56 protein-coding genes and 1 tRNA gene (2 of these 57 cut by a window edge) are annotated in these 55,685 nt (G+C 64.1%); 50 read left to right on the top strand and 7 right to left on the bottom strand.

What is annotated here, in order from left to right; translation table 11 throughout:
• Window positions 1-260: the 3' portion of a nitrite reductase small subunit NirD gene (gene nirD / locus CK489_RS32135; RefSeq protein WP_095735120.1), read on the top strand. The gene continues 70 nt to the left of window position 1, outside the view; only the last 260 of its 330 coding nucleotides appear in the window; its start codon lies beyond the left edge, outside the window; the stop codon is at window positions 258-260.
• A 10-nt stretch (window positions 261-270) separates the two neighbouring features.
• Complete coding sequence (locus CK489_RS32130; protein WP_095735119.1) at window positions 271-2,937, top strand: nitrate reductase; 2,667 nt, start codon at window positions 271-273, stop codon at window positions 2,935-2,937.
• 22 nt (window positions 2,938-2,959) lie between these two features.
• Here the strand turns inward: CK489_RS32130 and CK489_RS32125 are convergent, their stop codons facing one another.
• Window positions 2,960-3,199, bottom strand: coding sequence for a hypothetical protein (locus CK489_RS32125; protein WP_095735118.1), 240 nt, complete (start codon window positions 3,197-3,199; stop codon window positions 2,960-2,962).
• Window positions 3,200-3,483: 284 nt separating this feature from the next.
• Between CK489_RS32125 and CK489_RS32120 the strand changes: the two genes are divergently transcribed.
• Window positions 3,484-4,710, top strand: coding sequence for a CaiB/BaiF CoA transferase family protein (locus CK489_RS32120; protein ID WP_095735117.1), 1,227 nt, complete (start codon window positions 3,484-3,486; stop codon window positions 4,708-4,710).
• A gap of 272 nt (window positions 4,711-4,982) precedes the next feature.
• Complete coding sequence (locus CK489_RS32115; protein WP_095735116.1) at window positions 4,983-5,378, top strand: RidA family protein; 396 nt, start codon at window positions 4,983-4,985, stop codon at window positions 5,376-5,378.
• A 134-nt stretch (window positions 5,379-5,512) separates the two neighbouring features.
• Here CK489_RS32115 and CK489_RS32110 read toward each other — a convergent pair whose 3' ends face one another.
• Window positions 5,513-6,202 (bottom strand): TetR/AcrR family transcriptional regulator, encoded by a 690-nt coding sequence (locus CK489_RS32110; RefSeq protein WP_095735115.1) that lies wholly within the window; start codon window positions 6,200-6,202, stop codon window positions 5,513-5,515.
• A gap of 276 nt (window positions 6,203-6,478) precedes the next feature.
• On the opposite strand from CK489_RS32110, the gene CK489_RS32105 reads away from it, so the two are divergent.
• The 3 genes from CK489_RS32105 (at window position 6,479) to CK489_RS32095 (ending at window position 9,972) form a co-directional block, all read left to right on the top strand.
• Complete coding sequence (locus CK489_RS32105) at window positions 6,479-7,711, top strand: acyl-CoA dehydrogenase family protein (RefSeq protein WP_050625719.1); 1,233 nt, start codon at window positions 6,479-6,481, stop codon at window positions 7,709-7,711.
• A gap of 133 nt (window positions 7,712-7,844) precedes the next feature.
• Window positions 7,845-8,903, top strand: coding sequence for a phosphotransferase family protein (locus CK489_RS32100; RefSeq protein WP_095735114.1), 1,059 nt, complete (start codon window positions 7,845-7,847; stop codon window positions 8,901-8,903).
• Window positions 8,904-9,057: 154 nt separating this feature from the next.
• Window positions 9,058-9,972, top strand: coding sequence for a DMT family transporter (locus CK489_RS32095; RefSeq protein WP_095735113.1), 915 nt, complete (start codon window positions 9,058-9,060; stop codon window positions 9,970-9,972).
• Between the two features lie 91 nt (window positions 9,973-10,063).
• Here the strand turns inward: CK489_RS32095 and argE are convergent, their stop codons facing one another.
• Together argE and CK489_RS32085 are read right to left on the bottom strand one after the other, a co-directional pair.
• The gene (gene argE / locus CK489_RS32090) at window positions 10,064-11,233 is read right to left on the bottom strand and encodes an acetylornithine deacetylase (protein WP_095735112.1); all 1,170 of its coding nucleotides are present in this window, start codon (window positions 11,231-11,233) and stop codon (window positions 10,064-10,066) included.
• 607 nt (window positions 11,234-11,840) lie between these two features.
• Complete coding sequence (locus tag CK489_RS32085; protein ID WP_095735111.1) at window positions 11,841-12,626, bottom strand: SDR family NAD(P)-dependent oxidoreductase; 786 nt, start codon at window positions 12,624-12,626, stop codon at window positions 11,841-11,843.
• Window positions 12,627-12,765: 139 nt separating this feature from the next.
• Here CK489_RS32085 and CK489_RS32080 point away from each other — a divergent pair, with 139 nt between their 5' ends.
• Window positions 12,766-13,473, top strand: coding sequence for a histidine phosphatase family protein (locus CK489_RS32080; RefSeq protein WP_095735110.1), 708 nt, complete (start codon window positions 12,766-12,768; stop codon window positions 13,471-13,473).
• A 74-nt stretch (window positions 13,474-13,547) separates the two neighbouring features.
• Window positions 13,548-14,315 carry an SDR family NAD(P)-dependent oxidoreductase gene (locus CK489_RS32075; protein WP_050625725.1) on the top strand — a complete coding sequence of 256 codons (768 nt, stop codon included), beginning with the start codon at window positions 13,548-13,550 and terminating at the stop codon, window positions 14,313-14,315.
• A gap of 170 nt (window positions 14,316-14,485) precedes the next feature.
• Here the strand turns inward: CK489_RS32075 and CK489_RS32070 are convergent, their stop codons facing one another.
• The gene (locus tag CK489_RS32070; RefSeq protein ID WP_158226526.1) at window positions 14,486-15,709 is read right to left on the bottom strand and encodes a serine hydrolase domain-containing protein; all 1,224 of its coding nucleotides are present in this window, start codon (window positions 15,707-15,709) and stop codon (window positions 14,486-14,488) included.
• Window positions 15,710-15,889: 180 nt separating this feature from the next.
• Between CK489_RS32070 and CK489_RS32065 the strand changes: the two genes are divergently transcribed.
• Window positions 15,890-15,965, top strand: a tRNA-Trp gene (locus tag CK489_RS32065).
• A 75-nt stretch (window positions 15,966-16,040) separates the two neighbouring features.
• On the opposite strand, the gene CK489_RS32060 is transcribed toward CK489_RS32065, so the two are convergent.
• Window positions 16,041-17,246: an ABC transporter substrate-binding protein gene (locus tag CK489_RS32060; RefSeq protein WP_095735108.1), complete on the bottom strand. Its 1,206-nt coding sequence runs from the start codon at window positions 17,244-17,246 to the stop codon at window positions 16,041-16,043.
• A gap of 174 nt (window positions 17,247-17,420) precedes the next feature.
• On the opposite strand from CK489_RS32060, the gene CK489_RS32055 reads away from it, so the two are divergent.
• The 13 genes from CK489_RS32055 to CK489_RS31990 all read left to right on the top strand — a co-directional run bounded on the left by CK489_RS32055 (window position 17,421) and on the right by CK489_RS31990 (window position 38,270).
• Entirely contained in the window at window positions 17,421-18,185 is a 765-nt protein-coding gene (locus tag CK489_RS32055; RefSeq protein WP_095735107.1) for a FadR/GntR family transcriptional regulator, read from the top strand.
• 54 nt (window positions 18,186-18,239) lie between these two features.
• Window positions 18,240-19,853, top strand: coding sequence for an acyl-CoA synthetase (locus CK489_RS32050; RefSeq protein ID WP_095735106.1), 1,614 nt, complete (start codon window positions 18,240-18,242; stop codon window positions 19,851-19,853).
• Between the two features lie 330 nt (window positions 19,854-20,183).
• Window positions 20,184-20,375: a preprotein translocase subunit SecE gene (gene secE / locus CK489_RS32045; protein WP_016840554.1), complete on the top strand. Its 192-nt coding sequence runs from the start codon at window positions 20,184-20,186 to the stop codon at window positions 20,373-20,375.
• A 20-nt stretch (window positions 20,376-20,395) separates the two neighbouring features.
• Complete coding sequence (gene nusG / locus CK489_RS32040) at window positions 20,396-20,929, top strand: transcription termination/antitermination protein NusG (protein WP_050625731.1); 534 nt, start codon at window positions 20,396-20,398, stop codon at window positions 20,927-20,929.
• 130 nt (window positions 20,930-21,059) lie between these two features.
• Window positions 21,060-21,488: a 50S ribosomal protein L11 gene (gene rplK, locus CK489_RS32035; protein WP_011088164.1), complete on the top strand. Its 429-nt coding sequence runs from the start codon at window positions 21,060-21,062 to the stop codon at window positions 21,486-21,488.
• 6 nt (window positions 21,489-21,494) lie between these two features.
• Window positions 21,495-22,187: a 50S ribosomal protein L1 gene (rplA, locus tag CK489_RS32030; protein ID WP_050625732.1), complete on the top strand. Its 693-nt coding sequence runs from the start codon at window positions 21,495-21,497 to the stop codon at window positions 22,185-22,187.
• 178 nt (window positions 22,188-22,365) lie between these two features.
• Window positions 22,366-23,319, top strand: a complete 954-nt coding sequence (locus tag CK489_RS32025; protein ID WP_095735105.1) for a 2-hydroxyacid dehydrogenase — start codon at window positions 22,366-22,368, stop codon at window positions 23,317-23,319.
• Between the two features lie 581 nt (window positions 23,320-23,900).
• A complete protein-coding gene (gene rplJ / locus CK489_RS32020) occupies window positions 23,901-24,419 on the top strand; it encodes a 50S ribosomal protein L10 (protein WP_028335452.1) in 519 nt (172 codons plus the stop codon).
• A 52-nt stretch (window positions 24,420-24,471) separates the two neighbouring features.
• Complete coding sequence (gene rplL / locus CK489_RS32015; protein ID WP_050420389.1) at window positions 24,472-24,849, top strand: 50S ribosomal protein L7/L12; 378 nt, start codon at window positions 24,472-24,474, stop codon at window positions 24,847-24,849.
• 441 nt (window positions 24,850-25,290) lie between these two features.
• Window positions 25,291-29,409 carry a DNA-directed RNA polymerase subunit beta gene (rpoB, locus tag CK489_RS32010; RefSeq protein WP_095735104.1) on the top strand — a complete coding sequence of 1,373 codons (4,119 nt, stop codon included), beginning with the start codon at window positions 25,291-25,293 and terminating at the stop codon, window positions 29,407-29,409.
• A gap of 127 nt (window positions 29,410-29,536) precedes the next feature.
• Window positions 29,537-33,739, top strand: a complete 4,203-nt coding sequence (rpoC, locus tag CK489_RS32005) for a DNA-directed RNA polymerase subunit beta' (RefSeq protein ID WP_095735103.1) — start codon at window positions 29,537-29,539, stop codon at window positions 33,737-33,739.
• A 180-nt stretch (window positions 33,740-33,919) separates the two neighbouring features.
• Window positions 33,920-35,980 (top strand): FAD-dependent oxidoreductase, encoded by a 2,061-nt coding sequence (locus tag CK489_RS32000; RefSeq protein WP_050625736.1) that lies wholly within the window; start codon window positions 33,920-33,922, stop codon window positions 35,978-35,980.
• 226 nt (window positions 35,981-36,206) lie between these two features.
• Window positions 36,207-38,270, top strand: a complete 2,064-nt coding sequence (locus tag CK489_RS31990) for an ABC transporter ATP-binding protein (protein ID WP_095735102.1) — start codon at window positions 36,207-36,209, stop codon at window positions 38,268-38,270.
• A 33-nt stretch (window positions 38,271-38,303) separates the two neighbouring features.
• Here the strand turns inward: CK489_RS31990 and CK489_RS31985 are convergent, their stop codons facing one another.
• A complete protein-coding gene (locus CK489_RS31985) occupies window positions 38,304-39,512 on the bottom strand; it encodes an FAD-dependent oxidoreductase (protein ID WP_095735101.1) in 1,209 nt (402 codons plus the stop codon).
• A 698-nt stretch (window positions 39,513-40,210) separates the two neighbouring features.
• Between CK489_RS31985 and rpsL the strand changes: the two genes are divergently transcribed.
• The 27 genes from rpsL to CK489_RS31850 all read left to right on the top strand — a co-directional run.
• The gene (gene rpsL / locus CK489_RS31980; protein WP_028168167.1) at window positions 40,211-40,582 is read left to right on the top strand and encodes a 30S ribosomal protein S12; all 372 of its coding nucleotides are present in this window, start codon (window positions 40,211-40,213) and stop codon (window positions 40,580-40,582) included.
• A gap of 15 nt (window positions 40,583-40,597) precedes the next feature.
• Complete coding sequence (gene rpsG / locus CK489_RS31975) at window positions 40,598-41,068, top strand: 30S ribosomal protein S7 (RefSeq protein ID WP_050625739.1); 471 nt, start codon at window positions 40,598-40,600, stop codon at window positions 41,066-41,068.
• Between the two features lie 30 nt (window positions 41,069-41,098).
• Window positions 41,099-43,171 (top strand): elongation factor G, encoded by a 2,073-nt coding sequence (fusA, locus tag CK489_RS31970; protein WP_050625740.1) that lies wholly within the window; start codon window positions 41,099-41,101, stop codon window positions 43,169-43,171.
• Window positions 43,172-43,210: 39 nt separating this feature from the next.
• Window positions 43,211-44,401, top strand: coding sequence for an elongation factor Tu (gene tuf / locus CK489_RS31965; protein ID WP_021081658.1), 1,191 nt, complete (start codon window positions 43,211-43,213; stop codon window positions 44,399-44,401).
• Between the two features lie 83 nt (window positions 44,402-44,484).
• Window positions 44,485-44,793, top strand: coding sequence for a 30S ribosomal protein S10 (gene rpsJ / locus CK489_RS31960; protein ID WP_002712302.1), 309 nt, complete (start codon window positions 44,485-44,487; stop codon window positions 44,791-44,793).
• Between the two features lie 54 nt (window positions 44,794-44,847).
• The gene (gene rplC, locus CK489_RS31955; protein ID WP_050625741.1) at window positions 44,848-45,567 is read left to right on the top strand and encodes a 50S ribosomal protein L3; all 720 of its coding nucleotides are present in this window, start codon (window positions 44,848-44,850) and stop codon (window positions 45,565-45,567) included.
• Window position 45,568: 1 nt separating this feature from the next.
• Window positions 45,569-46,189 (top strand): 50S ribosomal protein L4, encoded by a 621-nt coding sequence (rplD, locus tag CK489_RS31950; protein ID WP_050625843.1) that lies wholly within the window; start codon window positions 45,569-45,571, stop codon window positions 46,187-46,189.
• Window positions 46,186-46,485 (top strand): 50S ribosomal protein L23, encoded by a 300-nt coding sequence (locus CK489_RS31945; protein ID WP_016843746.1) that lies wholly within the window; start codon window positions 46,186-46,188, stop codon window positions 46,483-46,485. The genes rplD and CK489_RS31945 overlap by 4 nt, the downstream gene beginning before the upstream one ends.
• A gap of 12 nt (window positions 46,486-46,497) precedes the next feature.
• On the top strand, window positions 46,498-47,331 hold the full coding sequence (rplB, locus tag CK489_RS31940; RefSeq protein WP_024578573.1) for a 50S ribosomal protein L2: 834 nt from the start codon (window positions 46,498-46,500) through the stop codon (window positions 47,329-47,331).
• Between the two features lie 12 nt (window positions 47,332-47,343).
• Complete coding sequence (gene rpsS, locus CK489_RS31935; RefSeq protein WP_018272137.1) at window positions 47,344-47,622, top strand: 30S ribosomal protein S19; 279 nt, start codon at window positions 47,344-47,346, stop codon at window positions 47,620-47,622.
• A gap of 10 nt (window positions 47,623-47,632) precedes the next feature.
• Complete coding sequence (gene rplV, locus CK489_RS31930; RefSeq protein WP_018272136.1) at window positions 47,633-48,019, top strand: 50S ribosomal protein L22; 387 nt, start codon at window positions 47,633-47,635, stop codon at window positions 48,017-48,019.
• A 20-nt stretch (window positions 48,020-48,039) separates the two neighbouring features.
• Window positions 48,040-48,741, top strand: coding sequence for a 30S ribosomal protein S3 (gene rpsC / locus CK489_RS31925; protein WP_018272135.1), 702 nt, complete (start codon window positions 48,040-48,042; stop codon window positions 48,739-48,741).
• A gap of 30 nt (window positions 48,742-48,771) precedes the next feature.
• Window positions 48,772-49,185 carry a 50S ribosomal protein L16 gene (gene rplP, locus CK489_RS31920; RefSeq protein WP_016843752.1) on the top strand — a complete coding sequence of 138 codons (414 nt, stop codon included), beginning with the start codon at window positions 48,772-48,774 and terminating at the stop codon, window positions 49,183-49,185.
• Window positions 49,186-49,190: 5 nt separating this feature from the next.
• Window positions 49,191-49,397 carry a 50S ribosomal protein L29 gene (rpmC, locus tag CK489_RS31915; RefSeq protein WP_021081654.1) on the top strand — a complete coding sequence of 69 codons (207 nt, stop codon included), beginning with the start codon at window positions 49,191-49,193 and terminating at the stop codon, window positions 49,395-49,397.
• A 10-nt stretch (window positions 49,398-49,407) separates the two neighbouring features.
• Complete coding sequence (gene rpsQ / locus CK489_RS31910) at window positions 49,408-49,656, top strand: 30S ribosomal protein S17 (protein WP_016843754.1); 249 nt, start codon at window positions 49,408-49,410, stop codon at window positions 49,654-49,656.
• 75 nt (window positions 49,657-49,731) lie between these two features.
• Window positions 49,732-50,100, top strand: coding sequence for a 50S ribosomal protein L14 (rplN, locus tag CK489_RS31905; RefSeq protein ID WP_011473865.1), 369 nt, complete (start codon window positions 49,732-49,734; stop codon window positions 50,098-50,100).
• Complete coding sequence (gene rplX / locus CK489_RS31900) at window positions 50,100-50,414, top strand: 50S ribosomal protein L24 (protein ID WP_050625742.1); 315 nt, start codon at window positions 50,100-50,102, stop codon at window positions 50,412-50,414. Before rplN ends, rplX begins: the two co-directional genes overlap by 1 nt.
• A complete protein-coding gene (gene rplE, locus CK489_RS31895; RefSeq protein WP_050420398.1) occupies window positions 50,407-50,964 on the top strand; it encodes a 50S ribosomal protein L5 in 558 nt (185 codons plus the stop codon). The genes rplX and rplE overlap by 8 nt, the downstream gene beginning before the upstream one ends.
• Window positions 50,965-51,010: 46 nt before the next feature.
• Entirely contained in the window at window positions 51,011-51,316 is a 306-nt protein-coding gene (gene rpsN, locus CK489_RS31890) for a 30S ribosomal protein S14 (protein ID WP_016843757.1), read from the top strand.
• Between the two features lie 16 nt (window positions 51,317-51,332).
• On the top strand, window positions 51,333-51,731 hold the full coding sequence (gene rpsH / locus CK489_RS31885) for a 30S ribosomal protein S8 (protein WP_021081651.1): 399 nt from the start codon (window positions 51,333-51,335) through the stop codon (window positions 51,729-51,731).
• A 14-nt stretch (window positions 51,732-51,745) separates the two neighbouring features.
• Window positions 51,746-52,279: a 50S ribosomal protein L6 gene (rplF, locus tag CK489_RS31880; protein ID WP_050625743.1), complete on the top strand. Its 534-nt coding sequence runs from the start codon at window positions 51,746-51,748 to the stop codon at window positions 52,277-52,279.
• Window positions 52,280-52,290: 11 nt separating this feature from the next.
• A complete protein-coding gene (gene rplR, locus CK489_RS31875) occupies window positions 52,291-52,650 on the top strand; it encodes a 50S ribosomal protein L18 (RefSeq protein ID WP_016843760.1) in 360 nt (119 codons plus the stop codon).
• Window positions 52,651-52,708: 58 nt separating this feature from the next.
• Window positions 52,709-53,284: a 30S ribosomal protein S5 gene (gene rpsE, locus CK489_RS31870; RefSeq protein WP_021081649.1), complete on the top strand. Its 576-nt coding sequence runs from the start codon at window positions 52,709-52,711 to the stop codon at window positions 53,282-53,284.
• A gap of 35 nt (window positions 53,285-53,319) precedes the next feature.
• Window positions 53,320-53,511 carry a 50S ribosomal protein L30 gene (gene rpmD, locus CK489_RS31865; protein WP_024578582.1) on the top strand — a complete coding sequence of 64 codons (192 nt, stop codon included), beginning with the start codon at window positions 53,320-53,322 and terminating at the stop codon, window positions 53,509-53,511.
• A 21-nt stretch (window positions 53,512-53,532) separates the two neighbouring features.
• A complete protein-coding gene (gene rplO, locus CK489_RS31860; protein ID WP_095735100.1) occupies window positions 53,533-54,018 on the top strand; it encodes a 50S ribosomal protein L15 in 486 nt (161 codons plus the stop codon).
• A gap of 157 nt (window positions 54,019-54,175) precedes the next feature.
• Complete coding sequence (gene secY, locus CK489_RS31855; RefSeq protein ID WP_021081647.1) at window positions 54,176-55,510, top strand: preprotein translocase subunit SecY; 1,335 nt, start codon at window positions 54,176-54,178, stop codon at window positions 55,508-55,510.
• Window positions 55,511-55,581: 71 nt separating this feature from the next.
• Window positions 55,582-55,685 carry the 5' portion of an adenylate kinase gene (locus tag CK489_RS31850; protein ID WP_050625746.1) on the top strand. It continues 787 nt past the right edge of the window, so the window shows 104 of its 891 coding nt (coding positions 1-104); the start codon lies at window positions 55,582-55,584; its stop codon lies off the right edge, out of view.

Here is a 55,685-nt window from a genome sequence, read left to right as displayed (position 1 = left end):
CTAGCGGCAACATCGCGGTGTTCCGGACCGAGAGCGACGAGGTGTTCGCGCTCGACGACCGCTGCCCGCACAAGGGCGGGCCGCTGTCGCAGGGCATCGTGCACAACAAGCGCGTCACCTGTCCGCTGCATAATTTCGTCATCGAGCTCGCGAGCGGGCAGGCGGTCGCGCCCGACGAGGGCTGCACCCATACCCATCCGGCCAAGGTCGAGAACGGCATTGTCTGGTTGTCGGTGCGGCAGGCGGCCGCGGTGAGCTGAGCGTCAGGCAATGCCGGTCAAGACCACGTGTCCTTATTGCGGTGTCGGTTGCGGCGTCATCGCGTCCAGGGACGACGCGGGCAACGTCCAGGTCGAAGGCGACAAGCAGCATCCGGCCAATTTCGGCCGGCTCTGCAGCAAGGGCTCGGCGCTCGCCGAGACCATCGATCTCGACGGGCGTGTGCTCGAGCCGGTCGTCGACGGCGAGCCGGCTGCGTGGGACGACGCGCTCGATCGCGTCGCCGACGGCTTTAGCCGGATCATCCGGGAGCACGGGCCTGACGCGGTCGCGTTCTATGTCTCCGGCCAGCTCCTGACCGAGGACTATTACGTCATCAACAAGCTCGCCAAGGGCTTCGTCGGCACCGCCAATATCGACACCAATTCGCGGCTGTGCATGGCCTCCAGCGTGGCCGGGCACAAGCGCGCGTTCGGCAGCGATACCGTGCCGGGCTGCTACGAGGATCTCGAGCAGGCGGATTTGCTGGTGCTGGTCGGCTCCAACGCCGCCTGGTGCCATCCGATCCTGCACCAGCGCATGCTGGCGGCAAAGGAGAAGAACCCGGCCTGCAAGATCGTGGTGATCGATCCGCGCCGCACCGCGACCTGTGAGGGCGCGGATCTGCATCTGCCGCTGCGCTCGGGCAGCGACTCCGTGCTGTTCAACGGGCTGTTCGCATTCCTCGCCGGAAGCAATGCGGTCGATCGCGGCTTTGTCGGCAATTGCACGACCGGCGTCGTCGACGCGCTCAAGCAGGTCGGCGGCCAGAGTCTGGCGCAGACGGCTGCGACCTGCGGCCTGACCGAAGGCGCGGTCGGATTGTTCTTTGACTGGTTCACGAAGACCGAGCGCGTCGTCACGCTGTACTCGCAAGGCATCAACCAGTCGTCGAGTGGCGTCGACAAGGTCAACGCCATTATCAATTGCCATTTGTTGACCGGGCGCATCGGCCGTCCCGGCATGGGGCCGTTCTCGCTGACTGGCCAGCCCAACGCGATGGGCGGCCGCGAGGTCGGCGGGCTCGCCAACCAGCTTGCCGCGCATATGGAGATCGAAAACCCCGCGCATCGCGAGCTGGTGCAGCGGTTCTGGCGCGCGCCGGTCATTGCGGAGAAGGCCGGGCTGAAGGCGGTCGACATGTTCGATGCGATCGCCGACGGCCGCATAAAGGCGGTGTGGATCATCTCGACCAATCCGGTGGTGAGCCTGCCCGATGCCGATCGCGCGCGGGCCGCGCTCGACGCCTGCGAGCTCGTCGTGGTGACGGACTGCATGCGCGACACCGACACCACGCGCCATGCCGACGTGCTGTTGCCGGCGCTGGCGTGGGGCGAGAAGGACGGCACCGTCACCAATTCCGAGCGCCGGATCTCGCGGCAGCGGCCATTCCTCGGAGCGCCGGGCGAGGCGCGCGCCGACTGGCGGATCATCTGCGACGTCGCCACCCGGATGGGATACAGCGGCTTCGACTACGCGTCGGCCGCGGAGGTGTTCCGCGAGCACGCCGAATTGTCGGGCTTCGAGAACCAGGGCCAGCGCGACTTCGATATCTCGGCGCTGGCTGCGCTCGACGACCGTGGTTATGACGCGCTGGCGCCGGTGCAGTGGCCGGTGACGTCCGAGCATCCCGCCGGCACGCCGCGGATGTTCGAGAGCCAGACCTTCTTCACGCCCGACCGCAAGGCGCGCTTCGTGCCGGTCATGCCGCGTGCGGCACGCAACGCGACCAGCCGAGACTTTCCGCTGGTGCTCAACACCGGTCGTGTCAGAGATCAGTGGCACACCATGACCCGGACCGGGAAGACCGGCCGGCTGCTGTCGCATGCCTTCGAGCCCTATGCCGAATTCCATCCCGAGGATGTGCGGCAGGCCGGACTGCAAAACGAAGGACTGGTGCGGCTGACCTCTGGCTGGGGCGAGATGATCGCGCGGGTCGTAATCACCGCCGACCAGCGCCGCGGCTGCGTGTTCGTGCCGATGCACTGGAATGAGGAGTTCGCCGGTGAGGGCCGCGTCAACGCGCTGGTCAATCCGGCGGTCGATCCGCTATCCGGCCAGCCGGAGTCCAAGCACACGCCGGTCAAGGCCGATCCCTACGCGCCGAAATGGCACGCCTTCATCCTGAGCCGCGATGCGATCAAGCGTCCGGCGTCGGGCTATTGGGTCTACGGCAAGGCCGGCGATGGCACCCGGCTGGAGCTCGCGCTCGATACCCGCCCCGAGAGCTGGCGCGACTGGGCGAGGGCGCAGCTCGGCCTCGAAGGCGTCGAGATCGAATGGATCGCCTATCGCGATCCGGCGGCGGGCCGCTTCCGCTACGCGGCGGTGCGCGAGGGCCGGCTCGAAGGCTGCGTGTTCATCGCGCCGGATCACACGCTGCCGTCGCGGGCCTGGCTGACCGGGCTGTTCGCCGAGCAGCAATTGTCGGCCAATGCGCGGATGTCGCTGCTCGCAGGACGGCCGTTCGGCGGCGGCGAGGATGTCGGCCCGATCGTCTGCTCCTGCTTCAGCATCGGGCGGCACCAGATCACTGCCGAGATCAGGAAGGGCGCCGACAGCGTCGATGCGATCGGCCGCTGCCTGAAGGCCGGGACCAATTGCGGCGGCTGCAAGCCCGAGATCGGCAAGCTGATCGGCGCCACCGCGCAGCCGCGGCAGGCGGCGATCGCGTCCTGATTTGCGTTATTCCCTCGCGTGACTAGCAACCCCGGCAGATGCTCTTCAGCTTGGTGTTGAGCAGGCGGTCCTCCTCGTCGGAGGCCGCCTTGGTGTAGGCGTCGTCGCCGTGCCGCTTGTCGGAGGCCAGTCCGCCGCCGCGATGTGCCGCGCCGGCATGTATGCCGTGCAAGCCGCCATGGCCGTGGCCGCGCGCATCTGCCGGCGGCGGGGCGGCCGCAAACAGCATCAGCAGCAGCCCGACCGTCGTGATCGTCCGCATAGTTTCCTCCTCGTCGCGGTAAAATACCGCCGGTGCTGAGGCAAATCGGGGTCAGGCCTCTTCACAATTTCGCGTGGCGGCAATCGGCCGATGCCGCCGCGGGTTCCCCGGAGAGCTCGTCCGGTGCGCCGCACATAGGCCGCCCGCGGATGGCTTCATGCCGACAATGCAGTGCTCGCGGCAGCAAAATGGTGTATCGGCAAGCTCTGGCGCCGATAGACATCGCTGGGACGCGGTCCGGCGCCGGATAATCAAGATTTAGCAAGATATCGGAGGAATGCTTCATGTCGGCTCTGCCACTCTCGGGCATCAAGATTCTCGACCTGACGCGGGTGCTCGCGGGCCCGCTGTCGGCCCAGATGCTGGCGGATCTCGGCGCCGAGGTAATCAAGATCGAGCGGCCCGGCGGCGGCGACGACGCCCGCGCCTTTGGCCCGCCCTATCTCAGTGATCCCGAAGGCAAGGCGAACAACAACAACTCGTTCTATCTCTGCGCCAACCGCAACAAGAAGTCCGTCACCGTCAACATCGCCAAGCCGGAAGGGCAGGCGATCATCCGCGAGCTCGCCAAGTCGGTCGACGTGATGATGGAGAACTACAAGGTCGGCGATCTCAAGCGCTACGGCCTCGACTACGAGACCATCAAGGAGCTCAATCCCGGCATCATCTATTGCTCGGTCACCGGCTTCGGCCAGACCGGCCCGTACGCCACGCGCGCCGGCTATGATGCCATCCTGCAGGCGATGGGCGGCCTGATGAGCGTGACCGGCCATATCGACGGCGAGCCCGGTGCGGGCCCGATGAAGGTCGGCCCCTCGATCGTCGACTACATGACCGGCATGAACACCTCGATCGGTATTTTGTCGGCGCTGTACCATCGCGACGCCAACAACGGGGAAGGGCAGCATGTCGACGTCTGCCTGTTCGACACGGTGATCGCCTCGCTGTCGCACTGGCTGCAGATCTACCTCGTTAACGGCACCATGCCGCCGCGCCGCGGCACCTGGGGCAATGGCGGTATGCCGGCCGGCGTATTCCGCTGCACCGACGGCGAACTGATGCTGGTGGTCGGCAATGACGGCCAGTTCCAGCGCACCTGCGCCGTGCTCGGCGAACCCGAACTCGCGAACGACAAGCGCTTCGTCAAGAACAACGACCGCGTCGTGCACGGCAAGGAGATCATGGCGATCTTCGCCGGCCTGTTCCTGAAGAAGCCAGTCGCCTACTGGCTGGAGAAGTTGGAGGAAGCCGGCGTACCCTCGGGCCCGATCAACAATTTCGAGCAGGTGTTCAGCGATCCGCACGTGCAGTCGCGCGGCATGCGGGTCAAGGTCGATCATCCCTTCGAGCCGAACCTGTCGCTGATCCGCAACGCGCTGACCTTCTCGGGCACCCCGATCACCGACTACCGCGCGCCGCCGCTACTGGGCGCCGACACCAAGGACGTGCTGGCGACCATCGGCTATGACGAGGCCAAGGTCGAAGGCCTGAAGGCGCAGGGGATTCTGTAGGGGTGCTCGAGGCGGCCGATTGCGGTCTGCCGCCCCGTCATCCCCGCGCAAAGGCTTCGCCTTTGTCGCTGGAGGTGCGAGCTCCTGCGAGCCTCGAAGGACGCAAGGCCCGGCCGGTGGCCGTCGATCCTTCGAGACGGCCGCTGCGCGGCCTCCTCAGGATGACGGTGATAGAGTGCGTCGGTGACGACAACACTTCGATCTGTATCGAGGCATCATTGACACCGGCCTGCTAGTTTGGCGCCATCGATCCCTCATCGAAGGTGCCAATCATGAAACGGGAAGTGATCCGCGTCGAACCGATCTCCAGCTGGCTGGAGCGCTGGAAGGCGCCGGCATCGGCGGTCACCCGCGCCGGCAACATGGTCTTCGTCTCCGGCCTGCCGCCGTTCGATCCGGCAACCGGCGAGATCGCCGCCGGGGCCTCGATCGAGCGGCAGAGCGAGCTCGTGATGGAGCAGCTCAGGCAGTGCCTGGAAGCCGCCGGCGCGTCGTTCGACAACGTGATGAAGTGCAACATCTTCTGCACCTCGGCCAAGCACTTCGCGACCTTCAATACAATCTACCGAAAATATTTCGCAGATGACCTGCCGGCGCGGATCTTCGTCTGCATCCCGGAGTGGACCGGACCATTCGATATCGAGATCGACTGCATCGCGATGGTGTGAGCATGATCCGGAAAGGTACGAAGCGGGTTTCCCTCGCGACGAGCGCAAGGCGCTAGCGCGGGGATCATGCTCAAACCATGAGCTAGAGCGCGACGGCGGTTCAGCCCAATCGCATCGCGTTTAGGGACGGGTCCCTACAGATCCTGCCGCGTCAGCCGGCCGTGCACCAGGACCGGCCGCGCGGCGGGCTTACTCGGCACGTCGCCCATCGTCAGCGCCATCACCGAGACCGTGACCACGCGATCGATGATGGCGTGGACGTCGTCGAGGTCGCATTTGCCTTCCGACAGCCGCAGCAGGCGTTCCTTCTCGCGGATGGTGTGGTGCGCCATCGCTAGCGCGAAGTGCAGCCCCCAATACAGCTCGGTGTCGTCACGGCCGGGCATCGCGCGGCGCATCGCGGCAGCGAATTTGCGTAAGTGATCGACCTCGCGGTTCTTGATGCGGCGGATCGGCGGCACGGATTCGATCGACGCGCGGATCATGAAGCGCGCGGCGGTCGAGCCCTCGCGATCGGGCCCGAGGCAGCCGCGCAGGGTGGGGCCGACGAGGGCGCGCATGATGTCCTCGATCGCGGCGCGGCCGCCGCCGGCTTCCTCCGCCGCCTTCAATTCATTGAGACGTTCGCGGTTGGTCTGGATGCTGCGGGTGACGAACAGCTCCGCGATCAATTCGTCCTTGGAGCCGAAATGATAGTTCACCGCCGCGAGGTTGACGTTCGCTTCCGCGACGATGTCGCGCAGCGTGACGTCGCCGAAACCGCGGTCGGCATAGAGCCGCTCGGCGGCGGCGAGAATGGCGGATCGGGTCTGGTCGCTGGCCATGGTTGAGAGCCTTTCCGTTATTCCGCGGCGCGCCGGGGAATGACGAAGACGACAGGGAGTTGCATTTCAAACATTTGTATGAAACTATCGTTTGAAGAGCCGGAAATGTCAATCCGCTGATCGCGGGGCGGCGCTCTGGCACACCACCGCCGCCAGTTCCGCGAACGCCCTTGCGAGCCGCGGAGGCGGGGTCAACAATGCGGCCCAAAAGGCCAAGGTGCCAAACGGCAAGGCCCACAAAGGCAAAGCCCAAGTCTAGGAAACGAGGAGCGTCCCATGGATTTCACGATGTCGCCGAAGCAGAAGGAGTGGCTGGAGCGCGTTCAGGCTTTCATGAAAACGCATGTTCGCCCGGCGGTGCCGGTCTATGAGAAGCAGGACGCCGAAGGCCCGCGCTGGAAGGTGATCCCGGTCCTCGAGGACCTGAAGAAGAAGGCGAAGGCCGAAGGCCTCTGGAACATGTTCATGCCGCCGTCCTCGCATGAGGATGACGAGTTCCACGGCGCGGGATTGACCAATCTCGAATACGCGCTGCTGTCGGAGGAGATGGGTCACATCTCCTGGGCGTCGGAAGTGTTCAATTGCTCCGCTCCCGATACCGGCAACATGGAAGTGTTCATCCGCTACGGCACCAAGGAACAGAAGCGCAAATGGCTGCGCCCGCTGATGGACGGCGAGATCCGCTCCGCCTTCCTGATGACCGAGCCGGCGGTGGCTTCCTCTGACGCCACCAACATCGAGACCCGCATCGAGAAGGACGGCGATCACTACGTCATCAACGGCCGCAAATGGTGGTCGTCCGGCGTCGGCGACCCGCGCTGCAAGGTCGCGATCCTGATGGGCAAGACCGACTTCAACGCCGCCAAGCATCAGCAGCAGTCGCAGATCCTGGTGCCGCTCGACACCCCCGGCATCAAGGTCGAGAAGATGCTGCCGGTGTTCGGCTTCGACGATGCGCCGCACGGCCATGCCCAGGTGCTGCTCGAAAACGTTCGTGTGCCGAAGGAAAACATCCTGCTCGGCGAAGGCCGCGGCTTCGAGATCGCACAGGGCCGTCTCGGCCCGGGCCGCATCCATCACTGCATGCGCACCATCGGCCAGGCCGAGGAGGCGCTCGAGAAGATGGTGAAGCGGCTCGCCTCGCGCACCGCGTTCGGCAAGAAGATCATCGAGCATTCGGTCTGGGAGCAGCGCATCGGCGAGGCCCGCACCGACATCGAGATGAATCGTCTCTTGTGCCTCAAGGCCGCCGACATGATGGACAAGGTCGGCAACAAGACCGCGCAGGCCGAGATCGCAATGATCAAGGTCGCAGCGCCCAACATGGCGCTGAAGATCATCGACCAGGCGATCCAGGCGTTCGGTGGCGGCGGTGTCTCCGACGATGCCGGGCTCGCGAAGGCCTATGCCCATATCCGCACGCTTCGTCTCGCCGACGGTCCGGACGAGGTGCACAATCGCGCCATTGCAAGGCTCGAAGTTCGGAAGTATGCAAACACGTCGCACTGAGCATGATGCGGAACGCATGGCGTTCGCGCGCACATCGTGCTCAGAATGAAAAGCGAGATCAGGCTGGTGCGCCAGCCTGATTGAGGGAGCGTCGCACGGCGCTCCATAAAAACTGAGTTGAGGGAGCGTCATCGTGGCGGACGGCGTCAGGAAAGACGAAGAATTTTCCGGAACACGGGAAGTCGAGGAGCGTCATCGCGTCAATGAGGCGAGCCTCGATGCCTGGATGAAGCAACACGTCGAGGGCTATCAGGGTCCGCTCAAGGTCCTGCAGTTCAAGGGTGGCCAGTCCAACCCGACCTATAAGCTCGAAACCCCCGGCCGCAACTACGTGATGCGCCGCCGGCCGTTCGGTAAGCTGTTGCCGTCGGCTCATGCGGTCGATCGCGAGTTCCGCGTCATCGCGGCGCTCGGCAAGCAGAACTTCCCGGTCGCGAAAGCCTACGCGCTGTGCACCGACGATGCGGTGATCGGCTCGGCCTTCTACATCATGTCGATGGAGGAGGGGCGGGTGTTCTGGGATCCGACGCTGCCGAGCCAGGAGCCGGACGCGCGGCGGAAGATCTTCACCAGCAAGATCGAGACGCTGGCCAAGCTGCACGTCCTCGATCCCGAAAAGATCGGGCTCGGCGATTTCGGCAAGCCCGGCAACTATTTTGCGCGCCAGGTCGACCGCTGGACCAAGCAGTATCGCGCGTCCGAGACGCAGCATATTCCGGAGTTCGAGAAGCTCGCGGAGTGGCTGCCGAAGACGGTGCCGGAGCAGAAGCGCGTCTCGGTCGTGCATGGCGACTATCGCCTCGACAACATGATCTTCCACGCCACGGAGCCGCGGGTGCAGGCGGTGCTGGACTGGGAATTGTCGACGCTCGGCGATCCCATGGCCGACTTCACCTATTTGTTGATGCAGTGGACCATGCCGGGCCTCGCCAATGCTGATCTGAAGGCATTGAACATTCCGAGCCAGGACGAGGCCGCGCAGATCTATTGCAACGTCACCGGCATGGCCGTGCCGGATCTTAACTGGTACTTCTCCTACAATCTGTTCCGCCTCGCCGGCATCACGCAGGGCATCGCTGGCCGCGTCCGCGACGGCACCGCCGCCAATGCCAAGGCCCTCGAGTCGGCCGCGCGCACCGTGCCGCTGTCGAAGGCGTCATGGGAATACGCGCAGAAGGCCGGCGCGATCTGATCCGAAAATGCGGCGCGTTCCCCGGGGTTCGCGCCGCTTCTGCGTAGTGCGGCATGTTTCCACACTGTAGCCATCTGTGACTTGAGTTGGCAGCGCCGCTTTGGCAAGTCAGTCCGGTCAACGCCCGCCCTGGTCCTGATCGGACAATTTCATCTTGCCCCTTTCCTCGAACCTTCGCGGCAGCCTGTTCATGGCTGCGGCCATGGCCGCCTTCACGGCCAACGACACCATCACCAAGGCGGTTTCGGCGGAGCTCAACATCGGGGAGATCCTGCTGGTCCGCGGTCTGGTCGCGATGGTGCTGGTCGCCGCACTGGCCTGGTACCGCGACGCGCTGCGCAGCTTCAGTGCGCTGTTGATCTGGCCGGTCGGATTGCGCGTGATCGGCGAGATCGGGGGCACGCTGACCTATCTTTCGGCGATCGCACAGATTCCACTCGCCAACGCCTCGGCGATCTTCCAGGCGCTGCCGCTGGTCATCACATTGGGCGCTGCGCTGGTGTTCGGCGAGCCGGTCGGCTGGCGGCGCTGGCTTGCGATCGCGGCCGGCTTCCTCGGCGTGCTGGTCATCGTCCGGCCCGGCGCCGAAGGCTTTAGCCAGGCCGCGCTGCTGGCGCTGGCGTCGGTCGGCTTCTGCGCGGTGCGCGATCTCGCGACCCGGCGCATCCCGAAGAACCTGCCGACCGTGTTCATCACGCTGCTGACGACCGTGACGGTGACGACCGCGGGCGCCGCCGTGCTGGTGCCGCTCGGCGGCTGGCGGCCGCCGTCCGGTCAGGCGCTCGGCCTGCTCACATTCGCAGCGGTGCTGATCCTGATCGGCTATCAATGCATCATCGTGTCGCTGCGCACCGGCGACATCTCGGCGGTGGCGCCGTTCCGCTACACCGCGCTGCTGTGGGCGATGCTGACAGGCTATCTCACCTTCGGCCACAAGCCCGACGGTGCGATGCTCGCGGGTGCCGCAATCATCGTCGCTTCCGGCCTCTACGCCTTCTACCGCGAGCGCAAGCGCGACAAGCTCCGTCCCGCCGCGACCGGGCCGGGCCTGCCGCCGGACGGGTTGTGATCTATCCATGATCTGTAGGATGGGTGGAGCCAACGGGGCCGCGCTTGCGCGGACCCATTGGTTCTACCCATCCTACCAGTCGTTCGCGGCGTCACTTCGCGCAATGCGCGATCAGCCGCGCGACGAAATCCCCGCAGGCCTCGAGCTGCGACATCTCGACGAACTCGTCCGGCGTGTGTGCCTGTGCGATTGCGCCGGGGCCGACCACGACCGACGGCACGTCCGCCATGCTGGTGAACAGGCTCGCCTCCGTGCCGAAGGCGACCTTGGCGTGGTCGTTGCGGCCGGCAAACTGCTTGGCGAGCGTAACGATCGGCGCGTCCGCGGCGGTGTCGAGCGCAGGGTAATCGAGGATTTCCTCGAAATCGATGCCGCAGTCCGGGTGGCGCGCGCGCATCTTCGGTTCGATCTCGGCCTTGGCCCAGGCGATGATCGCATCGGTGACCTCGCGCGACTCCGTGATGCCGATGCCGCGGCACTCGAAGTCGACCGCGCAGTGATCGGGCACGATGTTCAGCGCGGCGCCGCCGTGCACGACGCTGGTCAGCAGCGTGGAGTGGGGCACGTCGTAGAGACTGTCGCGCTCGCGCTTGGCCGCGAGCTGTTCGGCGCGACGGCGGATCTCGGTGATCAGGTCGGCCGCATACTCGATCGCGTTCACCCCGTCGGGCGCGATCGAGGAATGGCGGGCGAGCCCGCGGAACGTGGCGCGCACGCCGTGCTTGCCCTTGTGGCCGATGATCACCTGCATCCGGGTCGGCTCGCCGACGAAGCAGCCGAGCGGTCTGACCGGCTTGCGCGCGACCTCGCGCAGCATCGGGCGGACGCCGACGCAGCCGATCTCCTCGTCATACGAGATCGCAAGATGGATCGGTGTCTTCAGGCCGGCGTCGACCATCTCCGGCACCATGGCGAGACAGACCGCGACAAAACCCTTCATGTCGGTGGTGCCGCGACCGTACAGCTTCCCGTCGCGCTCGACCAATTCGAACGGATTGTGGGTCCAGTCCTGTCCTGCGACCGGCACGACGTCGGTATGCCCCGACAGAACCAGGCCTGCCTTGTCTTGCGGGCCGATCGTGACCCACAGCGAGGACTTCTGCCCGGTGTCATCGACGATGCGCTGGCTGCTGACGCCGAGCGAGGCGAGATAGCGCTCGATGTAGTCGATCAGCGGCAAATTGCTGCGGTCGCTGATCGTGTCGAAGGCGACGAGGTCGGCCAATAGCTTGCGGATACGGTCGGGACGTTGATTTTGCATGAATTGGGTCACTGGCGAGAATGGATCCCCGGACCATAACAACGAAAGCATGAAAGGGAAAAGAAGCCCGTCGTCCCGGGCGAGTGGGTTGTCCGGTCCGTAAGACTCACAAGCCGCGCCAAACATTCCGTGTCGTCCTGGCGACAGCCAGGACCCATTATCCCAAATCTCAGTTGCTGCGCGATGCTGGGGCCGCGATCCCGCCCATCACCAGATGCGGTGGTTATGGGTCCTGGCTTTCGCCAGGACGACGCGCGGGAAGTGTTGCTTACCACTCCGGCGTCATCGCCCGGCTCGACCGGGCGATCCAGTACGCCGCGGCCTCGCGGCTCAAGCACTGCTGCCTCTGGAATACTCGCTCACCCGCTTTCGCGGGTGATGACGCCGCGTGATTGAATCGAAAACCATCCTCATCGTCGTCCCTGCGAAAGCAGGGACCCATAACCACGAATGGTCATTATTGAACGATACTGTAACGACGAGTCCCTTCCACCACACCTGCCGCGGCGTATGGGTCCCGGCCTTCGCCGGGACGACAGTGGTGGATGTGGCGCTGTCATCGCGCCATCGCGAACCTCATCCGTTCCGCGAACGGCGAGCACCGTTGCTAAATCGGCTTGCCCGTATACGGCATCGACGCCGTCAGACCGCCGTCGACCGGGATGGCCTGGCCATTAACGTAAGACGCCTCGTCGCTTGCCAGGAACAGGCCCATCGCGGCGAGCTCGTGCGGCTGGCCGGGGCGCTTCAGCGGATTGAGCTGGCCGATCTTGTCCTGGGTGCCGCGCTCCTTGGCGCGATCGAACACCGGCTTGGTCATGCCGGTCTCGATCAGGCCGGGGCAGACCGCGTTGATGCGCACGCCGGTGCCGGAGAGCGAATAAGCGGTGGTCTGCACCAGGCTGATGACGCCGGCCTTGCTCGCGCCGTAGGGATGTCCGCTGGCGCCGGCCTTCAGGCCCGCCACGGATGCGGTGCAGATGATCGAGCCGAAGCCTTGCTTGGTCATGTACGGAATCGAATGCTTGATCGCGAGGAACGGGCCGATCAGATTGACGCGCAGCACCTCCTGCCAATGTTCCGGAGTCTGGTCGGCGAGCGGAACGAGGCCGCCGCTGACGCCGGCATTGGCCCAGATCGCATCGAGCTTGCCGTATTTGGCGACGGCCTTGTCGATGAAGGCCTTCACGTCGCTCTCCGATCCGGCATCCGCAGTGACGGCTTCGACCGTGCCGCCGGCATCGCGCACCAGCTTGGCAGTCTCGTTCACGCCATCGGTACGATCGACCGCGATCAGCTTGGCGCCTTCCCGGGTGAACAGCAGCGACGCCGCGCGGCCGATACCGCTGCCGGCGCCGGTGATGATGACGGATTTGCCTTCGAGGCGGCCCATGATTTTCTCCCTGTTCACATGATCCGTGGCACGCCTGCCGCGGGACGGAATTCAAACAAAATTTCAAACGTCAGAAGCACTTGAGACGATGTGCGGCGTGACGTACAGCGTGACGGGACAGTATTGAAGGGCTCATCCGATGTCCAATCCAGACAAGCCTAAGGTGACGGTGACGCGCTGGTGGTGGGTTCGCCACGCGCCGGTGCGCAGCGACGGTGGCAACATCTACGGGCAGGAGGACATCGACTGCGACACCGGCGATGTCGAAGTGTTCGAGGCGGTCGCCAAGATGCTGCCCCGCGATGCTGTCTGGTATTCGAGCAATCTCAAGCGCACGCACAAGACCGCTGAAGCGATCTGGGCCGCCGGTTATCCGAAGCCCGAAAGCATGACGCATGAACGCGACTTCGCCGAGCAGCATCTCGGCCGGTGGCAGGGCATGAACCGCGCAGCGATTCTCGCCAGCCGACCGCCGGGCAGCGCCTGGTTCTCCGACGTCAACGAACCCGCGCCCGGCGGCGAGAGCTTCATGGATCTCTACACCCGCGTTTGCCGCACTATCGTGCGCATCACGGCCGCGGAGGCGGGCAGGGATGTGATCGCCGCCGGCCATGGCGGCGTGATCAAGGCCGCGATCGGTCTCGCGCTCGGCGGCCAGCCGGATCGGGGCCTGTCCTTCGACATCGACAATGTCTCGGTGACGCGGCTCGATCACATTGCGGCGCCCGGCCTGTCGATGTGGCGGTTGCCGATGGTCAATCAGCAGCCGTGGATTGCCGATCCCCGTCACGCCGCGATGCATCAGCCGGCCGGACCCGAAGTCAGGCCGGCGAGCAAGCTTGCGTGATCGCGCTATCGCTACACCGCGCCACTGCCTAAGCTCGACGCAGAATTCAAACACCTTACATCAGGGAGAGAACCATGACCTTGTTCGACATGAAGGGAAAAGTCGCCGTCATCACCGGCTCGACGCGCGGCATCGGACGCGCAATCGCCGAGCGGATGGCCGAGCACGGCGCCAAGGTCGTGATCTCCTCGCGCAAGGCCGACGTTTGCGAGGAGGTGGCGAAGGAGATCAACGCCAGCTACGGCAAGGGCACCGCGGTTGCGATCGCAGCGAATATCTCGTCGAAGGAAAACCTGCAGAACCTGGTCGACGAGAGCAACCGCGCCTTCGGCAAGATCGACGTGCTGGTCTGCAACGCGGCGTCGAACCCGTACTACGGCCCGCTCGCCGGCATCTCCGACGATCAGTTCCGCAAGATCCTCGACAACAATATCGTCGCCAACAACTGGCTGATCTCGATGGTGGTGCCGCAGATGATCGAGCGCAAGGACGGCTCCATCATCATCGTGTCGTCGATCGGCGGGTTGAAGGGCTCGACCATCCTCGGCGCCTATGCGATCTCGAAGGCCGCCGACATGCAGCTGGCACGCAACCTCGCCTGCGAATACGGCAAGCACAATATCCGCGTGAACTGCATCGCGCCCGGCCTGATCAAGACCGACTTCGCCAAGGCGCTGTGGGACAATCCGGACAATCTGAAGGCCTCGACCGCGCGCTCGCCGCTGCTCCGGATCGGCGTGCCGGACGAGATCGCGGGCGCGGCCGTGATGATGGGCTCGCGCGCCGGTGACTTCATGACCGGCCAGACCATCGTGATCGACGGCGGCGCGACCATCAGCTGAGGCGCGCTTGGCGCGAGGGACGCGCCACACACTCAACTGTCATCACCCGCGAAAGCGGGTGATCCAGTATTCCAGAGGCAGTCGTTATTGAGCCGATGGGGCGCGGCGTACTGGATGCCCCGCCTGCGCGGGGCATGACAGTGTTGGATGGGGAGGGAGGCGTGCGCGCCTTACTCCACCGCCGCATACACCCCGTTGCGCACCAGCGAGCGGGTGTATTCGCGCTGGCCGGGGCCCTGCATCATGAAGACCGCGATCAGGTCTTCGCGCGGATCGATCCAGAAGAACGTGCCGGCCATGCCGCTCCAGAAGTATTGGCCGACCGAGCCGGAGAACGGCGCGATGCCCTGCTGCATGCGCACGGCGAAGCCGAGGCCGAAGCTGTGGCCGGGCGACACCAGCGTGCCCTGCACCTTGACGCCGGCGCCGAGGTGATCGGACGCCATGAATTCGAGCGTCTTGCGGCCGATGATCCTGATGCCGTCGAGTGAGCCGCCGTTGAGCAGCATCTGCGCGAAGCGGGCATAGTCCATCGTGGTCGACACCAGGCCGCCGCCGCCGGATTCCATCGCCGGCTTCTCCAGCATGTTGAACAGCTGCACCTTCTCATTGGTCCAGGGATCGTTCGCAAACGCCTCGGCGAGCCGGCCGGCATTGGCTTCGGCGGTGTGGAAGGCGGTCTCGTTCATCTGCAGCGGTGAGAGGATGCGCTCAGTGAGGAACTCGCCGAGCGTCTTGCCGCTGACGACTTCGATGATGCGGCCGAGGATGTCGGTGGAGCGGCTGTAATTCCACTCGGCGCCGGGCTGGCAGACCAGCGGCATGCCGGCGAGCATGGTGGCGTGCTCGGCATTAGTGATCTTGCGGCTGCGCAGCCGAGACTGCTTGTAGAGCTCCTGCACCGGGCCGTTGCCGGTGTGGTCATACGTTAAACCCGACGTGTGGCGCAGCAGGTCCTGGATGGTCATCTGCCGCTGCACGGGGACCAGCTCGAGCTTGCCGTCGCGTTCGACGCCGACCTTGGTCTCGGCGAATTCGGGGATGAACTTCGCGACGGGGTCGTTGAGCAGGAAGTGGCCGTCCTCCAGCAGCTGCATGATGCCGACCGAGACGATCGGCTTGGTCATCGAGAAGATGCGGAAGATCGTGTCATGCGTCATCGGCGCCGCGGCGGTCGGGCTCTGCCGGCCGATCGCGTCGAACCAGCCGATCTGGCCGCGCCGTGCCACCAGCACCGTGAAGCCGGGCGCGGTTCCCTTGTCGACCTCGCGCTTGAAGGTGTCGGACAGCGCCTGCAGCCGCGCGCTCGACAGCCCGATCGATTCGGGCTTGGCGAGGGGAAGGGACGGGGTGGTTGGGCCGGCGGCGTGCTTGGTGGCGGTCTGGGCGTTCATGGTCTCTCCCTGGTTCTTGATTCTTGCGGCGAGGTGCCGACGTGGCGTGATCTTCGGGTAATGGCCGAAGTCTGACGCAGAAGTTTTGCAATGAACAGAAGCTTCGCTGCTTCGCCCTTGCAAACCGGCCATGCCCTGTGCTTGAAACGGCGCGAACCGGCGGCGACGCTGGTTCCCTGCAGGAGTGTAGCTCAATTGGTAGAGCACCGGTCTCCAAAACCGGGGGTCGCAGGTTCGAGCCCTGCCACTCCTGCCAGCTTTCCCGCCAGCTTTTAGCCAACAGTTTGAATGCCTTGGCCGAGGTCCTGGACCCCGGCCATGATCATTTCACTCACTTGATCAGCGGGCAGCCACCGTCCTTGAGCGGCCGGAACGCCTGGTCGCCGGGCACCTCGGCGAGCACCTTGTAGTAATCCCACGGCGCCTTCGATTCCTCGGGCTTCTTGACCTCGAACAGGAACATCGAGTGCACCATGCGGCCGTCCTCGCGCACCACGCCATTGTCGGTGAAGGCGTCACGCACCGGGGTGGCGCGCATCTTCGCCAGCACGGGCTTGGTCTCCTTGGTGCCGGCGGCCTTGACCGCGTTGAGGTAGTGCAGGGTGGCGCTGTAGGTCGCGGCCTGGTTCATGGTCGGCATCCGCTTCATGCGCTCGAAGAAGCGCTTGCCGAAGGCGCGGGTGCGGTCGTTGAGGTCCCAATAGTAGGCCTCGGTGATAATCAGGCCCTGTGCGAGCTTCAGACCGAGGCTGTGGATGTCGGAGATGAACATCACGATGCCGGCGAGGTTCTGCCCGCCCGCGACGATGCCGAATTCGGCGGCTTGCTTGATCGCGTTGATGGTGTCGCCGCCGCCATTGGCGAGGCCGACGATCTTCGCCTTCGACGACTGCGCCTGCAGCAGGAAGGAGGAGAAGTCCGGCGTGTTAAGCGGGTGCCGGGCGCTGCCGAGCACCTTGCCGCCGGCGGCGCGGACCACGTCGCCGGTGTCGCGCTCGATCGAGTGGCCGAACACGTAGTCGGCGGTGATGAAGAACCAGCTGTCGCCCCCGTTCTTCACGATCGCGCTGCCGACGGTGTGGGCGTTGGCGTAGGTATCGTAGGTCCAGTGCAGCGTGTAGGGCGAGCAGGACTTGCCGGTGATGTCGGAGCTCGCAGCATCCGTCACGATCATGATCTTCTCGAACTGCTTCGACATCTCCATGCCGGCGAGCGCGGTCGCCGAGGTCGGCATGTCGATGATCATGTCGACGTTCTCAGCCTCGTACCATTTGCGGGTGATGGTGGCGGCGACGTCGGCCTTGTTGAGGGCGTCGGCGGTGACGAGCTCGATCGGCTTGCCGAACATCGAGCCGCCGAACTCCTCGATCGCCATCTTGGTGGCTTCGACATTCCCGGCGCCGCCGATGTCCGAATAGACCGACTGGAAATCGGTCAGCACACCGATCTTGAGCGGGGTCTGTTGCGCGAGCGCGGGCCCCGCCAGCACTGCGGCAAGCAGGCCGGCCGCGGACAGACTCGTGGCGATGGATCTCATGATGATGTGCCTCCCCGGACGTTCTTATATGTTTGTCCGACAAAGCTAGATTTGTCAGGTTCCAGTGTCAATTCTGACCGGCTTGGTGCGACATTTCGGCCAGCAACAGCTGATTTGACGCTTCGCAGGCCTTCGCCTACATTTTGTCCGACAAACAACAATCGGGAGCCCAAGGTGCCTTCCACGCCGCTGTTCCGGCGCATCGACGTCGCGCCGGCCTATCAGAAGGTCGCCGATGCGATCGAGCGCGAGATCATCAATGGCCGGATCAAGCCGGGCGAGCCGATCGGCACCGAGCAGCAGCTGGTCGCGCAGTTTGGCGTCAACCGCTCGACGGTGCGCGAAGGCATTCGCGTGCTTGAGGAGGGTGGGCTGATCCGCCGCGATTCCAGCCGCCGCCTGCAGGCTTGCCTGCCGCGCTACAACAAGCTCGCCACGCGGCTGTCGCGTGCGTTGATCCTGCACGAGGTGACGTTCCGCGAACTGTTCGAGACCTCGATGACGCTGGAGGTCGCGAGCGTCGAGGGCGCGGTGGAGCGCGCGACCGAGGAGAACATCGCCGAGCTCGCCGGCAATCTCGAGCGCAGCGCCGCTGTCGTGGGTAATCCCGCAGAGCTCGCCGAGTGCGACGTGGAATTCCATGTGCTGATGGCCAAGGCCTCGCAGAACCGCGTGCTGCAGCTCGCCCGCGAGCCCGCTGCGCAGCTGTTCTTTCCGACCACCGAGATGATCGTCGGCGGCGTGCCCGAAGGCGGCGCGCGCCTCGTCGAGGCGCATGGCCACATCCTCGATGCGATCAGGTGGCGCGACAAGGAGGCCGGCGTGCTGTGGACGCGACGGCATTTGCAGGACTGGCGGCGCGGCTTCGAGAAGATCGCCTCGCTCGATCGTTCGGTCGAGCACACCTACATGGAACACGCCTACGCCGCCCGGCAATAGCGGCGGCGCGGCAGAGACACGACAACAACAAGAAGCACATTCGGGAGGAACTTCATGAGCGACAACATCGCAGCAACCATCCAGCGCGCCCGCGAGCACAGCATCGGCGATTTGCTGCGCCGGTCCGCCAGGCGCTATCCGGCCAAGACCGCGCTGATCTGCGGCGAGGTGAGCTGGACCTTCGCGGAGATGGATGCGATCTGCAATCGGCTCGGGCGCGGCCTGCTCGGCCTAGGCATCGCGAAGGGTGACCGCGTCGCGGTGCTGTCGCGCAACTCGCACGGCTTCGCCGCGCTGCGCTTCGCGGTGGCGCGGATCGGCGCGATCCTGGTGCCGATCAACTTCATGCTCAATCCCGACGAGATCAATTTCATCCTCGCCAATTCCGGCGCGAAGCTGCTCGCGGTCGGACCCGATTTCGTGGAGACGGCGCATGCTGCTGCCGCCAAGGGCTCGGCGGTCGAAACCCTGATCTGGCTGCCGGGTGAAGATCCGGCCACTGCGCCCGACGGCATCACGACCTTCGACAGCCTGCTGCACGGCGACGCCTCGGCGCCCGACGTATCGGTCGACAGCCGCGATCCCGCGCAGATCATCTACACCAGCGGCACGGAGTCGCTGCCGAAGGGCGCGATCCTCACCCATGAAGCCGTGATGTGGCAGTATGTCAGCTGCATCATCGACGGCGGCATGGCGACCGACGACACCGTCTTGCACGCGCTGCCGCTCTATCATTGCGCACAGCTCGACGTGTTCCTCGGGCCCGCGATCTATCTCGGCGCCACCAGTCTCATCACCGGCAAGCCGGTGCCCGACAATGTCCTGGCGCTGATCGCGGCCCACAAGATCAACTCGTTCTTCGCGCCTCCGACGATCTGGATCGCGATGCTGCGCTCGGGCGCGTTCGATCGCACTGACTTGTCGACCCTGCGCAAGGGCTATTACGGCGCCTCGATCATGCCGGTCGAGGTGCTGCTCGAATTGCAGCGCCGGCTGCCCGACGTGAAGTTCTGGAATTTCTACGGCCAGACCGAGATCGCGCCGCTCGCGACGGTGCTTGCGCCGCGCGACCAACTGCCGAAGGCCGGCTCCGCGGGCAAGCCCGCGATCAATGTCGAGACGCGGGTGGTTAGGCCCGACATGACCGACGTCGCGGTCGGCGAGGTCGGCGAGATCGTGCACCGCTCGCCGCATTTGCTGTCCGGCTACTACAATGATCCGGTCAAGACCGCGTCTGCCTTCGCCGGCGGCTGGTTTCATTCCGGCGATCTCGCGACCGTCGATGCCGACGGCTACATCACCGTGGTCGACCGCGTGAAGGACATGATCAAGAGCGGCGGCGAGAATGTCGCGAGCCGCGAGGTCGAGGAGATGATCTACCGGCTGCCGGCGGTGTCCGAGGTTGCGGTGGTCGGGTTACCCGACCCGCGCTGGATCGAGGCGGTGACCGCGATCGTTGTGGTCAAGGCCGGCCAGGACCTCGATGCCGACGCCGTCATCAAGCATTGCGCGGCGTCGATGGCCCATTTCAAGGTGCCGAAGCGGGTCATCTTCGTGGATGCCCTGCCGAAGAACCCGAGCGGCAAGCTGCTGAAGCGCGAGCTGCGGCAGCGCTATGTCGGCGGCGCCACGCTGGATCAGGCGGTGCAGACGAGCTTTGCCGGATAACCGACCCCGCCGATACGGCGGAAGGCTTGAGCCATGGCCCCAAGCCGTCCGCCTAAGTGCTTGATTTGAGAGGCCCCGTTCCGATCCGCCCGAGGTGCGGCCGGGGCGGGGCGCGACGGTGCCGACCTTGACGTTTGGCTCCTCTCGCAGTAGATACGCGGCACTCGCAGCCGGCCCGCTTTGATCGCGGATATCCGGCGCGGCCTAATTCCCCGAACATTCGAGCTCGTTTATCGGCTCAACCTTCCAAACGAGGGCTGGGTCCGCAAGGTCGGCTGTTCGGATTCCTTGAAACGTTGCAATCGTCCGGAGACGGACGCGGATCTCACGATGGCTTTCAGCCCGTTCAAATTCCTTCAGGAAGTGCGCTCGGAGACCGCCAAGGTCACCTGGCCGACGCGCCGCGAGACGACGATCACCACCATCATGGTGTTCGTGATGGTGGCGCTGGCCTCGATCTTCTTCTTCGCCGCAGATCAGATCATCCGTTATCTGATCACCCTGATACTGGGCATCCACTGATGAGCATGGGAACTCAATTGATGGACAAGCGCTGGTACATCGTTCACGCCTATTCGAACTTCGAGAAGAAGGTCGCGGAGTCGATCCGCGAGCAGGCCAAGCAGCGCGGACTGGAAGAGCTGTTCGAGCAGGTGCTGGTGCCGACCGAAAAGGTCACCGAGGTGCGCCGCGGCCGCAAGATCGACGCCGAGCGCAAGTTCTTCCCGGGCTACGTGCTGGTGAAGATGAAGCTGACCGACGAGGCGTTCCATCTGATCAAGAACACCCCGAAGGTAACCGGCTTCCTCGGCGCGGAAAACAAGCCGATGCCGATCTCGGAAAACGAGGCGATGCGGATCCTGCACCAGGTGCAGGAGGGCGTGGAGCGTCCGAAGGCGTCGGTGTCGTTCGAAATCGGCGAGAACGTGCGCGTGGCCGACGGCCCGTTCGCCTCGTTCTCCGGCGTGGTGGAAGAAATCGACGAGGCGCGCTCGCGCGTGAAGGTCGCGGTGTCGATCTTCGGCCGCGCGACCCCGGTGGAACTGGAATTCGGTCAGGTCGAAAAGGTGGTCTGACCGGACGGCGTGGGGTATATGCCCCCCGTCAAGTGAGAGGCCGTGGGAGGGAGGAGGCGGTCGCCAGCCCCTTCAACCGAACCACGGAACCTGAAACCGCCGGCCCCGTCCGGCACAACAGGAGTGATAAATGGCAAAGAAAGTGACCGGATACCTGAAGCTTCAGGTCCCGGCCGGTGCGGCGAATCCTTCGCCCCCGATCGGCCCCGCGCTTGGTCAGCGCGGTCTGAACATCATGGAGTTCTGCAAGGCGTTCAACGCGCAGACCCAGAAGGAAGAGAAGAACACCCCGATCCCCGTGATCATCACGATCTATGCGGACCGGTCCTTCACCTTCGAGATGAAGACCCCTCCGATGTCCTACTTCCTCAAGCAGGCCGCCAAGATCCAGTCCGGATCGAAGGCGCCGGGCCGCGACAAGGCCGGCAAGGTGACCAAGGCGCAGGTGCGCGAGATCGCCGAGAAGAAGATGAAGGACTTGAATTGCGACACCATTGAATCGGCCATGAAGATGGTCGAGGGCTCTGCCCGTTCGATGGGTCTGGAAGTTGCGGGGTAACGGGCCATGACAATCGGAAAGCGTTTGAAGAAGGCCCGTGAGGGCGTCGATCGCGAGAAGCTCTACCCGCTCGCGGACGCCATCAAGATGGTCAAGGAGCGCGCCAAGTCGAAGTTCGACGAGACCATCGAGATCGCGATCAATCTCGGCGTCGACCCGCGCCACGCCGACCAGATGGTCCGCGGCGTCGTCAATCTGCCGAACGGCACCGGCCGCACCTTGCGCGTCGGCGTGTTCGCGCGCGGCGCCAAGGCCGAGGAAGCCAAGGCTGCCGGCGCCGACGTCGTCGGTGCTGAAGACCTGGTCGAGAAGGTGCAGGGCGGTGCGATCGATTTCGATCGTTGTATCGCGACCCCCGACATGATGCCGCTGGTCGGCCGCCTCGGTAAGGTGCTCGGTCCGCGCGGCATGATGCCGAACCCGAAGATCGGCACCGTGACCATGGACGTCGCCAACGCCGTGAAGGGTGCCAAGGGCGGCTCGGTCGAGTTCCGCGTCGAGAAGGCCGGCATCGTGCAGGCCGGCATCGGCAAGGCCTCGTTCTCCGAGGACAAGCTGGTCGAGAACGTCAAGGCGCTCGCCGACGCGGTCTCCAAGGCGAAGCCGGCGGGTTCCAAGGGCACCTATATCCAGCGCGTGGCGGTTTCCTCCACCATGGGTCCGGGCGTGAAGGTCGAGCCGGGCACCATCCTCGGCTGATATCCTTGGCCGTGACGAGATAAAGAGGGGCGGGATCGGGCAACCGGTTCCGCCCTTTGTTTTTGCCGGAGCGTTTTCGAGCGGAGGAAACGCGTCAGAACGAGAATCGAGAGTCGCGTTCCGCTTCAATTGGAATGGAAAAGGCTCCAGGTGAAGCCTCTCGCAGGAAAGAAGAACAATGCCCGATAAGGTCCTGGTCTATTCGCGCTTTCCCAAGGCCCAGCTGATCCGCTTCGGCGAGCGCTATGAACTGCTCAACGCCGCGGGCAAGCGGCTGGACGAAGCGTTTCCGACGGCCGAGCTCGCTGACGTCAGAGCCATGATCACTGCGGGCGGCACGCCGCTGCGTGGCGACGTCATGGACATGCTGCCGAAGCTCGGCGCGATCGTCTGCTATGGCACCGGCTATGACGGCGTCGATCTCGCCGCTGCCGCCCAGCGGGGCATCGCGGTTGGCCACAGCCCCGGTGCCAATGCGGCATCGGTTGCCGACACGGCATTGACCCTGATGCTGGCATCGGTGCGGCGTCTGCTGGTGGCCGACGACTATGTCCGGAGCGGCGACTGGGCCGGTGCAAAGCCGTCGCCGATGATGCGGCCGCAGGCCGGCATGCGCGGCCGCAAGGTCGGCGTCTACGGCATGGGCGAGATCGGCCGCAAGATCGCCGCCCGCGTCGCCGCCTTCGAGACCGAGGTCGGCTATTTCAGCCGCTCGAAGCACGACGTGCCGTACCAGTATTTTCCGACGCTGGAGGCGCTCACCGACTGGTGCAGCGTGCTCATGATCGCCGTACGCGCCGGCGCCGAGACCGAGCATGCGGTCAACGCCGACATCCTGCGCCGGCTCGGTGGTGACGGATTCGTCGTCAACATCTCGCGCGGCTCGGTCATTGACGAGGCGGCGCTGGTCGCGGCACTGACCGACGGCGTGATCGCCGGCGCCGGCCTCGACGTGTTCGCCCGGGAACCGCATACGCCGGGGCCGCTGACGGCGCTGCCGAACGTGGTGCTGTCGCCGCATCTCGGCGGCCACACCCTGGAATCGCACGTCGCAATGCAGGACTGCGTGCTCGCCAATCTCGACGCGTTCTTTGCCGGCCAGCCGTTGCCTTATAAGGTGAGCGGAGCATAAGCGCTTGCCGGTTCCGTGACCGGAACCGGTTCTCGGCCGTCATATGAAACTGGTCCAATATTTGCTCTTGGCAAGCCGGGCAGGACCGGCTACATAGCGCGCTCCGGGCGTGCTGGCACTTGCTGGCATGTCCGTGCTCGCATTCCGAAAACCTGAGATGATAGGAGATCATTCCTTTCCGCATGCCCGCAAGGATGCTCGAAAGGAAGGAGACCCGTCGCCTCGGAACGGAGTGAGAGCAGGGGCCTTCAGCGTGCTGAAGTGCCTCGATCCTGTCCAAGACTGCAGGCGCCCGCGAGAACTTCGTGTTTTCAACGGCTTAATCGCATGGCCTGCATAGACGGGTGAAGACCGGATTTTGCGCTTCACGTCGCGGCATGTTCGCGGCTGGAAGGCTGGTTTGGTTCGAACCTCGACAGCCCATGGCCGCAAGGCTTTGGGAGGGCAGGCTTCTAGATGTCGTCTTGCCCGGCATGTCCGAAGGGTCTTGTACCCTCTGGATCAGGTTTAGGGCGGGACGATGGGTGCAACCCGGCGGTCCCTGCCTTCGCGGAAAGGCCGCCAACCGGAAAGAGCTTGCTGTGGAACGAGCGGCAAAAAAAGAGTCGGTCGAACAACTCAACGAGGTCTTCAAGACCACGTCGGTTGCGATCGTTGCTCACTATTCCGGCCTCACCGTGGCCCAGATGCAGAAGCTGCGCATGCAGATGAAGCAGGCGGGCGCATCGGTGAAGGTCTCGAAGAACCGTCTCGCCAAAATTGCTCTTGAAGGCACTGACGTCGCTGCCATCGGCTCCCTGCTGAAGGGGCCGACCGTGATCGCTACTTCGAACGATCCGGTTGCGGCGCCAAAGGTTGCCATCGAATTCGCCAAGGCGAACGAGAAGTTCGTCATCCTCGGCGGCTCGATGGGTAAAACCGTCCTGAATGTCGACAGCGTGAAGGCGCTTGCCTCACTGCCGTCGCTCGACGAACTGCGCGGCAAGATCGTTGGCCTCCTCGTGGCGCCGGCGACCAAGCTTGCTCAGCTCTCGAATGCGCCTGCGGCCAAGCTCGCGCGCGTCATTCAGGCTCATGCCTCAAAGGGCGAAGCGGCCTGACCCTTCGCTAATCTCAAACCTGGTTCGAACCAAACGTTTAAGGAACTGAACAATGGCTGATCTGCAGAAAATCGTCGACGACCTCTCGAGCCTCACCGTGCTCGAAGCGGCCGAACTCGCCAAGCTCCTCGAAGAAAAGTGGGGCGTGTCCGCCGCTGCCGCCGTCGCGGTTGCTGGCCCGGCTGCCGGCGGCGCTGCCGCTGCTCCGGCTGAAGAGAAGACCGACTTCACCGTCGTGCTGGCTGCTGCCGGCGACAAGAAGATCGAAGTCATCAAGGAAGTCCGCGCCATCACCGGCCTGGGCCTGAAGGAAGCCAAGGACCTCGTCGAAGGCGCTCCGAAGCCCGTCAAGGAAGGCGTCAACAAGGACGAAGCCGACAAGATCAAGGCCCAGCTCGAGAAGGCTGGCGCCAAGGTCGAGCTCAAGTAATGCGCGATCCGGGAGCGCCGCAGGGCGCTCCCGGGCCATGCAAACGGCATGCGACAGGTTGTCGCGTAGCGTTCCGGACACAAAAAAGTGTGGGGATCCGTGGACTTAACCCTCGAATCTCCTTTATTGCCATCCCATATCGGGTTGGCAGCGGAAAAACACGGTAGGCGGCGGGGGCGGCAGGGTCCCTGGCGGAAGCCGTTGGGAGACAGTCAGATTTCGGGCTTTTTCAGTCCGTAAAGCGGAGCGTTTGGACGGGCGGGTGCAGTGATGCGCCCCGCGCGTTGTTTTGCGTTTTGGAGGTGGTGGTGGCCGGGACGGGGATTTAATTCCTGACTTTGCGCTTCGTTCCTTCGAGACGATTCGAAATTCAACCCGGGGCCGATGGCAGTCGCTCCCGGAAGGTTCGCCCCACAAAGGCGACGAAAATGAGAGGCCACGATGGCGCAGCAGACATTCACCGGTCGCAAACGCGTACGCAAGTTCTTCGGTCACATCAAGGAAGTCGCCGAGATGCCGAACCTCATCGAGGTTCAGAAGGCATCCTACGACCAGTTCCTGATGGTTGACGAGCCGGCCGGCGGTCGCCTCGACGAGGGCCTGCAGGCGGTGTTCCGCTCGGTGTTCCCGATCTCGGATTTCTCCGGCACCTCGATGCTCGAATTCGTGCGCTACGAGTTCGAGCAGCCGAAGTACGACGTCGATGAGTGCCGCCAGCGCGGCATGACCTTCGCTGCGCCGCTCAAGGTGACGCTGCGCCTCATCGTGTTCGATATCGACGAGGAAACCGGCGCCAAGTCGGTGAAGGACATCAAGGAGCAGGACGTCTACATGGGCGACATCCCGCTCATGACGATGAACGGCACCTTCGTCGTCAACGGCACCGAGCGCGTCATCGTCTCGCAGATGCACCGTTCGCCCGGCGTGTTCTTCGACCACGACAAGGGCAAGACCCATTCGTCCGGCAAGCTGCTGTTTGCCGCGCGCGTGATTCCGTATCGCGGTTCCTGGCTCGACATCGAGTTCGACGCCAAGGACATCGTGTTCGCGCGCATCGACCGCCGCCGCAAGCTGCCGGTGACCTCGCTGATGTACGCGCTCGGTCTCGACGGCGAGCAGATCCTGTCGACCTTCTACAAGAAGATCACCTACAAGCGGACCAAGGACGGATGGCGCGTGCCGTTCGATGCCAACCGCTTCCGCGGCTATTCGACCGTCAACGACCTGATCGACGCCGACACCGGCAAGGTGGTGCTCGAGGCCGGCAAGAAGCTGACCGTGCGCCAGGCGCGCCAGCTGCAGGAGAAGGGCCTCAAGGCGCTGCGCATGTCGGACGAGGAGCTCGTCGGCAACTACCTCGCCGAGGATCTCGTCAACCCGAAGACCGGTGAGATCTACGCCGAGGCCGGCGAGGAGATCACCGAGAAGTCGCTCAAGGTGCTCAACGAGCAGGGCTACAAGGACCTGCCGCTGCTCGACATCGACCACGTCAATGTCGGTGCCTACATCCGCAACACGCTCTCGGCCGACAAGAACATGACGCGTGAGGACGCGCTGTTCGACATCTACCGCGTGATGCGTCCGGGCGAGCCGCCGACGCTGGATTCGGCGCAGGCCATGTTCCAGTCGCTGTTCTTCGATGCCGAGCGCTACGACCTCTCCGCGGTTGGACGCGTCAAGATGAACATGCGCCTCGAGCTCGATGCGCCCGACACCCATCGCACGCTGCGCAAGGAAGACATCCTGGCGGTGATCAAGACGCTGGTCGACCTGCGTGACGGCAAGGGCGAGATCGACGACATCGACCATCTCGGCAACCGCCGGGTGCGCTCGGTCGGCGAGCTGATGGAGAACCAGTACCGGATCGGCCTGCTCCGCATGGAGCGTGCCATCAAGGAACGCATGTCGAGCGTCGATATCGACACCGTGATGCCGCAGGACCTGATCAACGCCAAGCCCGCGGCCGCCGCGGTGCGCGAGTTCTTCGGTTCCTCGCAGCTGTCGCAGTTCATGGACCAGACCAACCCGCTGTCGGAGATCACCCACAAGCGGCGCCTGTCGGCGCTTGGCCCGGGCGGTCTGACCCGCGAGCGTGCCGGCTTCGAAGTCCGCGACGTGCATCCGACGCATTACGGCCGCATCTGCCCGATCGAAACGCCGGAAGGTCCGAACATTGGCCTGATCAACTCGCTGGCGACGTTCGCGCGCGTCAACAAGTACGGCTTCGTCGAGACGCCCTATCGCAAGATCAAGGACGGCCGGGTCACCGACGAGGTGGTCTATCTGTCGGCGATGGAAGAGGGCCGCTACCGCGTCGCGCAGGCCAACGTGCCGCTCGATGCCAAGGGCCGCTTCACCGACGATCTGGTGGTCTGCCGTCATGCCGGCGAAGTGCTGCCGGTGACGCCGGACAAGGTCGACTACATGGACGTGTCGCCGAAGCAGCTGGTTTCGGTCGCCGCGGCTCTGATCCCGTTCCTCGAGAACGACGACGCCAACCGTGCGCTGATGGGCTCGAACATGCAGCGCCAGGCGGTGCCGCTGGTTCGCGCCGAGGCGCCGTTCGTCGGCACCGGCATGGAAGGCGTGGTCGCCCGTGACTCCGGTGCTGCGATCGCAGCCCGCCGTTCGGGCGTGATCGACCAGATCGACGCCACCCGCGTCGTGATCCGCGCCACCGAGGATCTCGATCCGACCAAGTCGGGCGTCGATATCTACCGGCTGATGAAGTACCAGCGCTCCAACCAGTCGACCTGCATCAACCAGCGTCCGCTGGTGAAGGTCGGCGACATCGTCAAGAAGGGCGACATCATCGCTGACGGTCCGTCGACCGATCTCGGCGAGCTCGCGCTCGGCCGCAACGTGCTGGTCGCGTTCATGCCGTGGAACGGCTACAACTTCGAAGACTCGATCCTGCTCTCCGAGCGGATCGTGAAGGACGACGTCTTCACCTCGATCCATATCGAGGAGTTCGAGGTGATGGCCCGCGATACCAAGCTCGGTCCTGAGGAAATCACCCGCGACATTCCGAACGTTTCGGAAGAAGCGCTGAAGAACCTCGACGAAGCCGGTATCGTCTACATCGGTGCGGAAGTCCGCGCCGGCGACATCCTGGTCGGCAAGATCACGCCGAAGGGCGAGAGCCCGATGACGCCGGAAGAGAAGCTGCTCCGCGCCATCTTCGGCGAGAAGGCCTCCGACGTCCGCGATACTTCGCTGCGCGTGCCTCCGGGCGTGCAGGGCACCATCGTGGAAGTCCGCGTGTTCAACCGCCACGGCGTCGACAAGGACGAGCGTGCGCTGGCGATCGAGCGGGAAGAGATCGAGCGTCTGGCCAAGGACCGCGACGACGAGCAGGCGATCCTGGACCGCAACGTCTACAACCGCCTCGCCGAGCTGCTGGAGAACCGCCAGGGCATCGCCGGCCCGAAGGGCTTCAAGAAGGATACCAAGATCACCCGCGCGGTGCTCGACGAGTATCCGAAGTCGCAGTGGTGGCTGTTCGCCTCGCCGAACGACAAGCTGATGGCCGAGATCGAGGCCATGCGGAAGCAGTACGACGAGTCGAAGAAGGGCCTCGAGCAGCGCTTCCTCGACAAGGTCGAGAAGCTGCAGCGTGGCGACGAGCTGCCGCCCGGCGTGATGAAGATGGTCAAGGTCTTCGTCGCGGTGAAGCGCAAGATCCAGCCCGGCGACAAGATGGCCGGCCGTCACGGCAACAAGGGCGTGGTGTCGAAGATCGTGCCGATCGAGGACATGCCGTTCCTCGAGGACGGTACGCATGCCGACATCGTGCTCAATCCGCTCGGCGTGCCCTCGCGCATGAACGTCGGCCAGATCCTCGAGACGCATCTCGGTTGGGCCTGCGCCGGCCTCGGCAAACGCATCGGCCAGACCATCGACGCCTATTATCAGAGGCAGGATCTCAAGCCGCTGCGCGAGACCCTGAAGAAGATCTACGGCGAGGATGAAACCATCAAGTCGCTGAACGACAACGAGCTGCTGGAGCTCGGCCGCAACCTGAGCCACGGCGTGCCGATCGCAACGCCGGTGTTCGACGGCGCCAAGGAAGCGGACATCGAGGAGATGCTGAAGCTCGCGGGCTTCGACGCCTCCGGCCAGTCGACCGTCTATGACGGCCGCACCGGCGATGCGTTCGATCGCAAGGTGACGATGGGCTACATCTACATGCTCAAGCTGCACCATCTCGTGGACGACAAGATCCACGCGCGTTCGATCGGTCCGTACTCGCTTGTCACCCAGCAGCCGCTGGGCGGCAAGGCGCAGTTCGGCGGCCAGCGCTTCGGCGAAATGGAGGTCTGGGCGCTGGAAGCCTACGGCGCCGCCTACACGCTGCAGGAGATGCTGACCGTGAAGTCGGACGACGTCGCCGGCCGTACCAAGGTGTACGAGGCGATCGTGCGCGGCGACGACACCTTCGAGGCCGGTATTCCGGAATCGTTCAACGTGCTGGTCAAGGAAATGCGCTCGCTCGGCCTCAACGTCGACCTGCACAATTCCAAGGTGGGACCGGCGCCGACGTCGGAAGCGGCCGAGTAACGCTGTGATTTATGCCCGGCGCGACAGCGCCGGGCCTTCGCGCTCCTCTCGGACGTTGAGCGGGGCGCACGCTGACTAAAACTTTCGAATTTGCTGCCGGTGACGATCGGCACGCGAGGAGAAGACCATGAATCAAGAGATTATGAATCTTTTCAATCCGACGACGCCGGCTCAGGTCTTCGACCAGATCCGGATTTCGATCGCGTCTCCGGAGAAGATTCTGTCCTGGTCGTACGGCGAGATCAAGAAGCCGGAGACCATCAACTACCGCACCTTCAAGCCGGAGCGTGACGGCCTGTTCTGCGCGCGCATCTTCGGGCCGATCAAGGACTACGAGTGCTTGTGCGGCAAGTACAAGCGGATGAAGTACAAGGGCATCATCTGCGAGAAGTGCTCGGTCGAGGTGACGCTGTCGCGCGTCCGGCGCGAGCGCATGGGCCATATCGAGCTGGCGGCCCCGGTCGCCCACATCTGGTTCCTGAAGTCGCTGCCGTCGCGCATCGGCTTGCTGCTCGACATGACCCTGAAGGATCTCGAGCGGATCCTGTACTTCGAATACTACGTCGTTCTCGAGCCGGGTCTGACCGCGCTGAAGGACCGTCAGCTGCTGTCTGAAGACGAGTATCTGAAGGCGCAGGACGAGTACGGCCAGGACAGCTTCACCGCCATGATCGGCGCCGAGGCGATCCGCGAGCTGCTGAAGGGGCTCGAGCTCGAGAAGCTCGAAGCGACGCTGCGCGCCGACATGGCGGAGACCGACTCCGACATCAAGCACAAGAAGCTCGCCAAGCGTCTGAAGATCGTCGAGGCCTTCCGCGTCTCCGGCAACAAGCCGGAGTGGATGATCATGACGGTGGTGCCGGTGATTCCGCCGGACCTGCGTCCGCTGGTGCCGCTCGACGGCGGCCGGTTCGCGACCTCGGACCTCAACGACCTCTACCGCCGCGTCATCAACCGCAACAACCGTTTGAAGCGGCTGATGGAGCTGCGCGCGCCCGACATCATCATCCGCAACGAAAAGCGCATGCTGCAGGAGGCCGTCGACGCGCTGTTCGACAACGGCCGCCGCGGCCGCGTCATCACGGGCGCCAACAAGCGCCCGCTGAAGTCGCTCGCCGACATGCTGAAGGGCAAGCAGGGCCGGTTCCGCCAGAACCTGCTCGGCAAGCGCGTCGACTATTCGGGCCGTTCGGTGATCGTGGTCGGTCCCGAGCTGCGCCTGCATCAGTGCGGCCTGCCGAAGAAGATGGCGCTCGAGCTGTTCAAGCCGTTCATCTACTCGCGGCTCGATGCCAAGGGCCTGTCCACCACGGTGAAGCAGGCCAAGAAGCTGGTCGAGAAGGAGCGTCCGGAGGTCTGGGATATCCTCGATGAGGTGATCCGCGAGCATCCGGTGCTGCTCAACCGCGCGCCGACGCTGCATCGCCTCGGCATTCAGGCGTTCGAGCCGGTGCTGATCGAGGGCAAGGCGATCCAGCTGCATCCGCTGGTCTGCGCCGCGTTCAACGCCGACTTCGACGGCGACCAGATGGCCGTGCACGTTCCGCTGTCGCTCGAAGCGCAGCTGGAAGCGCGCGTCCTGATGATGTCGACCAACAACATCCTGCATCCGGCGAACGGCCAGCCGATCATCGTGCCGTCGCAGGACATCGTGCTCGGCCTCTACTACGTCTCGATCATGCGCGAAGGCCTGCCCGGCGAGGGCAAGATCTTCGGCGACATGGCTGAGCTCGAGCACGCCCTGCATTCGAAGGTCATCCACCTCCACACCAAGATCAAGTACCGGTGGGAAGGCATGGACGAGGAAGGCAAGATGTCGAAGCGGTGGATCGAAACCACCGCGGGTCGCGTCATGCTCGGTAACCTGCTGCCGAAGAGCACCAAGATCTCGTACGACATCATCAACAAGCTGATGACCAAGCGTGAGATCTCCGGCGTGATCGACCAGGTCTACCGTCACTGCGGTCAGAAGGAGACGGTGATCTTCTGCGATCGCATCATGGCGCTCGGCTTCTACAACGCCTTCAAGGCGGGCATCTCGTTCGGCAAGGACGACATGGTCGTGCCGGCGTCGAAGTGGAAGATCGTGGACCAGACCCGTACGCTGGCGAAGGATTTCGAGCAGCAGTACAATGACGGCCTGATCACCCATGGCGAGAAGTACAACAAGGTCGTCGACGCCTGGTCGAAGGCCGGTGAAGAAGTCGCCAAGGCGATGATGAAGGAGATCTCGTCGACCAAGAAGACGGCGGCGGGCGCGGATGCCGACATCAACTCGATCTACATGATGGCGCACTCCGGTGCGCGTGGTTCGCCGGCCCAGATGCGCCAGCTCGCCGGCATGCGCGGCCTGATGGCCAAGCCGTCGGGCGAGATCATCGAGACGCCGATCATTTCCAACTTCAAGGAAGGTCTGTCGGTGCTCGAGTACTTCAACTCGACCCACGGCGCCCGCAAGGGCCTCGCGGACACCGCGTTGAAGACCGCGAACTCCGGCTACCTGACCCGCCGTCTGGTCGACGTCGCGCAGGACTGCATCATCACGCAGACCGATTGCGGCACCAAGCTCGGCATCAAGATGCGCGCCATCGTCGACGCCGGCACCGTGGTCGCCTCGCTCGGCTCGCGCATCCTGGGCCGCACGGCCTGCGATGACGTGCGCGATCCCGCCACCAACGAGGTCGTCATCAAGCGCGACACCTTGATGGAGGAGAGCCACGTCGACGTGATCCAGCAGGCCGGCATCCAGGAGGTGAAGATCCGCTCGGCACTGACCTGCGAGCTGGTCAACGGCATCTGCGCCAAGTGCTATGGCCGCGATCTGGCCCGCGGCACTCCGGTCAACCACGGTGAGGCCGTCGGCGTCATCGCGGCGCAGTCGATCGGTGAGCCCGGCACGCAGCTGACGATGCGCACGTTCCACATCGGCGGCGCCGCGCAGCTCAACGAGCAGTCGTTCGTCGAATCGAACTTCGACGGCAAGATCGTGATCCGGAACAAGGCCATCGCCCGCAACAGCGAAGGCAATCTGGTCGCGATGGTGCGCAACATGGTCGTTGCGATCGTCGATGCCGACGGCACCGAGCGTGCAACCCACCGTATTCAGTACGGTTCGAAGATGCACGTCGACGAAGGCGACATGGTCAAGCGTGGCCAGCGCATCGCGGAGTGGGATCCCTATACCCGCCCGGTGCTCACCGAAGTCGAGGGCACGATCGGGTTCGAGGATCTGGTCGAAGGCCAGTCGATCTCGGAAACGCTCGACGAATCGACCGGTATTGCCAAGCGCGTGGTCATCGACTGGCGCACGACGCGCGGCGGCTCGGACCTGCGTCCGGCCATCGTGGTCAAGGGCAAGGATGGCAAGGTGCTGAAGCTCGCGCGTGGCGGCGATGCCCGCTACATGCTGTCGGTCGACGGCATTCTGTCGGTCGACATCGGCGCGAAGGTGATGCCCGGCGACATCCTGGCGCGTATCTCGACCGAGAGCGCCAAGACGCGTGACATCACTGGCGGTCTGCCGCGGGTGGCGGAACTGTTCGAGGCTCGCAAGCCGAAGGATGCGGCGATCATCGCGGAGACCGCGGGAACGATCCGCTTCGGCCGCGACTACAAGAACAAGCGCCGCATCTCGATCGAGCCGATGGACAAGACCGAGGAGCCGCGCGAGTACCTGATCCCGAAGGGCAAGCACATCCACCTTCAGGACGGCGACATCGTCGAAAAGGGCGATTTCATCGTCGAAGGCAATCCGGCGCCGCACGACATCCTGGCGATCAAGGGCATCGAGGAACTCGCTGCCTATCTGGTCAACGAAATCCAGGAGGTCTACCGGTTGCAGGGCGTGCTCATCAACGACAAGCACATCGAGGTGATTGTCCGTCAGATGCTGCAGAAGGTCGAGGTCACCGATCAGGGCGACACCGACATGATCTCGGGCGAGCAGGTCGACAAGATCGAGTTCGACGCGCTCAACGTCAAGGCCAAGGAAGAGGGCAAGAAGCCCGCCACGGGTACGCCGGTTCTGCTCGGCATCACCAAGGCGAGCTTGCAGACCCGCTCGTTCTTCTCGGCGGCCTCGTTCCAGGAGACCACGCGCGTGCTCACCGAGGCGGCGGTCAACGGCAAGATCGACCCGCTCGAAGGCCTCAAGGAGAACGTCATTGTCGGCCGCCTGATCCCGGCCGGCACCGGCGCCTCGATGGCGCGGATCCGCGAAGTCGCGGTCAAGCGCGACAAGCTGATCCTCGACGAGCGCGAGAAGCAGCAGGCGGCGATCGTGCCGACGGCCCCGGAAGCGGAGCCGCTGGCGCTGCCGCCCGCGGAATAGGCCTCCGCAAGACTACGGTAATGGCGAGAAGGCCGGCGTTTTGCCGGCCTTTTTGCTGCTTTCTTTCCCTGCTGCGGTGCAGGGACGCAGTTTGTTCATCTTCCCTTCAGGCAAAAAAGTGCTTTTGCTAGGGTGACTTAGACCGGCTGTTTGGCTCGCGCCGGAGACGACGGAACCCATATGCTCGACTTGGCGATTGTAGGCGGCGGCCCCGGGGGGCTGATGAGCGCCTGGTATTTGAAGCGCAAACTCGGCGACCTCTGCCGCATCACCATCTTCGAGGCGTCGAACCGCCTCGGCGGCAAGATCGTCACGCGCAAATTCGACAGCGCGCCCGCGATGTACGAGGCCGGCGTTGCCGAGATCTACGATTACTCGATGACGGGACCCGACCCGCTGCGCGAGCTGATCCAGCATTTCGGCCTGCAGACGATCCCGATGGATGCCGAGCAGGTGCAGCTCGACGGCGAGCTGCTCGCCGACGTGCCCGGCATGCGCCGCAAATACGGCGCGAAGACCGCGGCTGCGATCGAGGCGTTCCGCAAGCGTTGCACCGACCTGGTGTCGCCGATCGAGTATTACGAGGGCGTCGGCGCCCACGACAATGAGCATCCGTGGGCCTACAAGACCGCCGAGCAGATCCTCGACGAAGAGGTCGAGGACGCGACCGCCAAGCGGTTCTTCAAGGTGATGGCGCGCTCGGACCTTGCGACCGAGAGCCACAACACCAACGGCCTCAACGCGCTGAAGAACTACGTGATGGACGTCGACGGTTATATCGGCCTGTATTCGATCCAGAACGGCAACGAGCAGCTGATCGATTGCCTGCGCTCGGAGGTCAGCGCCGACATCCAGCTCAACCATCGCGTCCTCAAGGTCGGCAAGACCGCGACCGGCCGCTACCAGCTCAACATGATGAACGGCAAGGGCCCGGAGACGCGCGACTTCGACCTCGTGCTGGTCTGCCTGCCGCACTCATGGCTCGCGACCATGCGCTGGGACGGCGAGCAGTTGCGCAAGTCGATGGTCAAGCACGTCGCCTATTTCGATCGGCCCGCGCACTATCTGCGCGTCTCGATCCTGTTCGACGAGCCGTTCTGGGGCGAGAAGATCCCGGGCGCCTGGTTCATGTCGGAGGCGTTCGGCGGCTGCTGCGTCTACAACGAAGGCGCGCGCCACGATGTCGGCAAGCACGGCGTGCTGAACTGGCTGATCGCCGGCTCCGACGCGCTCGCCTACGCCAATCTCAGCGACGAGGAACTGATCGACGCCGCACTGAAGTCGCTGCCGGCCTCGCTCGGCGATGCCCGCGCGCATTTCCTCGAAGGCAAGACCCACCGCTGGCTGTCGTCGGTCAACGCGCTGCCGGGCGGCCTGCCGGTGCGCGACGTCATGACCAACCATCGTCCCGAGCCGAAGGAGCACCCCGGCATCGTGGTGGTGGGCGACTATCTGTTCGATTCGACGCTGAACGGGCTGCTCGATTCCTCCGATGCCGCGACCGACATCGTCGTCACCGAGATGATGCGGCTGCGTCGCGCCCGCGCGCAGGACGATGGCGCGCAGGGCGACAAGATCGACCGCACCTATTTCGACAATTATCGCGGCGTCGGTCCCTACAGCGAGGTCTGGCGCAACTTCACCGATCCGGCCTATCTGACCGACCTGATCAAGACGGTCTGGGGCAGGGCGAAGGGCTACAAGCTGCTGATCGCCGGCTCCGCCAGCGGCGAGCTGGTCGGGGCACTGCGCGAGCGCGGCATCGATGCCTGGGGCATCGAGAACAACCGCTACATCCACGGCAAGACGCCGAAGGCACTCAAGAAGTACAACAAGCTCGGCTCGATCGCCGACATGCCGTTCAAGGACAACGAGTTCGACTTCGTGTTCGAGACCTCGCTGTGTCATCTCGGCGAGAAGCAGGTCGTGCGCGGGGTGCGCGAGCTCAATCGCGTGGTCAAGACTGGCGTCGTGTTCGCGTCGGTGACCTCGGACATGGCGCCGGCGGTGATCGATCGCTACGACCTGTTGCGCGGAGTGAAGAAGCTCGGCACCTGGTGGGAATGGTCGGAACTGTTCTTCGGCAACGGCTTCGACCTGTCGATGCATCGGCGCGACTGCACCGATGCGCTGTGGACGCTGACGCTCGCCGCCAACAAGGGGCCGGGACAGTGGTACGCCGACTCCGACAGCCTGCGTTATTCGTTCTTCGACAAGGTCGAGGCCGACCTCGACGACTAGCGGCGGCGACTGTCGGCTTCTGACGCGAGGCGATCGGCCTTGCGCCAACCAACGGTCAGACCGCGGCCGTGCTGTGATGCCGAATCCACGGCACGGCGTGGCTGCGCGTCGCGCGGTTCCAAACGCTTTGCCGAATTCACCTTGATCGCATAGGATCGCGGCCGCAGCGTTGTCGGCTGCGGTTTCGATTTGCGGTCATGCCGGCCGTGGAGCATCGGTTGGTTTCATGGCGCCAAGACCTCCTGCATCAAGACCTCCTGCATCAGACGATCCCGCGAGATCGGCGGCCGACGATCCCGAGCTGAAGAAGAAGCTTGCGCCGGTGGCCGGTCCGCCTGCAGCAGCAGCCTCCACGAAGCCCGCCGCTGCCCCGGCCGACGACGAAGATGAGGACGACGAGGAGGACGAGTTCGAGCTCGACGATGATGATGACGAGGATCTCGTCGTCTTCACCGCCAAGGAGGCCGCCGGCGCGTTGTCGACGATCTTCGGCTTCGTCAAGCCGATCCTGGCGAACTACAGGAAGCCGTTCGCCTTCGTCGCCATCGGCGTGCTGGTCGAGACGTTGTTCAACGTCATCATGCCGCTCAGCCTGAAATTCCTGATCGACGACGCGCTCGGCGAGGAAGACTTCCAGGCGCTCTACAAGATCCTCGGCGTGCTCGCCGTGGCCGGCATCGTCACCTCGATCATCGCGGTCTGGTACGAGCGCTGGGATGCGCGGCTCGCCGCCGGCATCATCGCCGACGTCCGGACTCGCATCTTCGAGCACGTCCAAAACTTGCCATCGGCCTATTTCGCGCGCACCAAGCGCGGCGAGATCCTGTCGCGCTTCTCGATCGATCTCTCTGCGTTCGAGGGCTCGGTCAAGACCTTTGCCAACAGCGCGGCGCTGCCCGGCCTCGAGTTGATCGCCGGCATCATCCTGATGCTGTTCCTGAACTGGCAGCTTGCCGCGGTCGCCTTGCTGGTGTTTCCGATCACGCTGATCGGGCCGCGCATCCTGACGCCGAAGGCGGTGCAGGCCAATTACGAGCAGAAGCAGAACGAAGCCGCGCTGCTGGGAACCGTGCAGGAGAACGTCGCCGCGCAGGCGGTCGTCAAGGCGTTCAATCTGCAGCGCCGGGCGCTCGGCTGGTTCACGCTGCGCAACCGCGACGTCCGCGCCAAGGCCGCCTCGGCGATGTTCCTGTCGACCATGGTGGAGCGCACCGTCACCATCGCGGTGCTGCTGCTCCACCTCGTGGTGCTGGCGATCGGCGCCTATCTGGCCACCAAGGGGCAGATCACGGTCGGCACCTTCGTGACCTTCGAGAGCGCATTCTGGGAGGTGTCCTACAACATCGCCCATCTGATGCATTTCATCCCGGTGTCGATCTCGTCGGCGGCGGCGGTGCGGCACATCCAGGAACTGCTGGACGAGCCGACCCGCGGTGCCGACCGTCCCGGTGCGCCGGATCTGCCGCGCATCACCAACGACATCTCCTTCGACCGCGTCACCTTCCAGTATGAAGGGGCGCAGACGCCGGTGCTCGACAATCTCAGCCTGAAGCTCAATGCCGGCAAGAGCATCGCGATCGTCGGCCCGAGCGGATCCGGCAAGAGCACGCTGATCAACCTGATCCTGCGGCTCTACGTGCCGGACGAGGGCCGTGTCACGATCGACGGCGTCGATATCCGTCGGGTGACGCGCGAGTCGCTGCGGGCCAACATGGCGGTCGTGTTCCAGGAGAACATGCTGTTCAACATGTCGATCCGCGAGAACATCCGGCTCGGCAAGGAGGGGGCGACCGACGCGGAAGTCGAGGACGCCGCGAAGAAGGCCGAGATCCATCGCTACATCATGAGCCTGCCGCAGCGCTACGACACGCCGGTCGGCGAGCGCGGCGATACCCTGTCCGGCGGCCAGCGCCAGCGCATCGCGATCGCGCGCGCGCTGATCCGCAATCCATCCGTGCTGCTGCTCGACGAGGCGACCTCGGCGCTGGACCAGACCACGGAGGCCGCGATCAACCGCACGCTGCTCAAGGTCGCCGAAGGGCGCACGATGATCTGGTCGACGCACCGCCTGACCTCGGTGGTCGAGATGGACGAGATCATCGTGATCTCAGGCGGCAGGGCGATCGAACGCGGCTCGCATGAGGAACTGCTGGCCCGCAACGGCGTCTACCGCAAGCTGTGGGACGACCAGGGACATGTGCATCACGACGATGACGACGAAGACGACGACGCGGACGATGACGACGAGGATGAAGACGACGAGGATGAGGACGAAGACGAGGAGGCGTGACGCCCGCGCCTCGTAGCTCGTGACGTCCGGCTGCTACGCCCGGTCCGCCGCCTGCGGACGCTGCCGGAACTGATTGGCTGTCCGCGTTGTCGAGGCCGCCTGTGGGCGGTGCAGCCGGCGCAGCGAGCCCCGGCCGAGATAGCCGAGGAAGCGCGCCCAGCGCTGGGCTTGCCAGTAGGGTCCGCCGCCGATCGACACCTTGCGGAAATTGAAGGCCTTGGCGTTCGACCAGGCGTCGCATTCCGTCTTGACCGGATCGTCGTAGAAGGCGGTGATCTTCTCCTCGCCCATGCCGTCGGTGGCAAGCCAGGCCGGGATGTGGACGTTGCAGAGCTGCGACACGTCGGTGAACACCTTGTCGGTCCCTGTTCCGGTGACCGGGCAGGTGCTGGCGAAGGCGTCGCCGACCAGCACGACGCCGGCCTGCCGGTAGCCGGTGCTGACATAGACGTCGGCGGGGCGGATCTTAATGTCGCCGGCGACGTCGAATTCGCCGGTGAGCCGGCGCAGCCGCGGCAGTGCGGCGTTCAGCGTCTCGACGGGATTGCGCCGCATCGCGCGCAGCCACGGATCGTCGGCCTGGCGGTAGGTGAAGAGGTTGGCGCGCATCCGGTTTCCGATCGGAAACAGCGTGATGTAGGGGATGCGGTCGCTCGGCCGCTCCGAGAAATAGGTCATGGCCGCGAACGGGAAGGCGGGCCGGCCGACGGGAACGAAATCGAACCCGAGCGAGATCGAGTGGCAGTGGCTGGTGATCAGCCGCTCGATGCCGAGCATCCGGCGCAGTCCGACGTTCAGGCCGTTGGCGAGCACCACCAGGCGCGCCGAGATCTCCTCGCCGCCCGAGAGCACCAGCTTCTGGCGCTCGGAGCTGGTCGCGACGTTGACGACCTTGTCGCAGATGAATTCCGCCGGCTGCGCGATCTCGTCCCGAATCGCGGTGATCAGGTCGTCGTACATGATGCCGTATTGCCGGCTCGGCTGCCGGTCGAGCAGATGACCGAATCGCGCGATCCAGTTCTCACCGTCCAGCGTGGCCGAACGGAGCACGGATTCGGCAAGGCCGGTCCTTCCGAATCGTTCGAGCTGGAGGTCGCCGCCGATCTTCTCGACCCGGAAATCGAACGGATAGACCTGATGCGGGTCGATCAGGACAGCCGGTATTCCGGCACGGCCGAGCATGGCGGCTGCGATCGAGCCCGCAAGGCCTCCGCCGATGATCGCGATGTCGGTGTACCGCATGAGAGCTTCCGTGGCCGTAGATCGCAATTTTTGCGCTGCGAATGGCAAATAAAGGCTTAGTTTCGAAATTTGCATTCAGGACTAAGTTGGGGAGAATTGTTTCTGATCGTATTTTACCCGGGTTAAATATGATTCCGCGCCCGCGCCGGAGATTCGGATAGAGGTGAGGGGAGGCCTGAGGCTGTCACAATCCGTCGCTTGCCGAGCGCTGATGAAATGCGAAATACGCAAGCGGCAGAGGCGTTTCTTTGCTTGTCGTTTTGCTTGACTTCACTATCTCTCGATTATACAAGGCGCCCACTTAACGACAGGCGGTGAGCTACGCCAGCGTCGGAACGGAACACCCGAAGGCCCTTTTTCAGGCGCCGGACGGGCACCAACCTCGACGAATGCCGCTCAAACGCTGTCGATGATAGCTAGGCAATGCCAGGACGATATTGGTTCTCTTGAGCACGTCCTCTTGAGAGTGATTTCGGATGCATGACCTCGGTGGCGGGCCGGACAGCGAACGCTGAACGGTACGGAATCGCGGTCCTCTGTGGCGTCGAAGCGCTTTCCGCTCAGCGATGAGTGGTTGGCGCGATTTCGCTTTGCGCGGGTATTTGATTCGCGTCGAGCGGGCCGTACGGGACGGCTTTTCCCGAGAAGAATTGGCGAAGCCATTCAAGGCTTCGCGCGAACTAAAGGGTGAAGGCTACATGCCGACGATCAACCAGCTGATCGCAAAACCGCGTGAAGTGCAGAAGTCACGTAAGAAGGTGCCGGCGCTGCAGCAGTCGCCGCAGAAGCGCGGCGTGTGCACGCGCGTCTACACCACGACCCCGAAGAAGCCGAACTCGGCGCTTCGTAAGGTTGCCAAGGTGCGCCTGACCAACGGCTTCGAGGTGATCGGTTACATCCCGGGTGAGGGCCATAACCTTCAGGAGCACTCGGTGGTCATGATCCGCGGCGGCCGCGTCAAGGACTTGCCCGGCGTGCGCTACCACATCCTCCGCGGCGTGCTGGATACCCAGGGCGTCAAGAACCGTAAGCAGCGTCGTTCGAAGTACGGCGCGAAGCGTCCGAAGTAAGCGGGAAACGATCAGATGTCGCGTCGCCATTCTGCTGAGAAGCGTGAAGTTCTTCCGGATCCGAAGTTCGGGAACATCATCATTACGAAGTTCATGAACTCGGTGATGTACGCCGGGAAGAAGTCGGTTGCCGAAAACATCGTCTACGGTGCGCTCGGCATGATCGAGACCAAGACCAAGCAGAACCCGCTCGGCGTGTTCGAGCAGGCGCTTGAGAACGTGATGCCGACCATCGAGGTCCGTTCCCGCCGCGTCGGCGGCGCGACCTACCAGGTTCCGGTGGAAGTCCGTTCGGTGCGCCGTCAGGCGCTCGGCATCCGCTGGCTGATCTCGGCTGCCCGCGAGCGCAACGAGAAGACCATGACCGAGCGTCTCTCGGCGGAGCTGCTCGACGCCTCGAACAACCGCGGCAACGCGGTTAAGAAGCGTGAAGACGTGCACCGGATGGCGGAAGCCAACCGCGCGTTCTCGCACTATCGCTGGTAAGGCGAATAACGGAATCTAAGGAACAGTCTCATGCCCCGCCAACATGCCATCGAGGACTACCGCAACTTCGGTATCATGGCGCATATCGACGCCGGCAAGACCACGACCACCGAGCGTATCCTGTATTACACCGGCAAGAGCCACAAGATCGGCGAGGTGCACGAAGGTGCCGCGACGATGGACTGGATGGAGCAGGAGCAGGAGCGTGGCATCACGATCACCTCGGCTGCGACCACCGCGTTCTGGAACGGCAAGCGCCTGAACATCATCGACACCCCCGGCCACGTCGACTTCACCATTGAAGTCGAGCGTTCGCTGCGCGTGCTCGACGGCGCCGTTTGCGTTCTCGACTCCAACCAGGGCGTCGAGCCTCAGACCGAGACCGTCTGGCGCCAGGGCGACAAGTACAAGGTTCCGCGCATCGTCTTCGCCAACAAGATGGACAAGACCGGTGCCGACTTCTTCAAGTGCCTGGCCGACATCGTCGACCGCCTCGGCGCCAAGCCGATCGCGATTCAGCTGCCGATCGGTGCCGAGAACAACTTCAAGGGTCTCGTCGACCTCGTGAAAATGAAGGGCGTCATCTGGAACGATGAATCGCTCGGCGCCAAGTTCGACTATGTCGACATCCCGGAAGATCTGGTCGAGCAGGCCAAGGAATATCGCGAGAAGATGGTGGAAGCCGCCGTCGAGCTCGACGACGACGCTCTCGCTGCGTTCCTCGACGGCAATGAGCCGGACGAGGCGACCCTGAAGCGCCTGATCCGCAAGGCCGTGCTGACCGGCGCGTTCTATCCGGTGCTGTGCGGCTCGGCGTTCAAGAACAAGGGCGTGCAGCCGCTGCTCGACGCCGTCGTCGACTACTTGCCGTCGCCGGTCGACGTGCCCGCGATCAAGGGCACCGATGAGGACGGCAACGAGGTCGTGCGCAAGGCGGACGACAAGGAGCCACTGGCGCTGCTCGCGTTCAAGATCATGGACGACCCGTTCGTCGGCACCATCACCTTCTGCCGCATCTATTCCGGTATCCTGCAGTCGGGCACCGGCGTCGTGAACTCGACCCGCGAGAAGAAGGAACGTATCGGCCGCATGCTGCTGATGCATGCGAACAACCGCGAAGACATCAAGGAAGCCTACGCCGGCGACATCGTCGCGCTGGCTGGCCTGAAGGAAGCGCGCACCGGCGACACGCTGTGCGACCCCAACAAGCCGGTCATCCTCGAGAAGATGGAATTCCCGGAGCCGGTGATCGAGATCGCGATCGAGCCGAAGTCGAAGGCCGACCAGGAAAAGCTGGGCGTGGCGCTTGCCAAGCTCGCCGCGGAGGATCCGTCGTTCCGCGTGTCGACCGACCACGAGTCCGGCCAGACCATCCTCAAGGGCATGGGCGAACTGCATCTCGACATCAAGGTCGACATCCTCAAGCGCACCTACAAGGTCGACGCCAACATCGGCGCGCCGCAGGTGGCGTTCCGTGAGCGTGTCACCAAGCGGGTCGAGCACAGCTACACCCACAAGAAGCAGACCGGCGGTACCGGCCAGTTCGCGGCCGTCACCATCATCGTCGAGCCGAACGAAGCCGGGAAGGGCTACGAGTTCGAATCGAAGATCGTCGGCGGCGCGGTGCCGAAGGAGTACATCCCGGGCGTCGAAAAGGGCCTCGAGAGCGTGCTGTCCTCCGGCGTGGTCGCGGGCTTCCCGATCGTCGACGTCAAGGTGCAGCTGATCGACGGCAAGTATCACGACGTCGACTCGTCGGCGCTGGCCTTCGAAATCGCCACGCGCGCCTGCTTCCGCGAGGCGCTGCAGATGGGCAAGTCCGTTCTGCTCGAGCCGATCATGAAGGTCGAGGTGGTGACCCCGGAAGACTACACCGGTTCGGTCATCGGCGACCTGAATTCCCGGCGCGGCCAGATCCAGGGCCAAGACATGCGCGGCAACGCCAACGTCATCAACGCGATGGTGCCGCTCATGAACATGTTCGGTTACGTGAACAACCTGCGCTCGATGAGCCAGGGTCGCGCGACCTTCACCATGCAGTTCGATCACTACGCCGAAGCTCCGGCGAACGTGTCGGCTGAAGTCCAGAAGAAGTTTGCCTGATTGTCGTTGACGGCAGTCAACGATTGAACGGAGAGTCAAATGGCCAAAGCTAAATTCGAGCGTAACAAGCCCCACTGCAACATCGGCACCATCGGTCACGTCGACCATGGCAAGACCTCGCTGACCGCAGCGATCACCAAGGTGCTCGCAGAAACCGGCGGCGCGACGTTCACCGCCTACGACCAGATCGACAAGGCGCCGGAAGAGAAGGCGCGCGGCATCACGATCTCGACCGCTCACGTCGAGTACGAGACGCAGAACCGCCACTACGCGCACGTCGACTGCCCCGGCCACGCCGACTACGTCAAGAACATGATCACCGGCGCTGCCCAGATGGACGGCGCGATCCTGGTCGTGTCGGCTGCTGACGGCCCGATGCCGCAGACCCGCGAGCACATCCTACTCGCCCGCCAGGTCGGCGTCCCCGCGCTCGTCGTGTTCCTCAACAAGTGCGACATGGTCGACGATCCGGAGCTGCTCGAGCTCGTCGAGATGGAAGTTCGCGAACTGCTCTCGAAGTACGAATTCCCGGGCGATGACATTCCGATCATCAAGGGTTCGGCGCTCGCCGCCCTCGAAGACAAGGACAAGAAGCTCGGCCACGACGCCATCCTCGAGCTGATGCGCAATGTCGACGAGTACATCCCGCAGCCGGAGCGTCCGATCGACCAGCCGTTCCTGATGCCGGTCGAAGACGTGTTCTCGATCTCGGGCCGTGGCACCGTCGTCACCGGCCGTGTCGAGCGCGGCGTGATCAAGGTCGGCGAGGAAATCGAAATCGTCGGTATCCGCGACACCCAGAAGACCATCGTCACCGGCGTCGAAATGTTCCGCAAGCTGCTCGATCAGGGCCAGGCCGGCGACAACATCGGTGCGCTGCTCCGCGGCACCAAGCGCGAGGAAGTCGAGCGTGGCCAGGTGCTGTGCAAGCCCGGTTCGGTCAAGCCGCACACCAAGTTCAAGGCTGAGGCTTACATCCTCACCAAGGAAGAGGGCGGTCGTCACACCCCGTTCTTCACCAACTACCGTCCGCAGTTCTACTTCCGCACGACCGACGTGACCGGTGTCGTGCATCTGCCGGAAGGCACCGAGATGGTGATGCCGGGCGACAACATCGCGATGGAAGTGCACCTGATCGTGCCGATCGCGATGGAAGAGAAGCTGCGCTTCGCGATCCGCGAAGGCGGCCGCACCGTCGGCGCCGGCGTCGTCGCCGCCATCATCGAGTAATACGCGAATAGGGAATGGCGAGTAGCGGGTGGGTCACCATTCGCTATTCGCTACTCGCCACTCACTAAAGAAAGAATACGGCAATGAACGGCCAAAATATTCGCATCCGTCTCAAGGCGTTCGACCATCGAATCCTCGATACGTCGACCCGCGAGATCGTGAACACGGCGAAGCGCACCGGTGCGCAGGTTCGCGGACCGATTCCGCTGCCGACCCGCATCGAGAAGTTCACCGTCAACCGTTCGCCGCACGTTGACAAGAAGAGCCGCGAGCAATTCGAGATGCGCACTCACAAGCGCCTCCTCGACATTGTCGATCCGACCCCGCAGACCGTCGATGCGCTGATGAAGCTCGACCTGGCCGCCGGTGTCGACGTCGAGATCAAGCTCTAAGGTTTTGGATTTTTACGTCCGCCGCTTGCGGACAGAAAGACAGGAAGCACGCCGATGCGCTCCGGAGTGATCGCACAGAAGGTCGGGATGACGCGGGTCTTTACGGAGACCGGCGAGCATATCCCTGTGACCGTGCTGAAGTTGGGCAACTGCCAGGTGCTGGGCCACCGCACGACCGAGAAGAACGGCTATGTCGCTCTGCAGCTCGGCTCGGGCGCCCGCAAGACCGTGTACATGCCCAAGGCCGAACGCGGCCAGTTCGCAGTCGCCAAGGTCGAGCCGAAGCGCAAGGTCGCCGAGTTCCGCGTGTCCGAGGATGCGCTGATCCCGGTCGGCGCGGAGATCCAGGCGGACCATTTCGTGGTCGGCCAGTTCGTCGACGTGACCGGCACCTCGATCGGTAAGGGTTTTGCCGGCGGCATGAAGCGCTGGAATTTCGGCGGTCTGCGCGCCACCCACGGTGTGTCGGTCTCCCACCGCTCGATCGGTTCGACCGGTGGCCGTCAGGATCCCGGCAAGACCTTCAAGAACAAGAAGATGCCCGGTCACATGGGCGTCGACCGCATCACCACGCTCAATCTGCGCGTGGTGCAGACCGACGTCGAGCGCGGCCTGATCCTCGTCGAAGGCGCCGTTCCCGGCTCCAAGGGCGGCTGGATCTCGGTGCGCGACGCGGTCAAGAAGCCGCTGCCGAAGGAAGCCCCGAAGCCCGGCAAGTTCAAGGTTGCCGGCGGCGAAGCTGCCGAGGCTGCGGCCGAGCAGGAGGGCGCGTGAGATGGAACTGAAAGTCACGACCCTTGAAGGCAAGGACGCCGGATCCGTCGAGCTCTCGGATGCGATCTTCGGTCTCGAGCCGCGCGCCGACATCATTCAGCGCTGCGTGCAGTGGCAGCTGAACAAGCGTCAGGCTGGCACCCACAAGGCCCAGGGCCGCGCCGACGTCTGGCGCACCGGCAAGAAGATGTACAAGCAGAAGGGCACCGGCGGCGCCCGTCACGGCTCGGCCCGCGTGCCGCAGTTCCGCGGCGGTGGCCGCGCGTTCGGTCCGGTGGTTCGCTCCCATGCGACCGACCTGCCGAAGAAGGTGCGTGCGCTCGCGCTGAAGCATGCGCTGTCGGCCAAGGCCAAGGACGGCGGGCTGATCGTGATCGACAATGCGCAGCTCGAGGCCGCCAAGACCAAGGCGCTGCTCGGACATTTCTCGGGCCTCGGCCTGACCAATGCGCTGATCATCGACGGCGCCGAGCTGAACAACGGTTTCGCGACCGCGGCCCGCAACATTCCGAACATCGACGTGCTGCCCATCCAGGGCATCAACGTCTACGACATTCTCCGCCGCCACAAGCTGGTGCTGACCAAGGCTGCGGTTGATGCGCTGGAGGCGCGCTTCAAATGAAGAACATCGATCCGCGCCACTACGACGTCATCATCTCTCCCGTCGTGACGGAAAAGGCGACGCTCGCCTCCGAGCACAACAAGGTGCTGTTCAAGGTCGCCGGCAAGGCGACCAAGCCGCAGATCAAGGAAGCGGTCGAGAAGCTGTTCGACGTCAAGGTGAAGAGCGTCAACACCCTCGTCCGCAAGGGCAAGACCAAGGTGTTCCGCGGCAATCTCGGCTCGCAGTCGGACACCAAGCGCGCGATCGTGACCCTTGAAGAGGGCCACCGCATCGACGTGACTACCGGACTATAAGGCGCAACGACGATGGCATTGAAAACCTTTAATCCCACGACGCCGGGCCAGCGCCAGCTGGTCATGGTCGATCGTTCGGCGCTCTACAAGGGCAAGCCGGTGAAGACCCTGACCGAGGGCAAGCTCGGCAATGGCGGTCGCAACAACACCGGCCGCATCACCGTGCGTTTCCGCGGCGGCGGCCACAAGAAGGCCTACCGCACCGTCGACTTCCGCCGCGACAAGGTGGACATGCCGGCGGTCGTGGAGCGGCTCGAGTATGATCCGAACCGCACCGCGTTCATCGCGCTGATCAAGTATCAGGACGGCGAGCTCGCCTACATCCTGGCGCCGCAGCGTCTGGCGGCGGGCGACACCGTCGTCGCCGGCAACTATGTCGACGTGAAGCCGGGCAACGTCATGCCGCTCGGCAACATGCCGGTCGGCACGATCGTGCACAACATCGAGCTGAAGATCGGCAAGGGCGGCCAGCTGGCGCGCTCCGCCGGTACCTACGCCCAGATCGTCGGCCGCGACCAGGACTACGTGATCGTCCGCCTGAACTCGGGCGAGCAGCGTCTCGTGCACGGCCGTTGCCGCGGCACGATCGGCGCGGTCTCGAACCCGGATCACATGAACATCTCGATCGGCAAGGCCGGTCGTACCCGCTGGCTCGGCTGGCGTCCGCACAACCGCGGCGTCGTCATGAACCCGATCGATCACCCGCACGGCGGTGGTGAAGGTCGTACCTCGGGCGGTCGTCACCCGGTCACTCCGTGGGGCAAGCCGACCAAGGGCAAGAAGACCCGCACCAACAAGTCGACCAACAAATTCATTCTCCTCAGCCGCCACAAGCGGAAGAAGTAAGGAACGCCGGACATGGTTCGTTCAGTCTGGAAAGGCCCGTTCGTCGAGGGTTCTCTGCTCAAGAAGGCAGATGCCGCCCGCGCGTCCGGCCGTCACGACGTCATCAAGATCTGGAGCCGCCGCTCCACCATCCTGCCGCAGTTCGTCGGCCTGACCTTCGGTGTCTACAACGGCCAGAAGCATGTGCCGGTGGCGATCAACGAGGAAATGGTGGGTCACAAGTTCGGCGAGTTCTCGCCGACCCGGACCTTCCACGGCCACTCGGGCGACAAGAAAGCCAAGAAGGCTTGAGGAATAGACGATGAGCAAACCAAAGCGCGAACGTAGCCTCGCGGACAATGAGGCCAAGGCCGTCGCCCGCATGCTGCGCGTCAGCCCGCAGAAGCTGAACCTGGTGGCGCAGCTGATCCGCGGCCGCAAGGCGTCCGCTGCGCTCGCCGACCTGCAGTTCTCGCGCAAGCGGATCGCGGTCGACGTCAAGAAGTGCCTGGAATCGGCGATCGCCAACGCCGAGAACAACCATGACCTCGATGTCGACGACCTCGTCGTTGCCGAGGCGCATGTCGGCAACGGCATCGTGATGAAGCGTTTTGCTCCGCGCGGCCGTGGCCGTTCGGGCCGTGTGTTCAAACCGTTCTCGCACCTGACCATCGTGGTTCGTCAGGTCGAGGCCGAGGCAAGCGCCTAAGAAGGGCGCAGGAGAAGACGATGGGTCAAAAGATCAATCCAATCGGGCTGCGTCTCGGCATCAACCGGACCTGGGATTCCCGTTGGTTCGCCGGCAAGCAGGAATACGGCAAGCTCCTGCACGAGGACGTCAAGATCCGCGAGATCCTGCACAAGGAGCTCAAGCAGGCGGCCGTCGCCCGCATCGTGATCGAGCGTCCGCACAAGAAGTGCCGCGTGACGATCCATTCGGCCCGTCCGGGCGTCGTGATCGGCAAGAAGGGCGCCGATATCGACAAGCTGCGCAAGAAGGTTGCCGACATCACCTCGTCGGACGTCGTGATCAACATCGTCGAAATCCGCAAGCCGGAGCTCGACGCGACCTTGGTCGCTGAATCGATCGCCCAGCAGCTCGAGCGCCGCGTTGCGTTCCGCCGCGCCATGAAGCGCGCCGTGCAGTCGGCGATGCGTCTCGGCGCCGAGGGTATCCGCATCAACTGCTCGGGCCGTCTCGGCGGCGCCGAAATCGCGCGCATGGAGTGGTACCGCGAAGGTCGCGTGCCGCTGCACACGCTGCGCGCCGACGTCGACTACGGCGTCGCCACCGCGTTCACGACCTTCGGCACCTGCGGCGTCAAGGTCTGGATCTTCAAGGGCGAGATCCTCGAGCACGATCCGATGGCCCAGGACAAGAAGATGGCGGAAGGCGACAACACGCCGCGTTCGCGCCGCGACGCCGCTTGAGGCAAAGCAGGAATTTGAGGGCTTAAAGCCATGATGCAACCTAAGAAAACGAAGTTCCGGAAGGCGCATAAGGGCCGTATCCACGGCGTTGCGACCTCTGGCGCGACGTTGGCGTTCGGCCAGTTCGGCCTGAAGGCGATGGAGCCTGAGCGCGTCACCGCCCGTCAGATCGAAGCCGCCCGCCGCGCGCTGACCCGTCACATGAAGCGCGCCGGCCGCGTCTGGATCCGCGTGTTCCCGGACGTGCCGGTGTCGAAGAAGCCCGCCGAAGTCCGCATGGGCTCCGGCAAGGGCGCGCCGGAATTGTGGGTGGTCCGGATCAAGCCGGGCCGCGTGATGTTCGAGATCGACGGCGTGCCGGTGCAGACCGCGAAGGAAGCGCTGTCGCTCGCCGCCGCCAAGCTGCCGATCAAGACGCGCTTCGTTGCGCGCATTGCGGAGTAATCGCCATGGCCGAGATGAAAGTTGAAGACATTCGCGCGATGAGCGACGACCAGCGGGAAGATGCGGTCCTGAACCTGAAGAAGGAACGCTTCAACCTGCGTTTCCAGCGCGCCACCGGGCAGCTGGAGAACACGTCGCGGATGCGGGAAGCCCGCCGCGACATCGCTCGTATCAAGACCATCGCCGCGCAGCTGCGCGCGAAGAAGAAGTAAGGGGCCAGCTATGCCGAAACGTACTCTGCAGGGCGTGGTCGTCAGCGACAAGCAAGCCAAGACCATCGTGGTGCGCGTCGATCGCCGCTTCACCCACCCGATCTACAAGAAGACGATCCGCCGTTCCAAGAACTACCACGCGCACGACGAGAACAACCAGTTCAAGCCGGGCGACATGGTCTGGATCGAGGAATCGAAGCCGATCTCGAAGCTGAAGCGCTGGACCGTGGTCCGGGGCGAACACAAGAAAACGGCCTGATTACCTCGGCCTGGCCGAAGTCATTCAGGGAAATTTTGAGCGCGCTAAAGCGCAGAAAGAGGACGAGGTGCATCAATGATTCAGATGCAGACCAACCTCGACGTGGCCGATAATTCTGGCGCACGCCGTGTCATGTGCATCAAGGTTCTTGGAGGTTCCAAGCGCCGCTATGCCACCGTGGGCGATGTTATCGTTGTGTCGATCAAGGAAGCCATTCCGCGTGGCAAGGTGAAAAAGGGCGACGTGATGAAGGCCGTCGTGGTCCGGGTCCGCAAGGACATCCGCCGCGCCGACGGTTCGGTCATCCGCTTCGACCGCAACGCCGCCGTGCTGATCAACAATCAGTCCGAGCCGGTCGGCACCCGTATCTTCGGGCCGGTGCCGCGCGAGCTGCGCGCCAAGAACCACATGAAGATCATTTCGCTCGCGCCGGAGGTGCTGTGATGGCTGCCAAGATCCGCAAGGGCGACAAGGTGATGGTGCTCACCGGCCGCGACAAGGGTCGCACCGGCGAGGTGTTCGAGGTGCGTCCGGACGAGAACAAGGCTCTCGTCCGCGGCATCAACATGGTGAAGCGTCACCAGAAGCAGACCCAGACCCAGGAAGGCGGCATCATCTCCAAGGAGATGCCGATCGATCTTTCCAACATTGCGTATGTCGGCAAGGACGGAAAGCCGACCCGCATCGGGTTCAAGATTCATGCCGATGGCAAGAAGGTTCGTGTTGCCAAGAGCTCGGGAGCAGAGATCGATGGCTGATACAGCTTACACGCCGCGTCTGCGCGCGGAGTATGACAAGAAGATCCGTGGCATGATGACCGAGAAGTTCGGTTACGCCAACGTGATGCAGGTGCCGCGCCTCGACAAGGTCGTGCTCAACATGGGCGTGGGCGATTCCGTCAACGACCGCAAGAAGGCCGAGACCGCCGCTGCCGAGCTGACCCAGATCGCCGGCCAGAAGGCGATCGTGACCTATTCGCGTATCGCGATCGCGACCTTCAAGCTGCGTGAGAACCAGCCGATCGGCTGCAAGGTGACGCTGCGCAAGGCCCATATGTACGAGTTCATCGACCGCCTGGTGAACGTGGCGCTGCCCCGCGTCCGCGACTTCCGCGGCCTGAACCCGAAGAGCTTCGACGGCCGCGGCAACTATTCGCTCGGCATCAAGGAGCACATCATTTTCCCCGAGATCGACTTCGACAAGGTCTCGGAAGCGCGTGGCATGGACATCACGGTCTGCACCACCGCCAAGACCGACGACGAGGCGCGTGCCTTGTTGACCGCTTTCAATTTCCCGTTCCGGCAGTGAGTAGCTGAGCCAAAGCCACTCAAACGCGGATACCCAGGAGCCAAGCATGGCAAAGAAGAGTTCAGTCGAGAAGAACAACCGGCGCAAGCGGATGGCGAAGAACGCCGGCCCGCGCCGCGAGAAGCTGAAGGCGATCATCGCCGACAAGACCAAGCCGATGGAAGAGCGTTTCGCGGCGACGCTGAAGCTCGCCGAGATGCCGCGCAACTCGTCGCCGACGCGCATCCGCAACCGTTGCGAGCTGACCGGGCGTCCGCGCTCGAACTATCGCAAGAACAAGCTCTCGCGCATCGCGCTGCGTGAACTCGGCTCCAAGGGTCTGGTTCCGGGCCTCGTGAAGTCGAGCTGGTAAGGGGAGGGTCGGAACAATGTCTACGCACGATCCGATCAGCGATCTCATCACCCGCATCCGCAATGCGCAGATGCGTTCGAAGTCGAAGGTCTCGAGCCCCGGCTCGAAGATGCGCGCCAACGTGCTCGAAGTGCTGAAGTCCGAGGGCTACATCCGCGGCTACGCCAGCGTCGAGCATGCCTCGGGCCGCAGCGAGCTCGAGATCGAGCTGAAGTATTTCGACGGCGAGCCCGTCATCCGCGAGATCGAGCGGGTGTCGAAGCCGGGCCGGCGCGTTTACGCCTCGGTGAAGAACCTGCCGCGCGTGAACAACGGTCTCGGCATTTCGGTGTTGTCGACGCCGAAGGGAATCATGGCTGACCACGAGGCGCGTGACGCCAACGTGGGCGGCGAAGTTCTCTTCACGGTGTTCTGAGGAAGGATTTTACGATGTCACGTATCGGCAAGCGGCCGGTGACGATCCCGTCGGGTGTGACGGCGACTGTCGAGGGCCAGACGGTGAAGATGAAGGGGCCGAAGGGCGCGCTTCAGTTCGTCGTGCATGACGACGTCGAGGTGAAGTTCGAGAACGGCCAGGTCAAGGTCGCTCCGCGCGTCAAGACCAACCGCGCGCAGGCGATGTACGGCACCGCGCGTGCGCAGGTCGCCAACCTCGTCGAGGGCGTCACCAAGGGCTTCGAGAAGAAGCTCGAGATCACCGGCGTCGGTTACCGCGCCGCGATGCAGGGCAAGAACCTGCAGCTCGCGCTCGGCTACAGCCACGACGTGGTGTACGCGATCCCGGAAGGCATCACCATCGCGGTGCCGAAGCCGACCGAGATCACGATCACCGGCAACGATCCGCAGCGCGTCGGCCAGGTCGCCGCGGAGATCCGCGCCTACCGTCCGCCGGAGCCCTACAAGGGCAAGGGCGTGAAGTACGCCAACGAATTCATCTTCCGCAAGGAAGGCAAGAAGAAGTAACGGAGCCGGTCATGTCACTCAAGGTTACGAATGCCCGGCGCAAGCAGCGCGTGCGCCTTGCGCTTCGCCGCTCGGCAGGCGGCCGTCCGCGGCTGTCGGTGTTCCGCTCGTCCAAGCACATCTACGCCCAGGTCATCGACGACCAGAAGGGCGAGACGCTCGCTTCAGCCTCGTCGCTGGAGAAGACCATGCGCGACGCCGGCAAGACCGGCGCCGACATCGATGCTGCGAAGGCCGTCGGCAAGCTGCTGGCGGAACGCGCAGCGCAGAAGGGCGTCAAGGAAGTCGTGTTCGATCGCGGCGCCTACATCTATCACGGGCGCGTAAAGGCGCTCGCGGATGCGGCGCGCGAAGGCGGGCTCAGCTTCTAACCGAATTTGAACGATTACGAGGAAAGAGGCGCAAGCCTCCTAGAGATTGGAAAACACCATGGCAGGTGAACGCGAACGCGGCGGCCGCGAACGGAGCAGGGAGCGCGAGGAGCGCGACAGCGAGTTCGTCGACAAGCTCGTCCACATCAATCGCGTGGCGAAGGTCGTCAAGGGCGGCAAGCGCTTCGGTTTCGCAGCGCTGGTCGTGATCGGCGACCAGAAGGGCCGGGTCGGTTTCGGCCACGGCAAGGCGCGCGAAGTTCCGGAAGCGATCCGCAAGGCGACCGAATCGGCGAAGCGCAATCTGACGCGCGTCGCGCTCCGCGAAGGCCGCACGCTGCATCACGACGTCGCCGGCCGTCACGGCGCCGGTCGCGTCTATCTGCGTACCGCTCCGGCGGGTACCGGCATCATCGCCGGCGGCCCGATGCGCGCGGTGTTCGAGACGCTCGGCATCCAGGACGTGGTGGCGAAGTCCATCGGTTCGTCGAATCCCTATAACATGGTTCGCGCGACCTTCGACGCGCTGAAGCATCAGGATTCGCCGCGCTCGGTGGCTGCGCGCCGCAACATCAAGGTCTCCACCCTGCAGTCGCGCCGCGTCGGCGGCGACGCCGAAGTGGTGGCGGAATAACCCCGCGCGACCAGCGCTTTCTGGAGTTCAAGACGATGGCCAAGGCCAGCAAGACGATCAAGGTCGAGCAGACCGGCAGCGCGATCCGCCGCCATCACTCGCAGCGTTCGACGCTGATCGGCCTCAAGCTCAACAAGATCGGCCGGGTTGCCGAGCTGCAGGACACTCCTGAAGTTCGCGGCATGATCAGCAAGGTTCAGCATCTCGTCCGCGTCGTCGGCGAGTAAGCAGAGATAAGGAGAAGGGCGATGAAGCTCAGCGATATCGCCGACAACGCCGGCTCGCGCAAGAAGCGCATGCGTGTCGGCCGTGGCATCGGTTCCGGCAAGGGCAAGACCTCGGGCCGCGGCGGCAAGGGCCAGACCGCGCGTTCGGGCGTCCGCATCAAGGGTTTCGAAGGCGGCCAGATGCCGATGCATCGCCGTCTGCCGAAGCGCGGTTTCAACAACATCTTCCGGCTCGACTTCGCAGAGATCAATCTCGACCGTCTGCAGGAAGCGATCGACAACAAGCTGGTCAACGCCAGCGAGACCGTGACCGTCGAGACGCTGGTCAAGGCCGGCGTGCTGCGTCGCGCCAAGGACGGCCTGCGGCTGCTCGGCCGCGGCGAGATCAAGACCAAGCTGACCATCGAAGCCTACGGCGCTTCCAAGTCGGCCATTGCCGCGGTCGAAAAGGCCGGCGGCTCGGTCAAGATCCTGGCCCCCGCCAAGGAAGAAGGCGAAGCGGCGTAACATCTGCGTCATTGCCCGCGCGCCGCGCGGGCAATCCGCAGATCGAATGATGGACTTATCGAGGCCGAGCACCAGATAATGTCCGGTGTCTGCCGATCGCCCCGATAGAACGAGTTCTTGGGGCGTCGGCGAAGCGGGCTCCGGGAGAAAGCCGAACATGGTCTCAGCAGCCGAACAACTTGCCGCCAACCTCAATTTCGGACAGCTGGCGAAAGCCGACGAGCTGAAGAAGCGCATCTGGTTCACCCTGGGTGCGCTGCTTGTTTATCGGCTGGGCACCTACATCCCGCTCCCCGGCATCGATCCCAACATCTGGGAGCAGGTGTTCCGCAGCCAGTCCGGCGGCATCCTCGGCATGTTCAACATGTTCGCCGGCGGCGGCATCCACCGCATGGCGATCTTCGCGCTGAACATCATGCCGTACATCTCGGCATCGATCATCGTGCAGCTGCTGACCACCGTGTCGCCGCAGCTCGAGGCGCTCAAGAAGGAAGGTGAGGCGGGCCGCAAGACGCTGAACCAGTACACCCGCTATCTGACGGTGATCCTGGCGCTGTTCCAGTCCTACGGCATCGCGATCGGACTCGAAGGCGCCGGCAACGTCGTCAGCGACCCCGGCATGTTCTTCCGGATCTCGACCGCGATCACGCTGACCGGCGGCACCATGTTCCTGATGTGGCTCGGTGAGCAGATCACCTCGCGCGGCATCGGCAACGGTATCTCGCTGATCATTCTGTCCGGCATCGTCGCCGAGCTGCCGTCGGCGCTCGCCAACATGCTGGAACTCGGCCGCCAGGGCGCGATGTCGACCGGCCTGATCCTGATCGTCATCGTGATGGCGGTCGCGGTGATCGCCTTCATCGTGTTCATGGAGCGCGCCCAGCGCCGGCTGCTGATCCAGTATCCGAAGCGCCAGGTCGGCAACAAGATGTTCGAGGGCCAGTCCTCGCATCTGCCGCTCAAGCTCAACACCTCGGGCGTGATTCCGCCGATCTTCGCCTCGTCGCTGCTGCTGCTGCCGACTACGGTCGCGAACTTCAACGCCGGCAAGGGACCGGAGTGGTTCCAGTGGCTCACCACCCAGCTCAGCCACGGCCGTCCGCTGTTCCTGCTGATGTATCTGGCGCTGATCGTGTTCTTCGCCTTCTTCTACACCGCGATCGTGTTCAACCCGACCGAGACCGCGGACAATCTGAAGAAGCATGGCGGCTTCATCCCAGGCATCCGGCCCGGTGAGCGCACGGCGGAATATATCGACTACGTGCTGTCGCGCATCACGGTGCTCGGCGCGATCTATCTCGCGATCGTCTGCTTGATTCCGGAAATTCTGATTTCCTATGCCTCGGTCCCGTTCTACTTTGGTGGCACCTCGCTTCTGATCGTCGTCAGCGTGACGATGGATACGGTGTCGCAGGTGCAGGGCTATCTGCTCGCTCATCAGTATGAAGGGCTGATCAGGAAGTCGAAGCTCAGGGGAGGCCGCCGCCGCTGATCGCGGCGCGGCGCCGAACTCAAAACACAGGTGTGCGGACGTCGCCCACCTAGCCGGGGGGCGAAACAGATATGAGATTGATCCTTTTGGGGCCGCCGGGCTCGGGCAAGGGAACCCAGGCGCAGCGGCTGGTGCACCGGCATGGCATCGTCCAGCTCTCGACCGGCGAGATGCT

It is taken from the genome of Bradyrhizobium sp. UFLA03-84 (assembly GCF_002289535.1).
Lineage (GTDB): Bacteria > Pseudomonadota > Alphaproteobacteria > Rhizobiales > Xanthobacteraceae > Bradyrhizobium > Bradyrhizobium viridifuturi.
Note: the sequence above shows the minus strand (reverse complement) of the source record. Positions and strands in the feature narration are given on the sequence as shown.

What these genes read in the sequence shown, in the direction of transcription:
- CK489_RS32120 (WP_095735117.1), top strand. Translation starts at nt 3,484, where the DNA reads ATGTCGGCTCTGCCACTCTCGGGCATCAAGATTCTCGACCTGACGCGG.
- rplF (WP_050625743.1), top strand. Translation starts at nt 51,746, where the DNA reads ATGTCACGTATCGGCAAGCGGCCGGTGACGATCCCGTCGGGTGTGACG.
- CK489_RS32125 (WP_095735118.1), bottom strand. Translation starts at nt 3,199, where the DNA reads ATGCGGACGATCACGACGGTCGGGCTGCTGCTGATGCTGTTTGCGGCC.
- rplX (WP_050625742.1), top strand. Translation starts at nt 50,100, where the DNA reads ATGGCTGCCAAGATCCGCAAGGGCGACAAGGTGATGGTGCTCACCGGC.
- CK489_RS31945 (WP_016843746.1), top strand. Translation starts at nt 46,186, where the DNA reads ATGAAGAACATCGATCCGCGCCACTACGACGTCATCATCTCTCCCGTC.
- nusG (WP_050625731.1), top strand. Translation starts at nt 20,396, where the DNA reads ATGGACAAGCGCTGGTACATCGTTCACGCCTATTCGAACTTCGAGAAG.
- secY (WP_021081647.1), top strand. Translation starts at nt 54,176, where the DNA reads ATGGTCTCAGCAGCCGAACAACTTGCCGCCAACCTCAATTTCGGACAG.
- rplA (WP_050625732.1), top strand. Translation starts at nt 21,495, where the DNA reads ATGACAATCGGAAAGCGTTTGAAGAAGGCCCGTGAGGGCGTCGATCGC.
- tuf (WP_021081658.1), top strand. Translation starts at nt 43,211, where the DNA reads ATGGCCAAAGCTAAATTCGAGCGTAACAAGCCCCACTGCAACATCGGC.
- rpmD (WP_024578582.1), top strand. Translation starts at nt 53,320, where the DNA reads ATGGCCAAGGCCAGCAAGACGATCAAGGTCGAGCAGACCGGCAGCGCG.
- rplB (WP_024578573.1), top strand. Translation starts at nt 46,498, where the DNA reads ATGGCATTGAAAACCTTTAATCCCACGACGCCGGGCCAGCGCCAGCTG.
- CK489_RS32115 (WP_095735116.1), top strand. Translation starts at nt 4,983, where the DNA reads ATGAAACGGGAAGTGATCCGCGTCGAACCGATCTCCAGCTGGCTGGAG.
- rplV (WP_018272136.1), top strand. Translation starts at nt 47,633, where the DNA reads ATGAGCAAACCAAAGCGCGAACGTAGCCTCGCGGACAATGAGGCCAAG.
- rpsS (WP_018272137.1), top strand. Translation starts at nt 47,344, where the DNA reads ATGGTTCGTTCAGTCTGGAAAGGCCCGTTCGTCGAGGGTTCTCTGCTC.
- rpsE (WP_021081649.1), top strand. Translation starts at nt 52,709, where the DNA reads ATGGCAGGTGAACGCGAACGCGGCGGCCGCGAACGGAGCAGGGAGCGC.
- CK489_RS32130 (WP_095735119.1), top strand. Translation starts at nt 271, where the DNA reads ATGCCGGTCAAGACCACGTGTCCTTATTGCGGTGTCGGTTGCGGCGTC.
- rpoB (WP_095735104.1), top strand. Translation starts at nt 25,291, where the DNA reads ATGGCGCAGCAGACATTCACCGGTCGCAAACGCGTACGCAAGTTCTTC.
- CK489_RS32080 (WP_095735110.1), top strand. Translation starts at nt 12,766, where the DNA reads ATGTCCAATCCAGACAAGCCTAAGGTGACGGTGACGCGCTGGTGGTGG.
- CK489_RS31990 (WP_095735102.1), top strand. Translation starts at nt 36,207, where the DNA reads ATGGCGCCAAGACCTCCTGCATCAAGACCTCCTGCATCAGACGATCCC.
- rpoC (WP_095735103.1), top strand. Translation starts at nt 29,537, where the DNA reads ATGAATCAAGAGATTATGAATCTTTTCAATCCGACGACGCCGGCTCAG.
- rpsL (WP_028168167.1), top strand. Translation starts at nt 40,211, where the DNA reads ATGCCGACGATCAACCAGCTGATCGCAAAACCGCGTGAAGTGCAGAAG.
- rplK (WP_011088164.1), top strand. Translation starts at nt 21,060, where the DNA reads ATGGCAAAGAAAGTGACCGGATACCTGAAGCTTCAGGTCCCGGCCGGT.
- CK489_RS32050 (WP_095735106.1), top strand. Translation starts at nt 18,240, where the DNA reads ATGAGCGACAACATCGCAGCAACCATCCAGCGCGCCCGCGAGCACAGC.
- rpsQ (WP_016843754.1), top strand. Translation starts at nt 49,408, where the DNA reads ATGCCGAAACGTACTCTGCAGGGCGTGGTCGTCAGCGACAAGCAAGCC.
- rpsH (WP_021081651.1), top strand. Translation starts at nt 51,333, where the DNA reads ATGTCTACGCACGATCCGATCAGCGATCTCATCACCCGCATCCGCAAT.
- rpmC (WP_021081654.1), top strand. Translation starts at nt 49,191, where the DNA reads ATGGCCGAGATGAAAGTTGAAGACATTCGCGCGATGAGCGACGACCAG.
- argE (WP_095735112.1), bottom strand. Translation starts at nt 11,233, where the DNA reads ATGCAAAATCAACGTCCCGACCGTATCCGCAAGCTATTGGCCGACCTC.
- rplO (WP_095735100.1), top strand. Translation starts at nt 53,533, where the DNA reads ATGAAGCTCAGCGATATCGCCGACAACGCCGGCTCGCGCAAGAAGCGC.
- rplN (WP_011473865.1), top strand. Translation starts at nt 49,732, where the DNA reads ATGATTCAGATGCAGACCAACCTCGACGTGGCCGATAATTCTGGCGCA.
- rplE (WP_050420398.1), top strand. Translation starts at nt 50,407, where the DNA reads ATGGCTGATACAGCTTACACGCCGCGTCTGCGCGCGGAGTATGACAAG.
- CK489_RS32025 (WP_095735105.1), top strand. Translation starts at nt 22,366, where the DNA reads ATGCCCGATAAGGTCCTGGTCTATTCGCGCTTTCCCAAGGCCCAGCTG.
- rpsG (WP_050625739.1), top strand. Translation starts at nt 40,598, where the DNA reads ATGTCGCGTCGCCATTCTGCTGAGAAGCGTGAAGTTCTTCCGGATCCG.
- CK489_RS32085 (WP_095735111.1), bottom strand. Translation starts at nt 12,626, where the DNA reads ATGGGCCGCCTCGAAGGCAAATCCGTCATCATCACCGGCGCCGGCAGC.
- rplD (WP_050625843.1), top strand. Translation starts at nt 45,569, where the DNA reads ATGGAACTGAAAGTCACGACCCTTGAAGGCAAGGACGCCGGATCCGTC.
- CK489_RS31985 (WP_095735101.1), bottom strand. Translation starts at nt 39,512, where the DNA reads ATGCGGTACACCGACATCGCGATCATCGGCGGAGGCCTTGCGGGCTCG.
- rplP (WP_016843752.1), top strand. Translation starts at nt 48,772, where the DNA reads ATGATGCAACCTAAGAAAACGAAGTTCCGGAAGGCGCATAAGGGCCGT.
- CK489_RS32060 (WP_095735108.1), bottom strand. Translation starts at nt 17,246, where the DNA reads ATGAGATCCATCGCCACGAGTCTGTCCGCGGCCGGCCTGCTTGCCGCA.
- fusA (WP_050625740.1), top strand. Translation starts at nt 41,099, where the DNA reads ATGCCCCGCCAACATGCCATCGAGGACTACCGCAACTTCGGTATCATG.
- rpsC (WP_018272135.1), top strand. Translation starts at nt 48,040, where the DNA reads ATGGGTCAAAAGATCAATCCAATCGGGCTGCGTCTCGGCATCAACCGG.
- rpsN (WP_016843757.1), top strand. Translation starts at nt 51,011, where the DNA reads ATGGCAAAGAAGAGTTCAGTCGAGAAGAACAACCGGCGCAAGCGGATG.
- CK489_RS32000 (WP_050625736.1), top strand. Translation starts at nt 33,920, where the DNA reads ATGCTCGACTTGGCGATTGTAGGCGGCGGCCCCGGGGGGCTGATGAGC.
- rpsJ (WP_002712302.1), top strand. Translation starts at nt 44,485, where the DNA reads ATGAACGGCCAAAATATTCGCATCCGTCTCAAGGCGTTCGACCATCGA.
- CK489_RS32075 (WP_050625725.1), top strand. Translation starts at nt 13,548, where the DNA reads ATGACCTTGTTCGACATGAAGGGAAAAGTCGCCGTCATCACCGGCTCG.
- CK489_RS32070 (WP_158226526.1), bottom strand. Translation starts at nt 15,709, where the DNA reads ATGAACGCCCAGACCGCCACCAAGCACGCCGCCGGCCCAACCACCCCG.
- CK489_RS32105 (WP_050625719.1), top strand. Translation starts at nt 6,479, where the DNA reads ATGGATTTCACGATGTCGCCGAAGCAGAAGGAGTGGCTGGAGCGCGTT.
- rplC (WP_050625741.1), top strand. Translation starts at nt 44,848, where the DNA reads ATGCGCTCCGGAGTGATCGCACAGAAGGTCGGGATGACGCGGGTCTTT.
- secE (WP_016840554.1), top strand. Translation starts at nt 20,184, where the DNA reads ATGGCTTTCAGCCCGTTCAAATTCCTTCAGGAAGTGCGCTCGGAGACC.
- CK489_RS32110 (WP_095735115.1), bottom strand. Translation starts at nt 6,202, where the DNA reads ATGGCCAGCGACCAGACCCGATCCGCCATTCTCGCCGCCGCCGAGCGG.
- rplL (WP_050420389.1), top strand. Translation starts at nt 24,472, where the DNA reads ATGGCTGATCTGCAGAAAATCGTCGACGACCTCTCGAGCCTCACCGTG.
- rplR (WP_016843760.1), top strand. Translation starts at nt 52,291, where the DNA reads ATGTCACTCAAGGTTACGAATGCCCGGCGCAAGCAGCGCGTGCGCCTT.